Genomic DNA, 54,120 nt, shown 5'->3' on the forward strand with positions numbered 1-54,120 from the left:
AATTTTTATATAAAAGGTAATAAAATGAAAAAAAATATAGTAGGAATTATATTAATAATTTTAGTGGCAATTGGAGGGGTTTTAATTTACAAAGCCTTGAATGCGAAAAAGATGCCTCCCGGGCTTGTGGCCGGTGTCGGTAATTTTGACGGGGATTTGATAAACATAAACACAAAATATCCCGGAAGGATTGTAAAAATCAATATTGATGACGGGAGTGATATTAAAAAAGGCAGTGTTATTGCCGTTCTTGACAGCGATGAGTATAAAGACAAATTAAAAGCTATTGAAGCTGAGATTAAGGCTAAAAAAAATGAATTAAATTTTACAGCCGCTAAAATCAAAAACGGTATAAAACAGGCCGAGCTGGCTTATGGGGTAAAAAAAGACGAATTAAATTCATTGAAAAAAAATATAGAAATCTTAACAGCTGTAATTGCTCAGGATAAAAACTTTAATTAAAGCAGTAAAGAAAATTTAGACACAGCAATAGCTTCCAAAGAAAATATTAAAGCGCTTAAAAACGCTATTTTAGCTTTAAAAGCCAAGAGGGATGAAATACAGAGTGTAATCAATGAACTTACAATAAAATCTCCTATAAACGGGCATATTGTAGACAAAGTAGCAAATATAGGAGAAGTTTTAGGTGCCGGTATGAGCGTAGCCACCGCGATAAACCCCCAAAAACTTTATTTAAAAATGTATGTTGATGAAATTAATAACGGAAAAATAAAAATAGGGGAGCGGGCAGTTATATTTTTGGATGCGTATCCAAACAAACCTATTAAGGCAAGAGTAATCAAAATTGCCCAAAGAGCCGAATTTACTCCAAAAGAGGTTGAGGTGAGGGAAGACAGGATTCAAAGGGTTTATGAGGTTGATATAAAACCGGTAAATCCTAATCCATTAATTAAATTCGGGCTTCCGGGAATCGGGGTTATAAGTATAGGGGGCAGGTTACCTAAGAATTTAGACGAATTGCCAAAACTGTAATGTAAAATGGATAATGGAAAATGAGTGTAAATGAGCAAAGCGAATTAAACTCATCTGGCTGTTTGAAAAACGGCCACGATGAAAAATTAATATTTGAAGTTAAAAACGTAACTGTAAAATATAAAAACAAAACTGCCATTGAAAAAGCTTCTATTGAAGGATATGAAAAAGAGATAATAGGATTTATCGGGGCTGACGGGGCGGGAAAGAGCTCTTTTATGTATGCCATAAGCGGGGTTAAGGATTTTGAAGGGGAAATAAGCTTTTATAATTTTGCTTATAAAAATATAAAAGAGACTGAGAAATTAAAACAAAATATCGGTTTTATGCCCCAGGGTTTAGGGCTGGTTCTGTATAAAAATCTGAGTGTAAAAGAGCATCTTGATTTTTTCAGCGATATAAGAAATGTAAAAAAAGATGACGAATATTATGAATATAGAATTAGACTTCTTAAAATGGCGGGGCTGTATGAATTTCGGGACAGGCTGTCTAAAAATTTAAGCGGGGGAATGAAACAAAAACTCTCCCTTATCTGCACACTTATTCATAAACCGAAACTCCTTATACTTGACGAACCGACAACCGGGGTTGACCCTCTAAGCAGAAGGGAGCTTTGGAAAATACTGGATGAAACCAGAAGCGGCCTAACGATTGTGAGTACCGCTTATATGAATGAGGCCGCCCTGATGGACAGGGTATATCTTTTTGACGAGGGTAAAATTATCGCCGGCGGAAAACCGAAAGAACTGATTAATTCAATAAAAGAATATGTCTATGAAGAGACTGAGTGTGAAGAATGTATAACATTTAATAAAACCACATATTCAATTAAACCTTTAAATACTCCTTATAAAGAGCCTACATTGGAGGGCCTCTTTTTTGTAAATGCACTTAAAAGGGGTAAAATACCTCCGAAAATGATAATTAAAGAAAATAAAAAAACGTTGCCGGATGTGGTGCTTGAAGCAAGGGGAATGACTAAAAGATTCGGTGATTTTACAGCGGATGACCATATTGATTTAGAGCTTAAAAAAGGTGAAATTTTAGGGCTTCTCGGGGCAAACGGGGCGGGTAAAACAACGCTTATTAAAATGCTTCTGGGGCTTTATCCCATTGATGAGGGGGAACTTATTTTGCTTGGCAAAAAAATTAAATCATATGAGGACAGACTCGGCTTAAAAAGTAAAATTGGATATATGTCGCAATTATTTGCGCTTTATAAAGATATGACGATAAGGGAAAATTTAATCTATTTTGCAAATATGCACAAATTACCCTTAATTAAAGCCCATAATTTAATAAAAGAGTATGCAAAATCCCTTGGATTTGAGGAATATCTGGATAATTTTCCAAAAGATGTGCCCCTTGGGATAAATCAGAGGTTTTCATTAACGGCAGCTATTATGCATGAGCCTGTTGTTTTATTTTTAGACGAGCCTACAAGCGGGGTGGATACAATTGCAAGAGCCCAGTTTTGGGATATTTTGCATCAGCTTAAAGTTAAATGGGGAATTTCAATAATAGTTACAACCCATTATATGAGTGAGGCTGAATACTGCGACAGGGTTGTTGTGTTAAAAAGAGGCAAAAAAATAGTGGATGACACAGTAAAAAATCTGTATCAAAAATTTCCTGAAGCTGAAAGTTTTGAAGATATATTTGTTAAATTTTATAAGGAAAACTTATAAAAGTGAAAAGTGAAAAGTGTAAAATGAAAAGTGTAAAATTAGGGGGATGTAAGTGAATTTTGGAGTTATAAGGGCATATATCTTAAATGAATTTAAAGATTTAATCAGAAGTAAAATGATATTTATGGTTTATTTGGTGCCTTTAATGATACTTATTTTGTTCGGTTACGGTATTAAAATGGATGTAAAGCATGCGCGAAGTGTGGTGATTGACTATGATAAAAGTAAAATTTCACTTGAGCTTATTTCAAAAATGAAAAATTCCCAGTATTTTAAACTATTGCCGAAAATGAGTGAAAAAGAAGCTCTAAAACAAATGAAAACAGGAAAAGTTGATATGATTTTTATTATTCCACCTTCATTTGAAAAAAATATTTTAAAAAATCAAAAAACTGGGATCGGTGTTTTTATAGACGGTGCATATCCTATGAGGGCACTCACAATGCAAAGTTATGCAGAGGGGTTGATTTTAGATATTGCAAAAAGATTAAAGCCCGGATTAAAAAGTTTGATTTCAATAAATCAAAGAATGCTTTTTAACCAGTCTCTAAGAGACGCAAATGCAATAGTCCCTGGGCTTTTAGGGCTTATTTTATTGGTTGCACCTGCGATTTTGGCGGCACTTTTAATTGTAAAGGAAAAAGAAGAGGGCACTATTTTTAATTTTTATTCCTCCCCTGTAGGGAAAATAGATTTTTTAATATCCAAATTAACCCCTGTGTTTTTTTTGCATTCATTTAATATATTTAATCTTTTTTTAGTGGCTGTTTATATTTTTAAAGTTCCCTTTAAAGGCAATTTTTTAATCTATTTTTTTTCAAGTGAAATATATATTTTAATATCTCTGGGAATAGGGCTTTTGGTAAGTATAGTATCTTCAAGGCAGATTGTGGCTCTTGTTCTTACCATTATTATTACCATAATTCCAGGATTTTTATATTCCGGAATGCTTATGCCCATCTCCTCTATGAAAGGGGAGTCGTATATTGAAGCCCATCTGTTTCCTGTAATGTATTATAACCATTTGGTTTCTGACACATTTTTGATTGGTCAGGGTTTCGGCTCTTCTAAAAACATACTCTATTTTTGTATCTTGATTGTTTATGCTGTTGTTTTATTGATTCTTGGAAGATTGTTTTTGAAAAAAGGTCTGAAATGAAACAGTTTTTGAGCATTTTCAGTAAGGAAATTTTAAGCTTTTTAAGAAATGTAGGACTTGTGGCGGTGGTTTTGTATTCTTTTACCTTTGATATTTATATTGCTGGAAACGGAATTCAGGTAAAACCGAGAAATGTATCTATAGGATATGTAGATTATTCGGGTGGGGTGATTTCTAAAAAAATTCTCTCACATCTGCATAAACCGGAATTTAAAACACCGGTTATTTTTAAATCTCAAAAAGAGTTAAGTGATGCGATTTTTAACAAAAAAATAATGGTAGGAATTGTGTTTGATAATAATTTCGAAAAAAATATTTATAAAGGCAGGACTGCTAAAATAAATGTATTAATTGATTCCACTGCGGCAAGCCAGGCTTATGTAACGCTTAGTTACCTTCAAAATATAATTTTAAATATGAGCAATATAAAATTACCCGTTGATTTGGCCATACATAAACTTTTTAATCAAAACAGCAATTCAAAATGGTTTATGAGTTTTACCGAGCTTTTATCCGTCATTACTTTGCTTGGGGTGATATTAAGCGCAATGGTCTTTGTAAAAGAAAAAGAAGACGGTACATGGGATATTATGCTTTTAATGCCGGTTAGTTCAAAACTTATTATTTTTGCAAAAATATTCTCTCAAGTTGTTATTTTGCTTGTAGGGGTTATTTTAGCATTTGGTTTTGTAATTTTTGGCGTTTTTAACGCACCGATGAACGGAAGTTTTTTTGATTTTTTAATATTAACTCTTCTTTATTCCATAACGGCGGCGGGACTCGGGCTTTTTATTGCTGCAATCAGCGAAAGCGCTCTGCAGGTGGGACAGTATTCAATGCTCATAATGATGCCTCTGATTTTCTTGAGCGGTGCATGGACACCTATTTATGCTATGCATCCAATGTTGCAGTTTTTATCTTTGTTTTCTCCTTTAAGGTATTATATTGAAGGAAGTGAGAGTATTATGTTTAGAGGTGCGGATATGATACATTTATGGAATTACTACGTCTCACTTTTATTTTTAGGTATTATTTTATTTATATACGGATACAGGAAGATGGGAAGACTGTTTTAAAATTAAAAGTGTAAAGTTAAAAGTGAAAAATGAAGGGTAAAAAATGAGAGATATACAAAAAGAGTTTTTAGATAATAGAAATCCTACAAAAGATTTGTGGAGGATGTTCAGGGTAATAAGTGATTTTACAGATGCCTTTGAAGAGCTTGAAGATTTACCTCCTGCAATTTCTATTTTTGGAAGTGCGAGGGAAAAGCCGGGAGAGTATTATTATGAAAAAGCTGTTGAAATCAGTGAAAAATTAAGTGATAAAGGATATGCAATAATTACGGGTGGAGGTCCCGGTATTATGGAAGCTGCAAATAAGGGAGCAAAAATAAGTGTTGGGCTTAATATTCTTTTGCCTCACGAACAAGTTACCAATCCTTATGTAAAAATACCTCTTAAATTCAGATATTTTTTTACAAGAAAAGTGACATTTTTAAAATATAGTGTAGGAACTGTTATGATGCCGGGAGGTTATGGAACATTAGATGAGCTTAGTGAAGTTTTAGTTTTAGTTCAGACAAAAAGGATGAGTAAAATTCCAATAGTATTTTTTGGCAGGGAATATTATAAGCCACTTTTGGATTTTTTTGATAAGATGCTTGAATATAAACATATTGATAAAAAAGATTTAGACTTGTTTATCGTTACAGATGATGTAGACGAAGCGGTTGAATATATATATAATAATGCTATAAAGCCTAATGTTAAGTAATCAAGTGCCAAGTGACCAAGTTTAAGTTTAAAGTGAGTGGTGAGTTGTGAGTTGTCAAGTGCCAAGTGACCAAGTGAAGAGTTAAAAATGAGCTCTGCCCATTTGGCTGCTTGAAAAGCGGCCATGATGAAAGTAAAAATTCAAAATAAAAATTATTGTTTCATATTATTGAACTAGAACCTATACCAACTTTTCCTTTAAAAAAGGAAAAATTAACCCCTTTTTATCTTGTAAAATCCCGTAAAATCGTTTATAATTTCATTCCAAAATGCGTGGAAAAACCACGAGATCTTTAAAAAGGAAGAAAATGGAAAAAATCAGAATTAAACTTCAAGCATATGATCACAGAGTGCTTGATAAAGCCGTTGGAATAATTACTGACGCTATTAAAAGAACTGGAGCTGAAGTAAAGGGACCAATACCGTTACCTACAAAAATCAGAAGATATACAGTATTAAGATCACCTCATGTCAATAAAGATTCTAGAGAGCAATTCGAAATTAGAATTCACAGAAGACTTGTTGATGTTGTGAACGCATCGCCTGAAACTGTAGACCAATTAATGAAATTAGAATTGGCACCAGAGGTTGATGTAGAAGTTAGGGCATTAAGTTAAGGAGAATTGAATGGAATTTATAGTTGAAAAAATAGGAATGAGTAGGACAGTATCAATCCCGAGTATTCCGGTTACTTTATTAAAAATTGTTCCAGCTAAGGTTTGTGAAATAAAAGAAGATAAAGCATTGGTTGCTTATGCTAATGGCAAAAAAACAAATAAAGCACTTGAAGGTATGCAAAAAAAATATGGACTTTCAAAAGAATTTAACAGATTTGCAGAACTTAAAGTTGCAAATACAGAGCCTGGGGATTTAACAATAGATCCTTTAAAAGAAGCTAAAAAAGTAAAACTTACTTTTAAAAGTAAAGGTAGGGGATTTGCAGGTGTAATTAAAAGACACGGATTTGCAGGAGGTCCGGGAGGACACGGAAGTAGATTTCACAGAGCACCGGGATCAATTGGTAACTGTGAATGGCCTGGTAGAGTTCAGCCGGGACAAAAAATGCCGGGACATTACGGAAACAAAAACGTAACAGTTAACGCTGAAGTAGTTGAATTTGATGAAAATATGGGCGTGCTTGTTATTAAAGGAAGTGTTCCAGGGGCCAATGGAAGTTTAGGAAAAGTAAGGATTGTGAAATGAGTGAAATTACAAAAATAACAAATTTACCGGAAGATTTTAAAGGTATCAATCCGCATAACCTTTATTTATATGTAAAAGCATACCTTGCCAAGCAAAGGGCAGGTACGGCTCATACAAAAACAAGAGGAGAAGTTAGCGGCGGCGGTAAAAAACCGTTTAGACAAAAAGGTTTAGGCAGAGCCAGACAGGGAAGTATCAGAGCACCTCAATTTACAGGCGGCGGTGTGGCTCACGGACCAAGAAACGAAAGAGACTGGTCACAAAAATTAAATAAAAAACAAAAAAGAGTGGCTCTTAAATATGCTTTGAATGAAAAAGCAAATGAGGAAAAACTTTATGTTGTTGATTCGATTAAAATCGAGTCAGGAAAAACAAAAGATGCTGTAAAATGGCTAAGTAATCTAAATGAAAGAGACTATTTAATAGTAGTTGACGAAATGGATGAAAATACATTTTTAGCATTCAGAAACATTCCAAACGTATATATTATTACACCAGAAGAATTAAATGCATATTATGCAAGCGTTTTTAAATCAATTATTTTTGATAAAGCGGCTTACGAAAAAGTTATAAAGGGCTAAAGATGGCTGATATTACAGATATTAAATCAATAGTTTATACTGAAAAAGCACTAAACTTGCAAGAAGATGGTGTTTTAGTAGTTCAAACTACACCAAAAGTAACTAAAAACCAATTAAAAACTATTTTTAAAGAATATTTCGGTGTAACACCGTTAAAAGTGAATTCACTTAGACAAAAAGGTAAAGCAAAGAGATTTAAAGGGATAGCAGGTAAAAAATCGGATTTCAAAAAATTCTATGTAAAATTACCTGAAGATGCAAAACTTGAAAGCCTAAGTGTATAAAGGAAATACTATGGGAATTAAAACATACAAACCGTATACACCGTCAAGAAGATTTATGAGTTCGCTTGATAACAGCGACATAACTTCTAAACCAACGGTAAAAAAATTACTAATTAAATTGCCGGCCAAAGCCGGGAGAAACAATCAAGGTAGAATTACATCAAGACACAGACAGGCAGGAGCTAAAAAACTATATAGAATTATCGATTTCAAAAGAAATAAATTCGGAGTTCCTGGAAAAGTTACAACAATTGAATACGATCCGTACAGAAATTGTAGAATCTGCCTAATCACTTATGCTGACGGGGATAAAAGATATATTATTCAACCTGAAGGGCTAAAAATCGGAGATACTGTAATTGCTGCGGAAGCAGGACTTGATATATTGCCAGGAAATGCAATGAAGCTTAAAAACATTCCGGTGGGTACTGTGGTTCACAATATAGAACTTAAACCCGGAAAAGGCGGTCAAATTGCAAGAGCCGCAGGAAACAGCTGCCAAATTATGGGTAGGGAAGAAAAATATGTAATTGTGAGATTACCTAGCGGCGAAATGAGAAAAATTTTAGGAGAATGTATGGCAACTATCGGTGTTGTCGGGAATGCCGATTATCAAAATATCACTGTAGGTAAAGCGGGCAGAAGCAGACATAAAGGTATCAGACCTCAAACAAGAGGTATTGCCATGAACCCGGTTGACCATCCACACGGTGGTGGTGAAGGTAGAAGCAAAGGTAACCATCCTGTAACACCTTGGGGAATGCCTACTAAAGGTTTCAAAACAAGAAAGAAAAAACAAAGTGACAAATACATCATTTCAAGAAGAAAGAAATAAGGATAAACGATGGCAAGAAGCACTAAAAAAGGTCCTTTTGTTGATGAACATTTAATGAAAAAAGTTTTAAAAGCAAAAGAAGAAAAAAATCCAAAACCAATTAAAACCTGGTCAAGAAGAAGTACAATTGTTCCAGAAATGATTGGACTTACAATTAATGTACACAATGGTAGAGACTTTGTCCCTGTTTATGTTACTGAAAGACATATCGGTTTTAAACTTGGTGAGTTTGCGCCGACCAGAACTTTCAGAGGGCACAAAGGTTCTGTTCAAAAGAAAATAGGTAAGTAAGGATAGGTGATGAGTAAAGCAGTATTAAAATTTATAAGACTTTCACCAACTAAAGCAAGATTAATAGCAAAAGAAATTCAGGGATTAAATGCTGAAGAGGCACTTGCAAAATTAGAATTTATGCCAAACAAAGCTGCAAGAGTGATTGCAAAAGTTGTTGCAAGTGCTGTTGCAAACGGTGGATATGACGCAAACGAAGTTAAAATTACTTCATGCAGAGTTGACAGAGGTCCTTATCTAAAAAGATTCAGACCAAGAGCTAGAGGGATGGCAAGTAAAATTCAAAAACCAACAGCTCATATTTACGTAGAAGTTGAAAAGGAAAGCTAATGGGTCAAAAAACAAATCCTATAGGACTAAGACTTGGAATAAACAGAAACTGGAGAAGTAGATGGTTTATTAACTATAACACTATGCCAGAAAATGTATTGGGTGATTATGAACTTAGAAAATTTCTAAAGAAAAAACTTTATTATGCCGGAATTAGTGATATTATTATCGAAAGAACAGCCAAAAAAATAAGAATTACTATTTTTGCCGCAAAACCTGGAATAATTATCGGCAAAGGCGGAAGCGAAATTGAAGCCTTAAAAAAAGAACTTCAAAATAAAATAGGTGATAAAGAACTTATTTTAAACATTAAAGAAGAAAGAAAACCTCAAATCAGTGCGCAGTTGGCGGCTGAAAATATTGCTACTCAGATAGAAAGAAGGGTGGCATTCAGAAGAGCTATGAAAAAAGCTATTCAAAATGCTTTAAAATCTGGCGCAAAAGGAATTAAAGTTCAGGTTGCCGGAAGATTAAACGGAGCCGAAATGGCAAGAACCGAATGGTATCTTGAAGGCAGGGTTCCTCTTCATACATTAAGAGCAAAAATTGATTACGGTTTTGCCGAGGCTTTAACTACATACGGAATTATAGGCGTTAAAGTCTGGATATTCAAAGGTGAAGTTTTACAAAGAAAAAACCAAGAAGCAGCTTCTATAGAGGAAAGAAAACCTCAAAGAAGAAGAAAAGGACGAAGACATGTTAATGCCAAAAAGAACTAAATACAGAAAACAACAAAAAGGTAGAAACAAAGGAAAAGCCTATAGAGGAAGTTCTCTTGCATTTGGAACATACGGATTAAAAGCAACTGAGCTTGGAAGAATTAATTCAAGACAAATTGAAGCCGGAAGGGTTGCTCTTACGAGAACCATGAAAAGAACCGGTAAGGTTTGGATTAGAGTATTTCCTGACAAACCTTTAACTTCTAAACCGGTAGGAGTTAGGATGGGTAAAGGTAAAGGTAGCGTGGAAGAGTGGGTTATGAATATTAAACCCGGAAGAATTATTTTCGAACTTACCGGTGTTGATAATGAAACTGCCGTTAGGGCGTTAACTCTTGCAGCTGCAAAATTACCTTTTAAAACAAAAATTATTTCAATGGAGAATGAAAATGAGCTATACTAAATTGAATGTAGCGGATTTGCTTGCAAAGAGTGAAGCGGAATTACAGGAGCTTCTAAAAAATAAAAAAATGGAACTGTTTGAGACAAGAATGAAATTAAAAACTATGCAATTGCAGGACACATCACTTGTTTCTAAAATCAGAAAAGATATCGCAAGAATTAAAACTGCGATGAGACAAAAAAGGGGTAACTAATGCCTAAAAGAATTATTACTGGAAAAGTTATTAAAAAAACTGGTGATAAAACTATAAATGTTTTAGTGGAAAGAAAAGTTTTACATCCAAAATATCATAAAATTGTTAAAAAATTTAAAAAATATCTTGTTCATGATGAAAATAACCAAGCAAATGTTGGTGATGTTGTTAGTGCAATTGAACACAGACCAATTTCCAAAAGAAAATCTTTTGTATTAAAAGAGATTCTTGAAAGAGGAGAATAAGAATGATTCAACCATTTACAAGACTAAAAGTTGCCGATAACAGCGGTGCTAAAGAAATTATGTGTATCAAGGTTTTGGGTGGCTCAAAAAGAAGATATGCCTCAGTAGGTGATATTATCATAGCTTCTGTAAAAAAAGCCATTCCGAACGGAAAAGTTAAAAAAGGTCAGGTTGTAAAAGCAGTAATTGTAAGAACTAATAAAGAAGTTCAAAGAGAAAACGGCTCATTAATCAGATTTGACGATAACGCTGCTGTTGTTATAGATGATAAAAAAGAGCCGATTGGTACAAGAATTTTTGGTCCTATTGCCAGGGAAGTCAGATATGAAGGTTTCCAAAAAATTACATCACTTGCTCCGGAGGTGCTATAATGGCTGCTAGAAAAAACTTACCTCCTAAATTTAAAATTAAAAAAGGCGACAGCGTAAAAGTAATCGCCGGAGATGACAGAGGTAAAACGGGTGAAGTTTTAAAAGTTATTCCAAAAGAGGCTAAAGTAATAGTTAAAGGTGTGAATATTGTTAAAAAGGCTGTTAAGCCGACTGAACAAAACCCAAAAGGCGGGTTTGAATATATTGAAAAACCTATTCACATTTCAAACGTAAAAAAAGTAGAAGGCTAAGAGATGTTTGAAGTACAAGAAAAATATTTAAAAGAAGTTAGACCAAAATTGGTTGAAGAGTTTGATATTAAAAATCCAATGCTTATACCTAATATTGAAAAAATAGTGGTTAGTGCCGGTGTAGGCGAAGGTGCCAAAGATAAAAAATTTCTTGAAAGCGTAGCGGATACGCTTACAATAATTACCGGACAAAAAGCTGTAATTACCCCTGCTAAAAAATCAGTAGCGGGATTTAAGGTAAGAGAAGGTATGCCTGTTGGTGTTAAGGTTACACTTAGAGGCGAAATGATGTGGAGTTTTCTTCAAAAACTAATCTCTGTTGCACTTCCAAGAGTTAGAGACTTTAAAGGTGTAAAAAGAGACGGGTTTGACGGAAGAGGAAACTTTAACTTCGGACTTAACGAACAATTGGTATTCACAGAGGTAAATTATGATAGTATTATAAAAGTACACGGTATGAATATTAATATTTCAACAACAACAGAAGATGATAAACTTGCACTTAGAATGCTTGAACTTATCGGATTCCCATTTACAAAAGGAAAAGCAAATGGCTAAAAAAAGTATGATAGCTAAAGCTAAAAGAAAACCAAAATTCAAAGTCAGGGCATATACAAGATGCTCAATTTGCGGTAGAGTACATTCAGTTTACAAAGATTTCGGAATTTGCAGAATTTGTCTTAGAAAAATGGCAAATGAGGGGTTACTCCCTGGTGTTAAAAAAGCTAGTTGGTAAAAGGATGCCAAGATGATGAGTGATATTATTGCAGACGGATTAACGAGAATAAGAAATGCCGCCATGAGGGGCATGGAAGTTACAAAGCTTAACTATTCGCGCCTTATGGAAGATGTTTTAAAAGTTTTTCAGGAAAAAGGCTATATAGAAAGTTTTAAAGTAGTGGAAGACGGTAATAAAAAATTTATAAATGTTACACTTAAATATGATGAAAATGGTAATTCCGTTATTAATGAACTTAAAAAAATATCCAAACCCGGAAGAAGGGTGTATAAAGGTTATGAAGACATTAAAAGATTTAAAAACGGATTCGGAACACTTGTTGTTTCTACCAATAAAGGTGTTTTAGCAAATGATGAAGCCTACAAATTAAAAGTGGGCGGCGAAGTAATCTGTAGTATCTGGTAAGGAGAAAATTTATGAGTAGAATAGGTAAATTGCCCGTAAAGTTAGCTTCTGGCCTTGAAGCTAAGCTTGAAGGGAATAAATTAATTATTAAAAAAGGCCAAGATGAAAAAGTTATAGACACAAAAGGTGTTGTAAAAGTTAATATTGACGGTGATACTATAACAGTTGAACCTGTTAGCGAAAATGACAAATTTGCTAAAGCAATGTGGGGAACAGTAAGAGCATTAGCTAATAATGCCGTTGTAGGATTAACCAAAGGATTTGAAAAAAAACTTGAAATTAACGGAGTTGGATACAGAGCTGCAGTTAAAGGTAATATTTTAGAATTACAACTTGGATATTCACACCCTATTAATTATGAAATTCCTGCCGGAATTACAATTACGGTTGAAAAAAATATAATTACTGTAAAAGGCACAGATAAACAAGAAGTCGGTCAAGTAGCAGCTGAAATTAGAAGCTTCAGAAAACCTGAACCGTATAAAGGTAAAGGTGTTAAATATGTTGATGAAGTTATTATCAGAAAAGCTGGTAAGACAGCTAAAAAATAAGGGTGAGAGATGAGAAGAAGTAAAGAATTAGCAAGAAGAAATTTAAGAAGACTTAAAAGAAAAAGAAAAATCAGAGGTAGAATAAGCGGAACTGCTGAATTGCCAAGAGTCACTTTTTTCAGATCAAACAAATATATAATAGTTCAGGCTATTAATGATGCTGAAGGCAAAACTCTTGTATTTTTAAATACAGCACATTTGGAAAATAAACTTCCGGCTAATATTAACGGAGCTAAAGAAGCGGCAAAAATTTTTGCCCAAAAGTTAAAAGATGCCGGAATCGACAAAGTTGCTTTTGATAGAAACGGATATAAATATCATGGTGTAGTTGCAGCATTTGCAGATACTCTAAGAGAAAATGGAATAAAAGTATAAAGGCGGCAAATGGCTAAATTAAAAGAAGTAATTAAAGATTATAATAAAGAAGAATTTGAAGAAGTAGTTGTTAACGTTGGAAGAATTACCAAAGTTGTTAAAGGCGGTAGAAGATTCAGATTTAACGCTTTGGTAGTCGTTGGAAATAAAAAAGGAATTGTAGGGGTCGGAAACGGTAAAGCCAAGGAAGTTCCTGATGCTATTAAAAAAGCAATTGAAGACGCTTTCAAAAACTTGGTAAAAATTGAAGGTATTCACGGCAATACCATTAATCATGAAGTGGAAGTAAAATTCAATTCATCAAAAATTTTATTAAAACCTGCAAGTGAAGGTACAGGACTGATTGCCGGTGGTGCTGTAAGACCTGTGCTTGAATTAGTGGGAATTAAAGATATTCTTTCTAAATCACTTGGATCAAACAATGCTCACAATCTTGTAAGGGCTACTCTTGAAGCTCTTAAAGAGATTAAAAGTAAAAAGGCGTAAAGATGGCATTAGAAAACTTAAAACCTGCATGCGGGTCAACACATAAAACAAAAAGAGTTGGACGCGGACCTGCCAGCGGATACGGAAAAACATCGACAAGAGGACAAAAAGGTCAAAAATCTAGAACAGGTTATAATCAAAAAAGAGGTTTTGAAGGCGGTCAACAGCCGATTCAAAGGAGACTCCCTAAAATAGGCTTTAAAAGTAGAGTTGTAAAGCCTCAGGCTATTAATGTAGATAAATTCAGCGCTGTTTTGGAATTAGACGAAATTACAATGGAGAGCTTGGCCAAAGTTGTAAAAATAAGAGCTGAAAAAGTAAAATTGATAGGCACAAAAGCAAAAGAACTTAAAGATAAAATAAAAGATAGTAATATTACTACTTCTGGAAAGTAAGGGTATGAATCCTATAGCTAAAAAAATACTTATAACCCTTGGCTTCCTTCTTGTTTACAGAATTTTGGCATATGTGCCGGTTCCAGGGGTAAATTTGGATGTAGTAAAAGATTTTTTTGCAGGCCACCAGCATGACGCATTGGGGCTGCTTAATATGTTCAGCGGTAACGCTGTCAGCAGAATGAGTATTATTGCCCTTGGTGTAATGCCGTATATTACCGCTTCAATTATTATGGAACTTCTTGCAGCAACTTTTCCTAGTTTGGGAGAACTTAAAAAAGACAGTACAGGTTTTCAAAAATATATGAAAATTATAAAATATTCAACCGTTGCAATTGCATTTATTCAGGCAATCGGTATTGCAATAGGACTTTCTCATTTAACCGGTAGAGGCGGAGAAAGCGCTGTTATGATAGATATGAGCTCTTTTGTATTGTTAACTGCATTTTCCATGCTCGGCGGTACTATGTTTTTAGTGTGGATTGGTGAGCAGATTACCGATAAAGGTATCGGAAACGGTATAAGTTTAATAATTTTTGCCGGAATTGTAAGCAGAATTCCTTCAGCGATAATGGGAACACTTAATTTGGTAGATGTCGGAGAACTTAGCGTAATAGGACTTATTTTTGTTCTAATAATAGTAGTGGCCACTGTGGCTTTTATTATATATGTTGAACTTGGGGAAAGAAGGGTTCCTATTTCTTATCAGAAAAAAGTGTTGATGCAAAACAGATTTAAAAGGGTTATGAATTATATACCTATTAAAGTTAATTTAAGTGGTGTTATTCCTCCTATCTTTGCGAGTGCGATTTTAATGTTTCCTTTAACCGTTTTGAGTGGGGTTAATAATCCTATTTTGGTATCAATCAGGGATTCATTAAATCCAAACGGGTATTTGTTTCATGTTATTGAATTTTTATTGGTTATATTTTTTGCATATTTTTATGCGTCAATTGTGTTTAATGCAAAAGATATAGCAGAAAACCTTAAAAAACAGGGCGGCTTTATTCCTGGTATCAGACCGGGTGAGAGTACGGCTAAATTTTTAAACAGTGTTGCTAATAAACTAACGTTCTGGGGTTCAATGTATTTAGGTGCTATTACCATACTGCCTTGGCTTCTTGTAAAATTAATGGGTGTCAATTTCTATTTTGGAGGGACAGCCGTATTGATTGTTGTTCAGGTGGCAATAGACACTATGAGAAAAATACAAGCCCAGCTTACTATGCAAAAATATGACACTCTTTCAGTTACAGGACTTTAATTATATGGAAATTATGAATTTTAGATGTTGGATGTTGGATTATAAATTAGTTCAACATTCAACATTATTTATTTAACATTTAACATTTAACATTTAACATTTAAAAGAGGAGATATGGCAGTTATTATTAAAAAACCAAAAGAAATAGAAGAGATTAAAAAACCTGCTAAAATTGTAGGGCAGACTTTAAAACTTTTAAGGGAAAATGCAAAACCAGGAGTTACCCCTCTCGAACTTGATAAAATGGCGGAAGATTTTATCAGAAGCAAAAACGCAAGACCTGCTTTTAAAGGTTTATACGATTTTCCAAATGCCGTATGTATTTCCAAAAACGGTGTTGTAATTCACGGAATACCGGATAATGAACCTTTAAAAGAAGGTGATGTGGTTGGTTTTGATGTTGGGGCCGAACTTAACGGATGGTACGGAGATGCCGCAATAACAGTGGGAATAGGAAAAATAAAAGAAGAATACCAAAGAATGATAGATGCGGCAAAAGGTGCACTTTATCATGCAATTGAAAATATAAAACCGGGTATGAGATATAAACAGATAAGTAAACTTATAGAAGATTATATAACATCTCACGGATATGTTCCCTTAAAAGGTTACAGCGGTCACGGAATAGGCAGAAAACCTCATGAAGAGCCGCAGATACTAAATTATGTGGAAGGTAAACCGAATCAGGGTGAAAAAGTAAAAAACGGACATGTGTTCTGTCTTGAACCGATGCTTTGTCATAAAGCCGCAGAGCCGGTTTTAGGTGAAAACGGATGGGATGTATACTGTGAAGATATGGAAATAGGGGTTCATTATGAACATCAGGTTGCAATAGTTGATAACAAAGCAATAATATTAACGGAGGAGAATTGATGGGAAAAGATGTTTTAGAAGTTGACGGAATAGTTAAAGAAGCACTTCCTAACGCAATGTTTAAAGTTGAACTTGAAGGATTAAAAAAAGAAGTTTTATGCCATATAAGCGGAAAAATAAGAATGAATTATATAAAAATTGTCCCGGGGGATAAAGTAAAAGTCGAAATTAACCCGTACAGTCTTGATAAGGGGAGAATTACTTACAGATACAAATAAGTTAAAAGTTAAAAATGTAAAGTGAAAAGTTTAAGAAATAGATTAATTTTTCATTTTTAACTTTACATTTTCCATTTATTCTGTAAGTTTCATAGCCAGTTCGGTAAGCTTATTTCTGTATATATTTTTAAGTTCCACCCAGGCCAATGCTTCGTGGGGAAGTAATTGTTGAAGCCTGTATAAGCCGCTGTCCTGTTTTGAAATAGTGGAATATGTCTGATAAATGTCCCCGAGTAAAAAAAGTTTGCTTCCTTCGCTCATTCTGCTTAAAATCATACTCATATATTCTCTTGTAATAAGCTGCACCTCATCCACTATTAAAATTTCGTTCTCCAAAATAGATATTCCCTGTATCATGTTAAGAGGGATTATTTCAAATTTTTCAAAAAAAAGCTGGGTTTTAATGGAATCATAATTTAAGCCTTTTGCATCTTTATAGATATAATTCAAGGCACTTAAAAATCCCCCTGCCCATTCAAGCATTTTTTCATCTTTGCTTCCTGGTAGAAAACCTATGTCATAAGCAGAACTGATTCCTATAGGAGGGCGGGTTATGAATATTTTTCGTTTACTTTGGTTTAAAGCCATTGCAGTTGCAATCAGTGTTTTTCCACTTCCGAACCTGCCTGTGATTAAAGAAGCATCACTTTCTTTCATGGCATATGCCGCACATTTTTGATAAATATCTTTTGGCTCGATTATACCGGCGTTTTTAATTCTTATTTTACTGGTTTCAGGAATGTTGTCTATTCTTTCGATTCCTTTATTTGGATTATAACAGTATGCCAAATCCCTTATTTTATCGTTTGTAATTACAAAATCCCAGGGTTTTAATTCATAATTAAATTTTTCTTTAATATATTTTTTAAATTCATCGGGTTCTTTAATTCCCAAAAAATGTCCAAATTCAAAATTTTTATCTTCTATTAAAATATTCTCTCCTTATCTTATTTTCATAGAGAAATCTTTAAACACCGCATGATGAATAACAGCCCCGCTGCTTATGGCGTCAACCCCCGTTTCAATAAATTTATCAATGTTTTCAAGCGTTACATTTCCGCTCGCTTCTATTAAAACAAGTGGGAAATTTTTATTTCTGAATAATACAACCTCTTTTATTTCCTCATATTTCATATTGTCGCACATTACAATATCGGCTTTAGCTTCCATCGCTTCTTTCGCCATTTTAACAGATGCGCATTCGACTTCTATTTTTGTTGTAAAAGGTATTATGTTTTTTGCCTTGTCAATTGCTTCTTTAATGGATGAAAAAAGGGCTAAATGTGTGTCTTTTAGCATCAGGCACTCATCTAGTCCAAGTCTATGGTTTGTAACCCCCCCACAGCTGGCTGCATATTTTTCAAAAATTCTTAAGTTAGGTCTTGTTTTTCTTGTGTCTAGTATTTTTACTTTGTTATCTGCTTTTTTTGCAAATTCATAGGCATTGCTTGCTATTCCGCTGGCGTGTTGGAGAATATTCAGCATTGTCCTTTCAATTGAGAGCACATCTTTTGCATTTCCGTAAACTTCAAAAATAATATCTTTGTTTTTATAAAAATCTCCGTCTTCATAGAAAAAATTAAATTTAATTTCAGCAATTTCACTAAAATATTTTATATATTCAAGTCCAGCAATAACACCTTCGCTTTTTGATTTAACAAAAGCATTTGCAACTCCACTAATTAAACTTCTTGCCAAATCCCCCCTTCCTATATCTTCATTAAGAGAGCTTTTTAAAAAATCGATTATCTGATGTTTCATTAAATTCATGACAGCTCCATCATTCTTTGTAGTGCTTTTTTTGCATCTTTTGCTATATTTTCTTCGACTTCAATTTTATTATATCCTCTGTCTTCATCAATTGCTTTTAATAAATTATATAAACTCTCGATTGTGGTTTCGTTCATACTCGGACATTCCGGTTTTGTAGAACTTAATATATATATATTTGGGTTTATGTTTTCTTTAAGCCAGTTTACAAAATTTGCTTCTGTACCTATTGCTATTTTTTCGGTGGAATGGGCTTTGACATATTCTAAAATCTGGGAGGTGCTTCCGGCGAAATCGGCCATTTTTACCACTTCCGGCTGGCATTCAGGATGAAGTGCTATTTTAATATCGGGATATTTTTCTTTAAAAAATTCAATATGTTCGGGCATAAAAAGCTGATGAACGGAGCAGTGTCCATTAAAACATATTATATCTGCTTCCTGCCAGTTTTTTTCACCTATTATTTTTGCTGTTTTGTTTAATTTTTTGGCTGTGTTTGTTCCAAGATTTTTATCCGGCAGAAAGAAAATTTTTTTGTTTTTACTTAATGCCCATTTTATAATTTTTTGGCTGTTTGAGCTTGTACAGGTTAGTCCGCCTTCCCTTGCAACAATGGCTTTTGTTTTTGCCGTGGAATTTATATAAGTGATGGGAATAAAATCAATTTTGTTTTCTTTTAACATTTTTATATTGTTTTCCACAAGGCCTTCCTCGGCCATTCTTGCCATGGAGCAGTCAGCAAGTTTTGGCATATATACATCAATATCGGGGTTTAGTATTTTTGCACTTTCCCCCATAAATTTTACCCCGCAAAAAACAAGCGGGTTTTTAATATTGGCTGTTTTTTTAGCAAGGGCTAAACTGTCACCCGTTAAATCGGCCAGTTCAAAAATTTCTTTTTTTTCATAAAAATGGGCGGCAATAGTAATATTATGTTTTTCTTTTAATTTTTTAATTTCTTCAACCATTAAATCCCTTTTTGTATTATTTTATCAAAAAAAGTTTATTTTAGTATAATTGCATAAAAATAGTGAGTGGTGAGAGTGAGTAATGAGTTGCCAAGTTTTAAGTAAAAAGGAAAAAAATGCATAATTTATTATGGTATTTAGCGGCATATTTAATTGGAGGTGTTCCTTTTGGATATTTAATAGCGAAATATTTTGCGGGTATTAATATAAAAGAGCATGGTAGTGGAAATATAGGTGCTACCAATGTTTTGAGGGTTTTGAAAGAGGTTGATCCGAATAAAGCCAAAAAACTTGCGGGTTTGACGCTGTTTTTAGATGCTTTTAAGGGTGTGTTTGTAATACTTCTGGCTAAATTTTCAGGGGTTTGTGATGCCACACTTTGGGCAATAGCCGTAATTGTCGTAATAGGACACTGTTTTTCCCCTTATTTAAAATTTGAAGGGGGTAAAGGGGTTGCGACTACCGCCGGCGCTTTGCTTGTTTTGGTTCCAAAAGCTGTATTGGTGGGGTTAATTGTCTGGTTTATTATGGCAAAAACAGTGAAAATATCTTCTCTCAGTTCTTTAACCGGTATATTAGCGGGAATTTTCAGTTGTTATATTTTGTATCCGGATTTATCTATCCGTTCCTATTCCCCTTTATGGATAATCGCTTTTATAATAATTTATAAACATAAAACAAATATATACAGGCTTATTACCGGTCAGGAAAAAAGAGTAGTTTAGAAAGTGAATAGTGAGTGGTGAATTGTGAGTGGTGAGATGTAAAATTAGTGCAAATGAGCGAAGCGAATTAAACTTGCCTGGCCGTTTGAAAAACGGCTATGGTGAAAAGTGAAAAATTGAGGAATGGGAAAATGAGCGAAAATGAGCAAAGCGAATTAAATTTATCTGGCTGCCTGAAAAGCAGCCGCGATGGAGAATTTACAATAATAATAGAAGAGCTGACTTTTAAGGCTATTATCGGTATTTTGGAAGAGGAAAGAACCGAAGAACAGCTGGTTGTTGTTAACTGCAAAATAGATTATGAAAATAAAGAAAATTTTATTAATTATGCGGATGTATGCGATTTAATTCAAAATTCAATTGTTAAACATCAGTTTGAACTGCTTGAGGATGCTTTGGTTCATATAGAAAAAAAATTATTAGAGAAATATCCGCAAATAAAAAAACTTTTTTTACAAGTTAAAAAACCGGAAATTTTAAAGAATGCTTTAGTCGGAGTGGAAATTTTAAGAAAATATTAATTTTTGATATAATTTTTTTATTTATGGAATATGTTTTTTTAATGAAGGAGAAGAAGTGAGGATACTTGTAACTCTTAAAGATGAAACGCTTAATCATCTGATTGTAAAAGCTCTTAATGAATCCGGATATAAAACAGATTCGGCATATACCATTAAAGATGCCAAATATTTTTTGGATGTCAGACATTATAATATGGTGATAGTGGATACAGATTTTACATTCAGCGAGGTGTTTAAATTTATAAATTTTGCAAAAAATTTATATCCCCTGATTAAAATAATAATTTTATCCAATGATATGTCTATGGACACGGAAATTAAGTGCTTAAAAATGGGGGCGGATGATTATATAAGAAAACCAATCAATTTTGATTTGCTTATAACAAGAATAAATGTTGCCCTGAGGGCCGGCAGAGAATCTCAGATTAAAATAAAAGATTTGATTATTTTAAAAGATGAAGAAAAAATAATATATAAAGGCAAAGAAACATATTTGAAAGGAAAATCTTTTGAAGTGTTTATGCATCTGGCAAGATATCCCAACCAGGTTATTTCAAAAGAGCAGCTTTTGGATGCAATCTGGGAAGAGCCTGAGCTGGTGACACCAAATGTTATAGAAGTTGCAATAAATCAGATACGTCAAAAGGTTGACAAAGTTTTTAAAATTGATACAATAAAGACCATTCGCCGCAGAGGCTATAAATTTTGTTATCCAAAGGAGTAATATGTCATTGAAAATAACAGATGAGTGCATTGCGTGCGACGCATGTGTTGATGAATGCCCAAACGGTGCAATTGAGGCTGGTGAGCCTATTTATGAAATAGATCCGGACCTTTGTACGGAATGTATAGAATATGGGGGTGAGCCTCAGTGTGTGCAGGTATGTCCGGTGGACGCAATTGTGCCTGATCCGGATAATGTGGAAAGTGCAAAAGAACTTAAATTAAAATCAGAATTAATACATAAAGTTGAAGAGGAATAATGGCCAAAATTACAGCCGTTATTGATATAGGCTCCAATTCGGCTAGAATGGCTGTTTTTAGGAAAACCAGCCGTTTTGGCTTTTATCTCTTAAGGGAAGAAAAAAGCAGAGTCAGAATAAGTGAGGGTGCTTATGAAAACGGCGGAAATTTACAGGATTTTGCTATTAAAAGAGCAATTAACGCCTTAAAGGAATTTCTTTTAATAGCGAAATCTTTAAAAACGCGCAAGATATTGGCCGTTGCAACTTCAGCACTCAGGGATGCCCCAAATAAAGCTGAATTTTTGAGCGAAGTAAAAAAAATAGGAATAAATTTAAAAGTTATTGACGGGGAAAAAGAGGCGTTTTTCGGCGGTATTGCGGTTGCCAATCTTCTTTATAAAAAAAACGGGGTGAGTGTGGATATCGGAGGGGGAAGCTGTGAACTCTCTTTAATAAAAAATGCAAGAGTGGAAAAAACGGCAACTTTGCAATTAGGCACTGTCAGGCTTAAAGAGCTTTTTTTTGATAAAGGCTATATTAAGGGCGCAAAGGAATATATAAAAAACGAATTAAAAAAACTGGATAAAAATTTCAAAGATGAAACTGTTTTCAGTATTGGAGGAACAGCAAGGGCCATTGCCCAGGTTATAATGAAAAAAAATGAGTATCCATTGGATATACTGCACGGTTTTTCCTATGAAATAAAAGAGATTGAATTTTTGGAAAGTTTAATCAAAAGAAGTGATGAAGAATTGTTAAAAATAGGAATCAAACCCGAAAGACTCGATGTAATAAGACCCGGGCTTTTGGTTTTTTGTGAAGTATTAAAATATTTAAAAGCAAAAAACATAATAACAAGCGGTGTAGGCGTGAGAGAGGGGGTGTTTTTAAGCGATTTACTTAGAAATGACAATCTGATTTTCCCAAGTAATTTTAATCCGTCTGTCAGGACTATAATAGATGTTTATAACATAAATACAAAAACAGCTTCTTACGAAACAAAAATAGCCCTTGATTTGTTTGATTTATTGAAAGATGAATTTAATTTAGACGAAAAATATAAGAGACATCTGGCTTTTGCAATAAAACTTTCCCGTGCGGGAGAGCTTATAGATTTTTACGAAGCCCATAAACATACCGATTATATTATCTTAAATTCCCTGCATTACGGTTTTTCCCATAATGACAGACTTTTAATCTCAAAAATAATAAGATTTTATAAAAGAAAAAAAAACAAAAAAGAAGAGATAAAAAATATAAATTTTTACTGCCTCAAAAAGATGTTATAGAAAAGCTTTGCAATATTTTCTGGGTTGCAAAAATAGTTAATCAAAATCTTTCCATGCCAAAAGTGACAATTAAAAAAAGTGATAAAAAAATAGTAATAGAAGGCGAGAATTTATATCTTGCAGGGGAAAAACTTAAAACAAGAAAACTTTTTTTTAATCTGGAAATTTTAAACAAAGGAGAGAAATGAAAAAAATATTATTGGTTTTGCCTTTAGTGTTTTTGGGATGCAGTGTCAGTAACGCGCCCACCAAAATAAAAGAATTTACAAAATGTTATATTCATAAGCTTCCCGCCCCTTTTTGGGTCTGTTATGAAAATTCATTTATGAGTGTGGGAAAAATCCATACAAAAGAAGTTTCAAGACTCTCTCAGCAGGAGGCTTATTCTATCGGGATTAAATCATTAAGCGAAAAAATTTTGACTAAAACAAAAGATTTTTTAAGAAGGTTAAATACTGCAAAAAATATTTTGGATAAAGTAAAAGCCTTTGTAATAACAAATGCTGTAAATGAAGGAAACTGGTATGATAAAAAAACCCAGATTTTGTATGTAAAAGTGGATATTGATAAAGAACAGTTTAAAAATTTTCTGTTTTCCCTGCTTAGGGGATACGATAAAAAAGTATTAGAAACGGCATATGAAGAAAGTTTTTGATTTTGTCGTAATAGGAGCCGGAATTGCCGGAGTGCTCAGTGCCTACAGATTAAAAGAATATAATACGCTTCTTATTGATAAAAAAGGAATATTAGAAGGCGCGAGCTCTGCAGCGGGCGCTTTTTTGTTCCCTAAAATAGGAATTGACAGCCCTTATACAAGATTTATTAACGATTCAATAATTGAAGCAATCGAATTTTATAAAAAAGAGGGAATTAATACCCATACAAAAGGTGTTTTACTTCTTCCGAGAGACAGAAAAGATATAGAAAAATTTAAAACTTATGAAAAAGAGATAAAACTTCCATTCAGAAAAATCGATAACGGCTTTTTTTTTGACATAGGCAGTCTGGTTGAAGTTGATGATGTCAGGAAAAAAATAAATGTAAATTTTAAGCAGTTTGAAACTAAAAAAATAGAATTTCGAAACAGTGTTTGGGTAATTAATGATGCAATAAAAACTAAAAATATTATTCTTTCCACCGGATATGAAAATTTAATTGATATTCCTTATATAAAAATCAGACCTGTTTGGGGGGAGAGGATAGAGTTAAGTGAAAAATGTAAAGTGAAAAATGAAAAGCTGGATATTTATTATCATAAGAACTGCTCTTTGGCTTATGTAAATGGAAAATTCAGAATTGGGGCGACTCACAAAAGAAACTGTCTGGAATGCAAAGAAAATTTGGAAGAAGCTAATGAATTAATAAAAAAAGCAAATGAAATAATGGAAATCGAAGGAGAAACAGTTTCAATTAAAGGTGGGCAAAGGGCCGCAAGTATTGATTATTTTCCTATAGTTGGTAAAATTATAGATGTAGATAAAACTCTTTTAAATGATAAACATATTGTAAAAGGCTCCATTCCAAAAGAAATTTTTTACAAAAAAGGTCTTTATATTGTAAACGGAATGGGTGGAAGAGGCTTTTCCAATGCCGTTAGTACTTCAAGAATATTGAAAGAAATTATTTTTGAAAATAAAGAAAGCTTTATGGATACCAAAAGACTCTTTGTTAAATGGGCGAGAAAAGAAGGGGAGAGGTATTTAAATAGTGAGTGGTGAGTGGTGAGTGGTGAGTGTCAAGTGGAAAGTTATAAATGTATAATGGAAAATGGAAAATGATAAATAAGAATAGCTAAGTAGATAAGTAGCCAAGAAGCCAAGTACCAAATTGCTAAAAAGCAAAGTGAAAAATGATAATGAAATAAAGGAAAGAAATGTTAAAAGTAGATAAAGTTACAAAACAGTTTGGCGGGGTCGTTGCTATAAAAGATGTAACTTTTCATGTAAAACCGACAGAAATTTTTGCATTGGTCGGTCCTAACGGAGCGGGTAAAACAACGCTTTTTAATATAATAACTGGTGCTTTTTCCCCTACAAGCGGCAGGGTGTTTTTTAAAGACGAAGAGATAACAAGCTTAAAACCAAATGAAATTGTTAAAAGAGGAATTGCAAGAACTTTTCAAAATATAAGACTTTTTAATTCCATGAATGTTTTGGAAAATGTTTTAATAGGCTTTCATAATCATATTGAATATAATTTTTTTGAAGCAATTTTCAGATCTCCCAAATTTTTTAAACAGGAAAAAGTTCATAAAGAATTGGCTATGGAGATTCTTGAATTTTTAGGAATTGAAAAATATGCCTATGTAAATGCAAAAGCTTTAAGTTACGGTAATCAAAGAAAAGTAGAGATAGCAAGGGCACTGGCAACAGAGCCTGATTTACTACTTCTTGACGAGCCTGCGGCGGGAATGAATCCAAAAGAGACAGACGAACTTGCCGAAACCGTTTTTAAACTGAGAGAAATTAAAGAAAAAACAATTCTTTTTATTGAGCATGATATGAAATTTGTCCAAAAAATAGCCGACAGGGTAATGGTTTTGGATTACGGAAAAACAATTTTTGAAGGAAAGCCTGCCGATATGATGAAAGATGAGCAGGTTGTTAAAGCATATCTCGGAAATATTGAAGTATAAAATAGTGAGTGGTGAAAGCCTGCCCGGCCGCTTGTAAAGCGGCGGGGTGGTGAGTATATAAAATGATAAAGGATAGTGATGTTAAAAGTTAAGGGATTAAAAGTAAAATATGGAGTAATTGAAGCTGTCAGAGGAATTGATTTTAATGTAAAAGCCGGAGAAATTGTTACTATAATAGGTGCAAACGGGGCAGGAAAAACATCCACGCTTAACGCTGTTTTTAATTTGGTAAAAAAAGAGGGAAATATTCAATTTGTTGAAGGAGATATCTCAAAAATACCGACACATCAGATTGTAAAAAGGGGACTTGCTTTAGTACCCGAGGGCAGGAAAATATTTATCAATTTAACGGTTGAAGAAAATTTAAAAATCGGCGCCTTTTTAAATGATGAGAATTTTGAAAGGCTGAGGGACGATATGTATAGACTTTTCCCGAGACTTAAAGAAAAAAGAAATAATTACGGGGGAAGCCTGAGCGGAGGTGAGCAGCAGATGCTTGCAATCGCCAGGGCATTGATGAGTGAACCTAAAATGCTCGTGTTGGATGAACCGAGCCTTGGGCTTGCTCCTATTATTGTAAAAGATGTGTTTGAAATATTACATAGATTAAATAAAGAAGAAGATGTGACAATTCTTCTGGTTGAGCAAAACGCCGGTGCCGCACTTAGAATTGCAAACCGCGGATATGTAATGGAAAACGGCCTTTTGGTTATGGAAGATGAGGCAGACAATTTACTTCAAAGTGATGAAATTAAGAAAAAATATTTAGGAGGATAGTATTTCCCCTATTTTTTTCCTCATTCCCTTGCTCATTTTCATATTATGATATGCCCATGAAAGATATTGAATATCAATCTCGGCCACATCTTGAATTAACATACCTTTATATTTACCGACCCCGAATCTGTATTCCGGCTCAATATCCAGATTTTCCAAATGGTGTTCTATGGAATATTTTACATCCGGATCAAGGTCTGTAAGACTCAGCATATATTCTATATAATCAGGGTCTTTTATCAATATGTCCCTTATATTTTCATATTTATATTTTCCCTGGTAAAATTTGTCATATAAAACCGGTTTTTTTGTAAGCTCTATTAATTCATCAACTGTTTTATCAAATTCTTTTACTAAATACTGCAGCAGTAAGCCTAAAACAACGACATCCCCCAGTGCATCGTGAGCATTGATTTTGATATTGTATTTTTCGCATATTTCTTTTTCTTTTTTGTAAAGTCCAAGGGCATATCTGTTGTATTGAAGTGAATATTTACTCTCTTTTATCAGATGTTTTAAAATTCTGAATGTGTCTATTACCTGAAAAAACGGGTTAAACCCTTCTTTTTTAAGCATTTCCAAATCAAATTCGGCATTATGAATAACAACTACATTTTCAGGAGAATTTAGTTCTTTTAATCTTTTATATACATCTGTAAATTTTAATTTGGGTTTATCTTCTATCATTTCATTTGTAATATGATGAACAGCCATTGCCTCAAAAGAAATAGGTATCCCGGGATTTGCAAGGGTGTCGTGAATTTCTTCTATTTCAAGATTTCTGTTCATTACAAGAAAACTCAGCTGAATTATTTTGTCTTCTTCCCTGTTTCCTGTTGTTTCCGTATCAAGTATTATTATTTTCATCCAGTTCCTTAATTAACGGTATTTTTATGGAATATCCCTCCTCATGATTTTCAATTTCAAAAAAATTTGATTTTATTCTTTTGAAAGGGGGCGTAACTATGTCAATTTGGGCCAGAGGATATTTTTTAGCATCTATTTTTATATATTCCCCCACAAGTATTTTTGATGTTATTTTAGCTTTTTTAGAGTTTTCCAGCATTTCAAAAATGATATTTATCAGCTCTTTTTTGTTTAAATAAATTTCAGGAATTGAAGGGTCGTAAAAAGTGGTAATTTGAATATTCTTTAATTCCATATAATCTTTTACAAATTCAAGAAGCATTGAAAATTTTACTTTTTCAAGATTATTGAGAGTTATATTTTTTTTATCTGTATTTATAAAAAACCTAATACCGAGTTTTTCTTCATAAAAACCGATTGAATAGCCGTTAAATTCAAACTTGTCAAATTTTACTAATTTAAACTCTGTTTTTATACCGTCTTTTGGAGCATTTTTCAGCGCAAATTCAAATACTTCTTTTTTATTTATATAAGAAAGAAATATTTCAGCTTCCTGATTACAGTAAACAATATTTGATTTGTAATCAAATATTATCAAAGGGTTTATATCATATTCACACCAGAATTTAAACATTTAAAGCCTTCATTTTTTTTGTAAGTGTGACTCTGTTGATTTTTAATCTTTCAGAAATTTGAAGTTTGGAATGGTATTTTTCTTTCATAGCGCTAAAAAGTATTTTTTCAAATCTGTTTATTTCTTCTTCATATGTCGAATGTTTTTCTTTTAAATATTCTTTTAAAATTTTGTAAATTTCTTCCATGCTGGGTTTAAGGAGCTCTTTATAAACCTGTTTTTTAAGTGAATTTAAATTTTCACTGATATCAGGATTTTGAATTTTAATTTTTTTATCAATTTTAAGTTCTTCTTTTGCTTTTTGTAAAAAATATTCCATAAAAAATTCTATATCTTCAGGATGCTCAGTTAAGGGCTTCAATTCAATTTCAAAAGCAAAATATTTTTTTAATATTGCTTTGTCCATAGGCTTTTCTCCTGTGGCAATTAATATGGGGATATTTTCATAAAGCATGGGATTTTTATCAAAATTTTCAATAATGCAGGGATAATTTGTATTTATTTTATTGATAATTGCATTGGGTGAAATATATTTGGCAAGAGTTGTCTTTCCGACACCTTTTTCTCCCCAGATATAAACGCTTAAATTAAGTTCCCTTGACATATCCGCCAGATTTTTTATTTTTGTTAAATATTCAGAGTTGGCTAAAAACATTTACACCTTTTTTAAAAAATTATAACATATTTTTCTTTTTTATAAAAAAAGCCACACTGCTCATCATTAATGCAATTCCTATAAAAAGATATAAAGAATTAATCATTTTTTCAGGATAATTAAGGGATATTTTAAATACAAGCATTAAAACTTCAATGGATAAAGCAATTAATATTGAAATAATAAATTTTACAAATGTTTTAAATTCCATCTCTTCTTTTTTATAACTTTTAAAAAGTACCCCTTCAAGAAACGTTTTTGCTAAATCAAAAATTGCTACTGCAATAGTTATATATATAATTGGTTTAAAAAAATCCATAATTTCAAGGTTGTGTATATGGGTAAGTACTTTAAATAAAGAAAAACCGAGCATCAAAAAAGCAAACAGTGCCATTAAAATACCGCTTAAAAAATAAAAAGACGATGTAAGTCTGTCAAAAAAAGGGTGAATTTCAAGCAGTTTGAATCTCTCAAGCAGTTTTTTTACATTAAAATCTAAAAAAATTAATTTATTGTTTTCCTTTTTTACTAATGTTATGCATAAATTTCCTGTAGCTGAACTTTTATAGGCTTCAGAAATGGCAAAATCGGTATTTTCAAATTTTTCCAAAAGGTAATCCCTTTTTATGTTTTTTTGAGAATTGTCAGTTCTGTTTCTGTAATAATTTGGTGAAATTTGAATTTTATTGCTTGTATCGACAACATAAACCAATTCCAAAGATTTAAATAAATCAAATAGTTCTTCGAAATTATCTTTTTCGAATTTTATCAAGGAATTGAAATTTTCGACAGTGTTTTTCAAAAATGATTTTATGTTTTCTTTATTATTGTTGTAAATTTCAATTAACTCATTCATAAGTTGCCTTTTTACAAAATAAATGATAGATAAATACAGGGGTCCCCAAAAAACCGATAGGTTTTTTGGGGTTAATTATAAGTTAAAACCTTTTTCTCCGTGGATTGTAGCGTCAAGACCTTCAACTTCTGCTTCTTCACTGACTCTGGCTCCCCCTGTAAGAAGACTTGATACTTTTAAAACAATTGCTGTCATTATGGCTGTGAAAATAATAGTTACAGCAACTGATTCCAATTGTACTATCATCTGTCCCAATCTGTCTCCGTGGTCATGCAAAGGACTTCCTGCCCATGCCAAATCTTTAAGAGCAAACAGTCCTGTTGCAAGTGCACCCCAAAGACCTGCGATAAAGTGAACACCGAATGCATCAAGTGAATCATCGTATTTAAATATTTTTTTAAGTACTGTTACACCGAAAAATCCAAATACGCTTCCGCCTATACCTATTATCAAAGCACCTATTACACCGACAAATCCGGCAGCCGGTGTAATTGCAACAAGTCCTGCCACAGCACCGGAAGCTGCACCAAGTAATGTAGGTTTACCAAATTTGATGTAATCTAAAATAATCCATGTAACTGCTGCTGCTGCCGCTGCAAAGTTTGTCATCAAAAATGCGCTTCCAGCAACTCCGTCGGCTGCGAATTCACTTCCGGCATTGAATCCGAACCATCCGAACCAAAGTAAAGATGCGCCGAGTGCTGTTAAAATAATACTGCTTGGCATCATTTGAGTTTTAGGATAACCTTTTCTTTTACCTATCATAATAGCTGCAACAAGCCCTGCAAGACCTCCGTTCATATGAACAACTGTTCCACCGGCAAAATCAAGTGCACCTGCGTTATATAAAAATCCTCCTCCCCATACCATATGGGCAATAGGAGCATAAACAAATGTTCCCCAAAGAATTACAAACACCAGCCATGTTGAAAATTTAGTTCTTTCAATTATACTACCGCTTGCAATTGCCACTGTAATTGCGGCAAAAGTTCCCTGGAACGCAACAAACACATAACTCGGATAACCGCTGCTTTCCAAATCGTTATATCCTATTCCGTTAAGGAATATATGTTTTAAACTACCGATAATTCCTGCGACATCGTCCCCAAAAGCCAGAGAATATGCCCAAAACACCCAGACTACCGTTGCTAGGGCATAAGCTGTAAAGACCATCATTGTTGTATTTAATGCGTTTTTAGCTCTTGTCATACCTGCGTAAAACAGTGCAAGCCCTGCCGGTGTCATAAGCATAACAAGCGCAGTTGCCGTCATCATCCATGATGTATTTCCAGAATCAAGTGTAGGCTCACCTGCAAAAGCCAGGCTTGCCAGTCCCAAAATAGATAATATTCTAAACAGCATCACTTCCCCTTTCCCCTGTTCTTATTCTTATAGCATCTTCCACAGGCAGGATAAATATTTTTCCATCTCCGATTTTTCCTGTTCTTGCATGGGTTTGAATAATTTCAACCGTTTTTTCCAGAAAATCGTCATTTACAAAAATTTCAAGTTTTATTTTCGGCAAAAAATCGACAACATATTCCGCACCTCTGTATAATTCAGTGTGGCCGTGCTGTCTGCCGTGACCCTTTACTTCACTTACAGTTATACCTGTAATTTCAGCCTCAACCAAAGCCTCTTTAATTTCATCTAATTTAAAAGGCTTTACAATTGCTTCAATTTTTTTCATAGCTCCTCCTTTATTTTTTACATTGAAAGTGTAACAATTTTTTTGTAAGAGTTTATTCTTTAAATTGATTAAATTTTAATCAATTGGTGTAAAGAAAATATTAAATTAAGATGAATTATATCTTTTTTGACATTTTTTTTTAATTTGATAAAATCAAGCAAAAAAGGAGGGTTTATGCTTAAACCAAAAAGAGACGATGTTAATATGAACAGCGAAGAATTTAAAACTGAAGAAGAAAAAACAAAAAAATTTGTTGAAAAAGTTGTAAAACAGTTCGGGTGGTGTATAACTCCGGATAAAGAAGTTTATGATGCCATTGTTATGGGGCTTACAAGAAATAAATTAATGTTTGGAAAAAGATACTGTCCTTGTTTTATCCCTATGGGTGATAAAGAAGACAGAATCTGCCCCTGTAAACCGGCAATTGACCACGAGGTAGCGGAAGGGTGCTGTCACTGCGGAATTTTCTGTAATCCGGATAAATGTGAAGAAATGAAAAAGGGAATGGATGAAAAATAAAAATATTTTAAAAAAAACCCAGATTTTGGGAGATGAACTGGTTGAATTGTTAAACGCCAGAAAAAATAAATTAATAGATTTTGAACTTATTGATATTAGAGAGCCGTTTGAATACAAAGAGGCAAAAATAAAAGGTGTCGACAGACTGCTTCCTATTACAAATTTTCAAAATGATATGAAAATATGGAATGATTTAATAAAAAATAAAAAAGATTTTATAATTTATTGCAGAAGCGGGAACAGAACTTCTTATCTTCAAAATTATTTAAAACAAAAGTTTAATATAGATGTTCCCCATTTAGCACAGGGTATTATCAATTATCCTGGAATTATTGAAAAGGACAAATAATTAAAAGGAAAAATATGTTTTTAAATAAGGCTTATGAAATTGTGAGAAAAAGAGATGAAAAAATAAATAAATATTTTAAAAAATGCCCGGATGATATAAGGGCATTGTTTGAAGAGATATTAAAAACACTGAACCTGGAAATAAATGAGGATAATTTAACTGCCCTTAAAAAAAGATTTTTTCATTTAAGGGAAGATTCTCTTATAAATCTTTTAAAAAAAGCAAAATTGAATGAATCGGAAATAAAGGAAATTCAGCTTGATTTATACGAACTTACCAAAAATTTCTGGATAAAAGAGCATGAAAAACTTATAAACGAACTTTCACCTTTTATAGGGCCTTTTTATACTGAACTTTTAAGAGGTGTGCATAAAATAGGAATTGCTTTTTCTGCATGGCAGCCAAAATGGACAAAACATATTATTCATACAGTTAATGAAGAGCTGTCTTTGGAATTTGCAGGCGACGAGGCAAAAGTGATGGATTATTTAATTGAAAATGATTTACTAGATAAAAAAACGGCAGACAGAAGTTACAGTGTTTTGGTAAAAACCAAAAACGGATATGTGGTCAAAACATACGCAGAGGTTTTTGAAGAGGAAGTAAATGAAGCTGTTAAGGCGATAGACGGACTTATTTTAGCTCTTGAAAAGCTGGAAAATGAAAAAAAAGCCGAATGGATTTTGTATTTTAACGCCCTGAAAACGGCGCTTCTCGAAAAAAATAGAAAAGAACTTATTAAAAGATGGGCAAATGTGGACAGAATCTGGATGGATATAGATTCCCCGATTCAGGTAGGTCATCCGCTTGAATATTATGAGGATAAATTCCGTAAAGCCGTGGCGCTTGAGCTTGATGTAAGGATTCAAAACCCGAATGTTAAAAGCAGAGTAAAAGATAATATTGTTAAAATGTATAAAAAACAGTGCACTGATGAAAATCTTTTAGAAAATGCCATAAAAAATATTGAAAGAACTAAGCTTTTCATTTCAACACCCGCTCTTTTTTACGGAGCTGAGTTTAACGGACTTTTTTCAGCCCAGGTTGTTCCAAATGATGAGGGTGTAAGTCGTGAAAAAGGCAAAAAAATATTTGCTTTTGTAGATAAAGTTTATGAAGATATTAAAGCTAGACCAAAAATGCTTCTCAGTTATGAAATTTTAGGTAAAGAATTTATGGATAAGTTTTATAAAAACTTAGAAGATAAAGAAAAATTTGTAAAAGTTTATGACATTACAACAATAGGCCATGAATTTGGGCATATTTTATGGGTGGATGAAGAGAGCGAAGCTAAAATGAATAAAAGCGGTATGTTTAAAAATATAGAGGAATTTAAAGCAACAACAGGCGGACTGATGGCGTTTTTTGAAAATGAAGAAAAAGAATTGGCCGAATCTGTATTGGAAGATACAATAAAAAGGGCTGTTGGATTAATTTCCTGGATGGAAGTTGACGAGGTGCTGCCTTATTATATTGAAGGGCTTATTCATTTAACCGGGCTTTTTGAAAATGAAGTAATTAAATTTAACGGTAAGAATCTGGAATATAATTATGAAAATTATGAAAAACTTAAAGTTTGGTATAAAGATACCTATTTGGATTTGGCAAATCATTATATTGAAAAAAAAGATGCAAAAGAATTTTTGGATAAAATTGTTTATAAAGATAAAAATTATTATCCAATAAATAAAAAAGCGAATGAATTTGTAAAGTATTATTATCAAAGATACAGAGAAATCGGAGAAAGGATCTATAAAGATTAAATTTTGGGCAAAGACGAATTATTTTTCGTCGTATGCCCCTTTTTTAGCCATCCATCCGAGATATACAAGAACAATCCCGTCCATTAAAAAACTGACCCCCACGATTATCCCTACTGTAAAAAATGAACTAAAAGGCCAACCGATTACTAAAATAATTCCCAAAATGAAACTTAATGCCCCGTTTAGCAAAGAGAGCCACCAACCACTTAAAGGTTTTAAATCAAGGGCTATACCGAAACTTGCAAATGCGTCAAAGAAAAAATATGCCGCAAAAAGTATTGCCACTGCTGCTACGCCGCTTCCGGGCCAGATTAAAAGTAAAATACCTGTAATTAAAAGCATTAAAGCCTTAAACCAAGCACTTAAACTTTTTGTATGAGCCTTAAATGTGGTATATAATTGAACCAGTCCCGCGGCTAAAAACAAAGCCCCTAAAAATATTACAAATGCTAAACTTCCGGCAACTGGTTTAATAATAGCAAGAATACCTGCAATTGCCATTAAAATACCTGCAATTATTGAAAGAGTGCTAAACTCTTTGAGCTTTTCTTTATCTATAGTATTGATAAACATTTCTCTCTCCTTAAAATTTTTATAATTATATAACTTATTTTAAGATAAGTCAATAAATTTTAGTAAAAATAACTCAATATCCTTTAAAATTCTTCATTAAATATACTTTGTATGTTCTATTATAATCCTGATATAAAGGAACGTTTATAATTTTAATCAGTTTTAAATTTTGAAAATACTTTTTAGCCTGATTTTCTTTTGTAATATAAATATAACTTTTCCCAGTTTCAGGTTTTGTGTCCATATCATACTGGTTTTCTATTTTTCCGCTTGAGTTAAACATTACAGAATTAAAGACATTTGGTCTTAAATAATAAATCATTTCAGCCATAATCACCCTATCATCAAACATAAGAGGATAATTATATTTTTTAATTATGGGTTTTAGTCTATCAGCAATTTCCCTCCATCCTAAAACTCTTTTGAACGGGTCTGTTTTTGAAGTTAGTGTAATATTTAAAAGTTTAGCAATGTCATGATAATGGTAAAATAAAATTGCTGCTGTTAAATTAATAGCTATTCCTATTTTTATTAAATTAATTTTATTTTTTTCAATTAAATAAGCAATTACTAAAACACTTCCAGCAATATATGTAGCACTTGCCCAGTTTGCAAAAGCCCTTGTTAAGAATGCCTGCAGGGAAATTACTCCTAAAAATACAAATGCAAAAGAATAGAGAAGTTTATATTTGCAGTTTTTAAAATAAGGCTTTATTAAAAGATAGAGTAAAACTCCAAAAAATACAGGTCCAAATACACCAAATTGAGTTAAAATAAAATTTAACAGATGTTTTGGATGAAAAAGTTTTCTGTCTATTTCGCTTATATCTTCTATATGATCAAATGTTATAAAATTATGATGATAATTCCATATTAAATTTGGAAGATAAATGGCTGCTGCAATAACCATTGCTATATATAAATTTTTTTTCTTAAATTCTTCTTTTTTGCATAAAAAAAGATAAATTACAACACTTAAAGTAAATAAAATCATATTATATTTGCTAAGTAATCCAAATCCACCACTAATTCCTGCAATTATCCAATAAATTAATTTATCTTCTTTTATTGCTTTTATAAAAAATAGAAGTGTTAAAGAATAAAAAAATAGTAAAACACTATCTGTTGTAATAGCCATAGAATAAAAAGATACAAAAGGCATTGTAATAAAAGTGATTCCTGAAAAAAAAGCAACTTTTTCATCAAATAACTCTTTTGCAATTTTAAAAACAATAATTGATGTTAGGAGATATAAAATAAGTGCAGGGGATTTTATACATATTTCACTATCACCGCAAATTGTTGAAGCTAAATGAATAACCCATGCAATCATAGGGGGTTTTGAATAATATCCAAAATCGAGATGTTTTGACCATCCCCAGTAATATGCTTCATCCACATGTAAATCAATATTTACATGATATAAAACAAAAAGTCTGTAAAGTGTTAGTAAAAGGGCAAAAAGAAAAAAGTTTTTAAAATTATATTTCATCAATTGCTAAACCTTCAGTAGGTAGCTCTTCAACAAACCAAGGGAGTCCGTTTTTATTTAGTTCATACATAAATGGTCTTGCTGGAAACTCTTCCATATTTTTAACTCCTGCACTAAACCACTCTTTTGTAGCTATCATTTTAGCTCCAATCATTGCAGGAACCCCTGTAGTATAGCTTACACACTGAGCTCCAACTTCTCTAAAAGCACATTGATGGTCACATATATTATAAATGTAATATCTTTTTTTCTCACCATTTTTATATCCGGTTGCTATAACTCCTATATGAGTTTGTCCTTTTGTTCTAGGGCCTAAGCTTGCAGGGTCTGGCAAAACTTTTTTTAGAAATTCCATTGGAGAAATTTTGCAGTTTTTACAAACTTCAATTGGCTCAATACTTGTCATTCCCACATTTTGAAGAGCTCTTAAGTGCCAGAGGTATTTATCAGAAAAAGTCATAAAAAATCTAGCTCTCTTAATTGAAGGGAAATTTTTAGTAAGGCTTTCAAGCTCTTCGTGATATAAAAGATAACTTGGATATTCTCCAACTCCTCTATAATTCCATTTAAAGCTAATACTCATTGGTTCAATTTCTCTCCACTCTCCATTTTCGTAATATTTTCCTTTTTGTGTAATTTCACGGATATTAATTTCCGGGTTAAAGTTTGTAGCAAAAGGATATCCATGATCTCCCGCATTACAATCAAGAATATCAAGATATTCTATTTCATCTAAAAGCTCCTGTGTAGCAAAGGCTGTAAATACATTTGTAACTCCTGGGTCAAACCCGCTACCAAGAAGAGCCATAAGGCCTACTTTTTTAAAATCATCATCTTTTGCCCATTGAAGTTTGTATTCAAACTTGGCCTCATCAGGATGTTCATAATTTGCAGTATCTACATAATGAGCATCTGCTTTTAAACAAGCATCCATTATTGCCAAATCCTGATAAGGAAGCGCAACGTTTAAGACAATATCACTGTTTGTTTCTTTTATTAGTTTTGCAGTAGCTTCCACATCCATTGCATCAATTTCAGCTGTTTTAACTTCAACTCCAAGGCGATTTTTAATATCTTTTGCTATTTTATCGCATTTAGATTTTGTCCTGCTAGCAAGCACAATATTTTTAAATATGTGGTTATTCATCGCTGCTTTAAAAGTGGCAACCCTGCCAACTCCTCCAGCTCCGATTATTAGTAAATTACTCATTTTATCTCCTTTTTCTTATTTTGAAATTCTTTTGTTTAATATATCTTTATGCCATAAAGGGGAATCAACTTTTTCTAAAGAAAAGTTTTTCTTCTAAATTTATCATTTTATCTCCTTGATTTTAATAGGAAGCCCTTGTTGTTTCATTTCTTCAAAGAAGGCTAAAGCATCAAATTCTTCTACATTGTGTACGCCCTCACTCCACCATATTTTTTTAGCCATTAATTTACATCCAATAATTGCAGGCACTCCTGTTGTATAACTTACACAATGTGCTCCTGTTTCTTTAATAGCTTTTTCATGCTCGCAGATGTTATAGATATAGTATTCTTTTTCAATGCCATCTTTTTTACCTCTTACAATTACTCCGATATTTGTTTTACCTTTGTAGTTTATAACAAGCTCCTGTGGGTCAGGCAGTATTTTTGCCAGGAACTTAAGAGGTGAAATGCTGCAGCCTTCACAAATTTCAATAGGTTCAATACTGAACATCCCTATATTTTTTAAAGCATTAAAATGATATAAATACCGGTTGCTGAAACACATATAAAATTTTGCACTCTTTAAATTTGGGAAATGTTTTACAATACTCTCAAGCTCTTCATGCCATATTAAAATGCTTGTAGCCTCCCCGCATTCCGGATAATTGTGTTTAGTCTGTATTTCAAACGGTTTTGTTGTATGCCATTTTCCATTTTCCCAGTATTTACCAGGCAGGTTAAGCTCTCTAAGGTTAATTTCAGGGTCAAAATTTGTGGCAAATGCCCTTCCGTGGCTTCCGAAATTACAGTCATATATTTCAATTTCTTTCAATTCATCCAGCAGGTAATCAGCCGCATATTTAACCATTATAGAAGTAACTCCCGGGTCAAACCCACATCCAAGAAGTGCCATAGTATGAGCTTTTTTAAAATCTTTATCTTTTGCCCATTGCAAATTATAATAAGTATCTGGATTATCTTCACTCTCAGCTAAAGCTGTATCAAGATAAGCTGTGCCTGTTTCAATACAAGCATCCATAATAGGCAGGTTTTGATAAGGAAGCGCCACATGGCAGACAATATCAATATTTTCTTTTTTTATTAATTTCACTACATTTTCTTTTTTATTTGCGTCTAATTCGTAAGTTTTTATTTCAATACCGAGCTTTTCTTTAATATCTTTTGCAATATCATCACACTTACTTTTTGTTCTGCTTGCAAGCACGATATTTTTAAAAGTATCTTTGTTTTTAGCAGCTTTAAAAGCAGAAACCCTTCCAACTCCACCGGCTCCAATTATTAATAAGTTTGCCATCATCCTCCTTTTTTCAAATTATATCATTTTTCAAATAACATTTTGTTATAATTATGAAAATTTCTCTTATTCAGCAATACTTTCAAAGGAAATAAAAAAGATACAATCAATCATACTGTTGAAATGATAAAAAAATCAAACGGAGAGCTTGTTATTTTGCAGGAGTTGCATCAAAGTGAATATTTTTGTAAAAATGAAGATACTAAATATTTTGAATATGCTGAGAGTTTTGAAGAGGATATTAAATTTTGGGCCGAAGTTAGCAAAAAAGAAAAAAGAGTATTAGTTACAAGTCTTTTTGAAAAAGTAATGGATGGGATTTATTATAATACGGCGGTAGTTTTTGATAGAGGGGAAGTGGTTGGAAAATACAGAAAAACACATATTCCAGATGACCCGGGATTTTATGAAAAATTTTATTTTACTCCAGGTGATTCAATAGAGCCAATTGATACCAGTGTTGGAAGACTTGGGGTATTAGTTTGTTGGGATCAGTGGTATCCAGAAGCTGCAAGGATTATGGCACTTAAAGGAGCTGAAATATTGATTTATCCAACGGCAATAGGCTGGCTTATGTGTCCTGAAGATAGAATTGATGAGCTTTGTGAAAAAGAAAATACAATTGAAGAAAAAGAAAAAATGCTAAATGCATGGATAAGTGTCCAAAGAGGACATGCTGTGGCAAATGGTGTTTATGTGGCAGCAGTTAATAGAGTAGGAAAAGAAAGAGACCCATCAGGCGTTTTAGGTGGGATTGAATTTTGGGGAAACAGTTTTGTTTTCGGGCCTCAGGGAGAAGAAATTGTAAGAGGCGGTATGAATGAAGAGATAATTGAAGCCAAAATAGATTTAAAAGCTGCACGTGAAGTTAGAAAAATATGGCCGTTTTTTAGGGATAGAAGAATAGATATTTATAATTGTATAAACGGGAGGTATTGTAAATGAAAGTTGCACCAAGTATTTTAAGTGCAGATTTTGGCAGATTAGCTGATGAGGTAAAGGCGGTATGCGAAGCGGGCGCAGATTATATTCACTGCGATATAATGGACGGGCATTTTGTACCGAATATGACGATGGGACCTATGATAATTGAAGCGGTAAAAAAGACTGCGAGCGTGCCGCTTGATATACATTTTATGGTTGAAAATATTCCTTTTTTTGTAGATATGTATAAACATTTAGAACCGGAATTTATAAGTTTTCATGTAGAAGAGGAAAAACATATAAACAGGGTTATTCAAAAAATAAGAAAAGAAAATATCCGTCCGGCAGTTGTACTTAATCCGGCAACGCCTGTTTGTTTGCTTGATTATATAATTGAAGATGTTGACATGGTGCTTTTAATGAGTGTGAATCCGGGATTCGGAGGGCAGAAGTTTATTACGTCCACTTTAAGAAAAACAGAGGAATTAAGAGAACTCTCTGTTAAAAGAAACCCGTCTCTTTTGATAGAAATAGACGGAGGGGTGAATGGTAAAAACGCAAAAGCGCTTCTTGAAGCGGGTGCCGACATTTTGGTGGCGGGAAGTTATGTTTTTAAAAGCGGTGATTACAAAAAAGCGATCGAAAGTTTAAGGGTGTAAATGAGGGTAAAAATCTGCGGTATTACAAACTGGGAAGATGCTAAAATTTCCTGCGATGCCGGAGCTGATGCCCTTGGATTTGTAACATATGAAAAATCCCCGAGGTTTATAAGCCCGGTTGAGATTAAAAAAATAATTGAAAAACTTCCTCCTTTTGTGGTAAAAGCAGTTTTGTTTGTAAAAGTGGCGCCGGAATTTGTAAATGAGGTAATGGCTTATACAAAAGCGGATATTGCACAGATTCATTTTGAAGCTGACAAAAGTTTTTTTAAAAAACTGAACTGTAAATATTTAAAGGTTGTGAGGGCAAAAGAAAAAAAAGATATTGATAAATATGCCGGCGAATACAGGATTGTGGATGCATATGTCCCTGAATTTGGGGGAAGCGGGAAAAGATTGGCGCTTGAATGGTTTGAAACAAAAGAGAATTCAAAAATTATTTTAGCCGGTGGTCTTACTCCTGAGAATGTTTTTGAAATAGGAAGTTACGGTTTTTACGGGGTGGATGTCAGCAGCGGGGTTGAAAGCGCTCCCGGCAAGAAAGATAAAAGAAAAGTCAGGAAATTTATAGAAACAGCCAAAAAGTGAAAAGTTAAAAATGAGCTTTGCTCATCTGGCTATCAAAAGCGGCCATGATATAAAGTGTAAAGTGAAGGAAAATAATTGAAAGCGTTTGTTTTAAAAAAAATTGCCGAGAAACTTAAAAATTATAAAATTATAAAAAAAGTCTTCAGAATTGATGAGAATCTGATTTTAATGCAGTTTGACAAAGATAGATATTATTTTGATTTGACAAAAGGAAACAGCGATATTTATATAAATATTGATTATCCTCTGGTTAAAAAGTTTAAAGCGCCTTTTGATATAGTATTGGAAAAAAAATTTACAAAAGCCAAAATACTTGGCGTAGAATGTAATGAGAGAATATTGACCATAACAGCAAAAAATAATAATAATTTTAAAAAAGAGATTGTAAAAATAAGATTTGAATTTACCGGCCGTTATACAAATGCGATAATTTTAAATGAATTTGATGAAGTTATAGAATCACTAAGACATATCAGCGAAAGCCAATCAAGCAGAATTGTGAAACCCGGGGTTAAACTCAAAGAACTGCCACCGAGGGAGATAAAAGAAAAAGAGTTTGAAATTGATGATTTGGAAAATTATACAAAAAAACTTTTTGAAAAAAAATATGAAAAAAAAGTGAATGAAACCAAAAAAGTCATATTAAACAGAATTAATAAAAAGATAAAAGAGATTGAAAAAAAAATAAAAAAACTGCCGGATATTGAAGAACTGGATAAAAAAAGCCAAACCTATAGAAAATATGCGGATGTCGCTATGGCAAATTTACACTTGATTAAACCTTTTGAAAAAGAGCTTAAAACATATGATTTTGAAGGGAATGAAACAACTGTGCCTCTGCCGGAGCTTAAAAATATAAACCAGATAGGAAATTATTATTACAGACTTTCGAAAAAAGCTAAAAAAAAGGCTGAAAATATTGATATAGAAAAAGGTTTTTTAACTTCACAGCTTCAATTTTTGCAAAATTATAAAAAACTTGTGGAAAATGCAAAAGATTTAAGCTCACTGAAAAAATACCAGCCTAACAGAAAAGAAAAAAAAGAGGACGAAAACATAGCAAAATTTATGTTTGACGATTATCTGATAATGGTTGGTAAAAATGAAAAAGGCAATATTAAACTTCTTAAAATTTCAAATGCAAACGATATCTGGATGCATATAAAAAACTATCCGGGCGCCCATGTGATTATTAAAAACAATAAATTAAAAATTGATGAAAAAATATTAAATGAAGGGGCAAAACTTGCCGTAGCTTTTTCTAATAAAGATGAGGGAATTGTCGATTATACTAAAAGAAAATTTGTAAAAATTAAAGACAAGGCAAATGTTGAATATGGAAAATATTCTTCTATAAAGGTGAAATTATGAGTTTAATTGGCCAGATTACATTAATTAACCAAAACCAGCATGTCCCTTCAATCATCGCATCTGATATAATGGCAAGAGAAGTTGTTTCTAAAGAGTTGCAAAAATTGGCCTCTGCGGAAAAAGAGAGAAAAGTTGAAGAAGTAAGACCTGTGGAAGAAATTGAAAAAATAGTGCCTGATGAGGGTGAAAAAGAAGAGGTTAAAAAAGAAGCCACAAGGCATATTGATATAAAAGCATAGGTGAAAATAGTGAAAATGGTGAATAGCGAGTGGTGAGTTGTGAAAATGGAGAATTAAATTAAAGGTATAAAGTGAAAGAAAGAATTATAACAGCGGTTGGAATTTTAGCGGTTTTGGCAATAGCGGTGGTAATTGATAATTATTATTTAACCGGGTTTTTGTTTGCAATTATTACAATAATAGGATTTTATGAAGCGAGCAGGTTATTTAATGTTGGTTTAGATGAAAAAATTTATCTGATACTTGGAATATCGCTTCTTTTTTCTTTTATAAATCCTTTTTTTGCAGGAATTTTCGGTGTTATTATAATAGCTTCTTATGTGGCGTATTTACAAAAAGAAATTAATCTGGTGGCGCCTTTTGTTTATCCGTTTTTGCCTTTAATGTTTTTTTACTCTCTTTATTTCAGATACGGAATGAATACAGTTATATGGCTTATAGTAATTGTGGCACTGACGGACAGTTTTGCATATTTTGTAGGTAAAAATTTTGCAAAAAAATTTTTTAAAAACGGATTTTGCCATACATCACCCAATAAATCCTGGGAGGGTGTAATAGGCGGAGTTATCGGAGGCGTTCTGGTAGGTGGAATATTCGGAGGTTTTTATTATCCTGTTTTAATATCTTTTGGGGTTTCTTTTGTTGTCAGTATTGTAAGTGTATTTGGAGATTTGTTTGAAAGTTATTTAAAAAGAAGAGCTGGGGTAAAAGACAGCGGAAATATACTGCCTGGCCACGGAGGTGTGCTTGACAGAATAGACAGTTATCTTTTTGCCGCCCCTGTGATGCTTGTAATGTTGGGAATATAATGATAGTTTTGGGTTCAACCGGGAGTATCGGCGTAAATACATTAAAAGTTGCCGAAAGATTTAATATTCCTGTTGAAATGCTGGTTGCGGGAAATAATTATAAACTTTTAAACAAACAGATTAAAAAATTTAAGCCCGAATTTGTAGTGGTAAAAGATAAAGCCACAGCAGAAAAAGTAGATTTTAAAAATATTTTATACGGTGAAAATGCCATTTTGGATATGCTCGAAAAATGTAAAAGTAATTTAGTTGTAAACGCTATTGTTGGTGAATCCGGGCTTAAACCCACTTTAAAAGCGGGGGAGCTAAATAAAAAAATAGCTTTGGCCAATAAAGAATCGCTTGTAATTGCCGGTAAATTTATAGATATAAATAAGATAACCCCTATTGACAGTGAACATTTCGGAATCTGGTATTTATTGAATGGAAACTTAGAAAGTGAAAAATTTAGGAAACTTTATATTACGGCAAGCGGCGGAGCTTTAAGGGATTGGCCGATAGGGAAAATAAAAGAAGCAAAACTTAAAGATGTGTTAAAACATCCAAACTGGTCTATGGGTGTTAAAATTACTATTGATTCGGCTACAATGGTAAACAAACTTTTTGAACTTCTTGAAGCCAAATGGCTTTTTAATACCAGTAATATTGACGCTTTTATAGAAACAAAATCCGTTATTCACGCATTGGTGGAATGGATGGATGGCAGTACAACCGCCCATATTTCAAAAACAGATATGAAGCTTCCTATTTCTTTTGCCATATTAAATGAGGTAAAAGAAGAAATTTTAGAGCATGTAAATTTGTTGGATGTCGGAAATTTGGAATTTAGAAAAATAGATTCCGGTCGTTATCCTGTCTGGGAAATTAAAGAAATTTTGCTGAATAATTCAGATTTGGGAATCGTTATAAATACGGCAAACGAATTTGCAATAGATAGATTTTTAAGGGAAGAGATAGGCTTTTTGGATATTAGTAAAATAATAATAAAAGCAGTTGAAAAATTTGAAAATGTTAAAATAAATAATATTGATGAAATATTTGAAATTAAAAAAGAGGTAAAAAAGTGGTGTGAAAGTAATTCTTTTTGATTTGGACGGAACACTTATAAATTCAACAGAGGCTATTTTGGAAGGATTTAAGGTTACTTTTGAAAAATACAATAAGCCTTATCCTGGTGACGAAAATGTAAAAAAACTTATAGGCCTTCCGCTTGAGATTATGTTTTTTAAACTTGGAATAGATGAAAATGTGGATGAATATGTAAATACGTATAAAATGCATTACAGAAAAATTTCTACTAAAAAAACAAAACTTTTACCGTTTACAAAAGAAGCTCTAAACAAGGCAAAAGAATTTGCAAGACTTGGAATTGTAACTACAAAAACGGCAAAATATTCAAAAGAACTGCTGGATTATTTTAATCTTACAAAATTTTTTGAAGTATTAATCGGAAGAGAGGATGTAATTAATCCGAAACCTCATCCTGAGCCTATTTTTAAAGCCATTCATTTTATGAAAGCAAATAAAGAGAATACTTTTATGGTAGGCGATACCTGTCTTGATGTTTTAAGTGCAAAAGAAGCCGGAATTAAAGCTGTTGGTGTAAAGTGGGAATATGAAGAAAATTTGAAAAACTGCGCCGAAATTATAAAAGAAAATGTTTTGGAAGCTGTGGAATTTATAGAAAAATTTTAAAATTTTTTCCAAAATTCTCGGCTTAGAAGCATTAAAACAGTAAAAAATTCCAATCTTCCTATAATCATGCCTATTGCCAAAATAAATTTTTGAGGCTGGGTAAAAAAAGCAAAATTATCCGCCGGCCCCACATGTCCGAACCCCGGACCTATATTACCGACACATGCTATTGTGGCGCTTAAAGAAGTCATTGTGTCATATCCGTTTGCAAATAAATATAAAGCAATTACCGCTACCGTAAGAATATATAAAAATATAAATGCACTAACGTTGTTTACTGTTTCACAGGAAAGTTTGTTATTGTCTATTTTTACGGAGCATACAACATTGGGATGAAGTATTTTTCTTATTTGATGTTTTAAATTTTTAAACATAACAACAAATCGTATTGTTTTAATACCCCCGGCGGTTGAACCTGTATTTCCCCCGATTAGCATTGCAAGAAACACAATTGCTATTGCCGCCTGCCCCCATGTGGAATAATCCAGTGTTGCAAAACCTGTGGTTGTAAGAATAGATGAAATAGTGAAAAACGAATGGGTAAGGGAGAAGAAAAATGAATCGTGTGATGTGAAATAATGAACCAATGTTAATACTGTCGCCAATACAAAAAATATCAGTGTATACCACATTACCTCTTCGGATTTATAACCTGAAAAATCTTTATTAAGCAGTTTTATATGGGCTAAAAAGTTCATTCCGGAAAGAAACATAAAAAATGTAGTAGTCCACAAAATAAAATAATTGTTGTTCCAATATCCCAAAGATGAACTTTTGGTTGAAAATCCGCCTGTTGAGAGGGTGGCGAATGCGTGGTTTATGGCATCAAAAAAGCTCATTCCCTCTATTTTAAGTAAAATCATATCAATCAGTGTTAAAAGTGCGTAAACGCCCCATAATTTTAGAGCCGTATGTTTTAGCTTTGGGGTTATTTTTTCTGCTGTTATGCCGGTGGATTCGGATTGAAAAAGAGCAAGGGAACCGGTAGGATTTATAAATGAAAGCAGTCCGACGCCCAAAACAATAATACCCATACCGCCTATCCAGTGCATAGTGCTTCTTAGCATTAATATATATTTTGGCAATGCCTCTATATTTGAATATATTGTGGCCCCTGTTGTTGTAAAACCGCTTATTGCCTCAAAAAATCCGTCTATAAAACTGACGTGAGTTCCCATCATTAACGGTATTGCCCCCAGGGTGCCAAGCATCAGCCAAACTAAATTTACACTTAATATTGCTTCTTTGATTTTCATTTTCATTTTATGATTTCTTAAAAAATATAAAATAGCTCCGAAAATTACAAAAGATAAAAATAAAAAAATTAAAAATTTTTTATCATGCTCATGATATATAAAACCTGTAATCATGGGTATTAAAAAAAATACGATGACTATCATTCCTACAAGAGAGAGGAATTTGAGAATATTTTTTAAAGAGTTTCTATCCATTTTTTGTTTCCTGAAAAATTAAATTCCATTACAATATCGCCTGATTTTATTTCAAAACTTTCTTTTAATATATAAATTTTGTCTTCTCTTATTATTAAAATTTTTGCTTTTTCTTTAGGGGGTGTAATAATTTTTTCGTTATAAATCTGTTTAATGAAGATTTTTCCTTTTGCGCCCAGGAAAAATCTTTCATAAACCAGCAGTCTTGAATCTATTTCTTCCAAAATGGCATAAAAAGCCGCTATTTTAGGCCCTCTTATGGTTGAGAGCCTGAGAGAGTGCATTAATGAGTAATAATTTAAATTATTATTTATGGTTATTATTTTTTTAATTCCGAGTTTTCTTGCCTGAAGGGATTTTATAATGTTTGATTCGTCTTTTACGGAAGCCGTTATTGCAATATCGCTGTATTGAACCCCTTCGTTTAAAAGCATTTCCTCATCTTCGTAAGATGAATTTATTATACTGACTTTTTCTCCCAAAATTTCAGAGGCTTTTAGGGCCAGTTCTTCGTCTTTTTCCAAGATTTTTATATTCATTTCAAAATTTGAAAGTATTTTCGCTATTTCTATTCCCAGTTCATTTGCCCCGTATATTAATGTATTTTGAATATTTTCAGGAGAAACAGTGTCAATTAAATTTAAGTATTTTTTAATTTTTTCTTTATTTCCGAAGATATATAACAAATCATTTTCTTTGATTTCATCATTTTCATCCAAAAAAATAAATTCATTATTTCTTTCTGCGCCTATTATTTTAACGTTATCCTCTTCTATTTCACTGATTTTTGTTATTTGAGGGTTTTTTACGCTAAAAGAAATAAGTACGCATTGGCTGAAAGGGAATTCTTTTATATTGTTTGCTTTTGGAAATTCAAGTAATTTTGCAACCGCCGCGGCTGAAAGTTTATAAGGGAAAACCACCCTGTTTATATCAAGTTTTTTTTGAAAATTTGTTGCAATATAAGAAGTGTTTGTAAGTCTTACAATAATGTTTTCTGTTTCTAAGATATCTGTGAGAACTATTGTTGAAATTAAGTTTATTTCATCATTGTTTGTTACGGCTATATAAAAATCTATTTTGTCTTCTATATGTAAAAAAGTGTTTGCTTCTCTCATGTCTCCCTGAATGGTCATAACATCAATAGATTCTTTTATTGAATTGAGAGCTTTTTCGTTTTTATCAACTATAATTATATTATGGTTTGTTGAAAGTATTTTTGCTAAATTGTAGCCGACTTTTCCCGCTCCGGCAATTAAAATATTCATACTTTTCCTTGATATGAGGTTTCTAAAAATTTATTATACAATAAATTATTACAAAAAGTAACATAATTGTAAATTTGCTAAATGTTTAAATTTAATTACGTAAAAAAAGATAGATTTTATGCTATATTAAGAATACTTTAAGAAAAATTGTATAAAATACAAACAAAAAGGATAACAATGCTACAAATCAGATGGCACTCACGTGCGGGACAAGGTGCGGTAACTGGAGCAAAGGCTCTTGCGGATGTAATGGCAAGAACTGGAAAATATGTTCAGGCTTATTCTGTTTACGGTGCGGAAAAAAGAGGGGCACCAATGACTGCATATGATAAAATAGATGATAAACCGATACTTGATCATTCAAAATGGATGACCCCGGATTATGTTTTAGTAATCGATCCATCACTTGTTTTTCAAGAAGAAATAGTTGATAATACAAAAGATGATACTGTTTTTATAGTTACAACTCACATGAATAAAGAAGATTTATTAAATATTGCAAAACATTTGAATGGTAAAAAAGTATATATTGTAGATGCTATTAAAATCTCACAAGAAGAAATTGGAAGAGCTATTCCGAATACTCCAATGCTTGGGGCATTTATGAAAATCAGCCAAATTATTCCATTTGAAGATTTTTTGGTATCAATTGAAGATATTCTTTCAAAATTCCCTCAAAAAATTATTGATGGAAATATTAGGGCTATTAAAAGAGCTTATGAAGAAGTAAAATAAGGAGAAATTATGGCAACACCAAAAGAAATGATGACTACCTGGGACAAAATTCAACCAGGAGCGGTACTTCCAAGTTTTGAAGATCCGGAAAAAAAAGTAAGAAGTAAATTTAATTCTTACAATTATAGAGTTGCAGATTGGAGAGTTGAAAAACCTGTATTTAATAGAGATTTATGTATAGACTGTGATTTTTGCTGGGTAAGCTGCCCGGACAGCTGCTTTCAGGTAGAAGAGGTAGTAAATAAAAGAGGAAAAAAACAGGCTAAAATTGTTGGAATTAATTATAATTTATGTAAAGGTTGTGCTGTTTGTGTAGATGTATGTCCTACACCTATTAAATCGCTTTTAATGTTTCCAGAATTTATGGATAATGATGAAGCATTAAAACAATGGCCTAAAAAAAATAAAAGGAATTAATATGGCAGAAAAATATGAATTAAAAGCTAAGGAAGTTTGGGATGGAAATATGGCTGCAAGCCATGCCCTAAGGCAAGCTCAGGTAGATGTAGTAGCAGCATATCCTATTACTCCATCAACTCCTATTGTTCAAAATTATGCACAATTTTTAGCAGATGGATATGTTGATGGAGAATTTGTAATGGTTGAAAGTGAACATTCAGCTATGAGTGCATGTGTTGGTGCAGCAGCTGCAGGTGGTAGAGTTGCAACAGCAACTTCTAGCCAAGGTTATGCATTAATGGCAGAAGTCTTATATCAAGCAAGTGGTATGAGACTTCCAATTGTTATGACTGTTGTAAATAGAGCATTAGCATCTCCGCTTAATATTCACGGTGACCATGGTGATTTATATTTAGGAAGAGATGCTGGGTGGATTCATTTAATAGCAAACAATCCTCAAGAAGCATATGATATGACTTTATGTGCATTTAAAGTTGCAGAAGATAGTAGAGTTAGACTTCCGGTTACTACTAATCAAGATGGGTTTTTAGTTTCACATACAGCTCAAGTAGTTGAACCTCTTCAAGATGAAGATGCATATAATTTTATAGGAGATTATAAAGCTGTTAATCCAATGCTTGATACAAAAAATCCTCAAACATATGGTGCTCAGACAGAAGAAGAGTGGCATTTTGAATTTAAAGCCTCTCAACATAAAGCGTTAATGGAATCTCCAAAAGTTATTGATGAAGTTTTTGAGGCTTTTGAAAAATTAACAGGAAGAAAATATAATAGGGTTGAAAGTTATAAAATTGAAGATGCAGATGTTGCAATCGTTGTAATGGGAAGTGCTTATGAAACTGCAATGGTAGCAGTAGATAAAGCTAGAGAAGAAGGAATTAAAGCTGGACTTGTAATGCCAAGAAGTTTTAGACCGTTTCCATATAATGAAATTGCCCAAAAACTTAAAAATGTAAAAGCAGTTGCAGCGCTTGATAGAAGTGCTCCAATGGGTGCAATGGGGACATTATTTAATGAAGTGGCAGGTGCACTTAATGCAAATGGCCAAAGTGCAATTATGACAAATTATATTTATGGTCTTGGCGGTAGAGATACAACAGCCAGTCATATTTTAGAAGTAATTAAAGAAGCGAATGAAAATGCAAAAGCTGGAAAAAGAGTTACAGACTTACAAGGTTTCATTAACCTTAGAGGTCCTGAGCTTAGTTTTAATTAAGGAGTTTTTATGAAAAATATTGGTAATTTAAAAGAGTTTGCTTGTACTCCTGACAGATTTCAAGGCGGGCACAGATTATGTCCCGGATGTGCCCACAGTATGATAGTTAGAGAAGTTGTTAATGCAACTGATGACGATTTGGTTGTTTCAACTGCCACAGGATGTCTTGAAGTATGCAGTGCGATTTATCCGTATACATCATGGGATGTTTCCTGGCTTCATATCGGTTTTGAAAATGCGGCTGCCGGAATAAGCGGGGCAGAAGCTATGTATAAAGCTCTCAGCAAAAAAAACAAATCATATAATCCTGACAGAAACGTAAAATTTGTTGCATTCGGAGGAGACGGCGGGACATATGATATAGGCTTTCAGTCTTTAAGCGGAGCGACTGAAAGAGGTCATGACTTTTTATATGTGTGTTTAGATAACGAAGGTTATATGAATACAGGAGGACAAAGAAGTTCATCTACTCCGCTCGGGGCGCATACTTCAACAACCCCTAAAGGGATTTGACTATGATTATGGCAGCTCATGGCTGTCCTTATGTTGCTACAGCAATACCAGGTACTAAACATTGGAAAGATTTAGCAAACAAAGCGGCAAAAGCTCTTGCTACTGTGGGGCCTACATTTATAAATGCGCTTAGCCCATGTACGACTGAATGGAAATTTAAACCCGAAGACACGGTGGAAATTGCAGATTTGGCTGTTGAAACCTGTGCTTTTCCTTTGTATGAAATTGAAGACGGATACAGGTTAAAAATTACTTACAGACCAAAACAAAAACTTCCTGTGGAAGAATATTTAGGCAAACAGGGAAGATTTGCCCATCTGTTTAAACCTGAAAACAGGTGGGTTATTGAAGAAATTCAAAAAAACGTGGATCAGTATTGGGATTATTTACAAAGAAGAGAAGAATCCGGAGTTTAAGTTAAAAACAAAATTCTTTTCTTTTTTCTTCTCTTTTTTATAAAAAGTGACAGGCACAATGTATATATAAAAATGTTTTATTTAATATTTAATTTTTATTAAAATCAAATCCATTTTTTTCTTTTAAGCCAGACATAAATCCCGACAGCAATGCTTATATTTATAATCCATGTGGCAAAATATCCGTATTTCCAGTTAAGTTCCGGCATATATTTAAAATTCATTCCGTAATTTCCAACTATAAATGTAAGAGGCAAAAAAATTAAAGAAATTGCAGCAAGGCGTTGCATTGCTTTATTCATACGGGTTGAGATAATACCCATATGAAGGTTAAGGAGATAGCCGGTCCTATCAAGCAGGGTTTTTGATTCGTTGATTAAATATTTTAAATGTTCCGTTAGGTCTATAAATTCATATTTAAGCATATGCTTATGAGTCTCATCGAGTTTATTGTGAATTTTATTTATAATGTCTCTTTCGTGAATGGAAACTTTTGTAATTCTGTTTAATGTACGTCTTGCATAATAAACGTCTTTTTGGAGTTCGTCTTCTTCAACTTCTTCATGAAAAATAGAATCTTCCAAATCTTCCAGGGTTTCGTCTATTACGTCAACCAATAAAATTGTGTTGTCTATCAAAATATCTATAGTAATATAAATTAAATATTCAAAAGAATTAGATTTTTTATATTTTTTTTCAAAATGTTCTGCAACTTCCGTAACTATTTCTTTTTCCTGTGCTAAAATAAAAAGCTTATTTTTTGTTTTTATTATTACCACATTCGAATCATCGTAGAGTAAATTTTCTTCTTCATCGAATCTGATATATTTCATAATAATCAATTTAAACTTTTCTGTCTCTTCATATGTTATTGACTGGTCTTCGTTTTGCATATCTTCGATAAAACTGTTGGGAAAATGGTTTTCTAAAAGCCAGTTTAATATTTTTTCATTGTCAATGGTGGAAAAAATAATTTGTATATCGTTTGTTATGACAATATCATCCATTTTAAGGAGTTTTTCAGTGTAGATATACATGGCCTCTCCTTTGGGAGGCTGCAGATGGAATATAAATATAAACAGCGGAAAATGTAATGATTATATTCCATCTATAGCCTTAATTTCATTTTGAAATGAACGGTTACATTTTCCTTCTCTAACCGATATTATACCAATATTTTTTTAAATAGAGTTAAATTCTATTGTAAATTTTACACCTTTGTTTATATCAGATTCAACATTTATTTTGGCGCTGTGCAGGTTTAATATTGATTTTACAATGGCAAGACCAAGTCCGAATCCTTTGATTTTTTTGTTTCTGCTTTCATCCACCCTGTAAAATTCATCAAATATAAACGGTATCTTTTCTTTTGGTATACCTATTCCGTCGTCTTCTATAATGAGTTTTATTTTATTTTTTATTTTCTTTAATTTTAAATTTATATGTTTTGCATGATATTTTATGGAATTTTCAATTAAATTGGAAATTGCCATTTTAAGGAGAGTTTTATCCCCGTTTATAAGAAAATCATCTTCACTTATTTCCAGATTTATAGAAATTCTTTTTGAATATTTTTCATATAGTTCCAATATAATATCTTCCAAATCTGTTTGTTTGAAATCTTTTTTTGTGAAATCTTTTTTGGTTAAAAACAGCAGTTTTTCAGTTATGTCATTTATATAATTAATTTCATTTAATATAGATTTTAAAAGTTTTTCGCTGCATTCATCCTTTTTTAAAGCAAGTTCAATTTCCCCTTTCATAATAGTCAGAGGTGTTTTTAGCTCATGTGAGACGTTTGAATTGAAAAATTTTAATCTTTTGATTGTATTTTCAATATTTTTTGCAATGGCATCTATAAATTTATATCCTACGAGCAAAACTATAAGATAAATAAAAAATGATATTGCAAGAGATATCGTTCTTACTATTTCTATTTTGTCGCTGTTTCCTGAAATAATTGTTTTAACGCTTATTATTTTATTGTTTTTAACATAATTAAAAATAAGCATTTTTTCTATTCCGCTTGGTGTTTTTATTGTTTTTACTTCAAAACCCTCATATTTTTTTAAATTTTCAGCGGATTTGGAAAGTGTCGTTATTTTTACAAACAGCGGATAAATTTTGTATTTGTGTTGAAGTTCTATTAAATTATTTATATTATATTTTTTAGAATTTGCAATTTCCGAAGCTATTATAACAAGCCTGTCTTTTAAATGCATATTAAATGATTTGGTAAGTGCAAAAATTAAAGCCCCCTCAAAAAGGGCTATTATTATTAAAACAACTGCTGCAAATTTTATAAACAGATCGTTTCTAAGATTATTCATCACTTATTTTAAAACCCATTCCCCTGAATGTTTTTATAAGTTTTTTTTCATGGTCTTTGTCTATTTTTTTTCTTAAATGCGAAATATAAACATTAATAACATTTGAATTAATCTCTTCATCCATTTCCCATAAATTGTTGGCAATCATTTCAGGAGTTACAATTTTTCCTTTGTTTATCATTAAATATTTTAAAAGCTCAAACTGTTTTGCGGTAAGTTCTATGTTTTTTCCTCCTCTTCTTACTTCTTTTGTGTCTGGGTTCAGTTCCAGATCATCCACTTTTAAAATATTTTCTTTTATATTTTTGCTTCTTCTGAAAAGCGCTTTAATTCTTGCAACAAGCTCTTCAAAATCAAAAGGTTTTGTCAAATAATCATCTGCCACACTGAGACCTTCGAGTTTATCCTCCAAATCGCTTTTTGCCGTAAGAATTAGCGCCGGCGTTAAAATGTCTTTTTCCCTCAGTTTTTTTATAAGCTCAATCCCACTCATTTTAGGCAGCATCCAGTCAACAATTAAAACATCGTATTTATTGTTTTGTGCAAGGTAATAACCTTCTTCTCCGTCTTTTGCCCAGTCTACCCTGAAATTTTCTTTTTTTAAATATTCTTTTATGTTTTCCCCAATTTTTTCATCGTCTTCAATTAACAGTATCTTCATTTTTTACCTCCTTATTTGATATGATACAATTATACATTATTTTGTTTAAAAAATCTTTAAGTTTTTTAATATTTGAAGGAAAAAATATGATTTTAGCAATTGAAAGCAGCTGTGACGACAGCAGCATAGCTGTTGTTGAAATAGAAAGTAAAAAACTTCTGTTTCATAAAAAAATATCACAGGAACTTGAGCATTCTGTTTACGGCGGCGTTGTACCCGAACTTGCAAGCAGACTTCATGCCGAGGCCCTCCCTAAAATTTTAAATGAATGTAAAAAATTTTTTCCAAAACTTAAAGCCGTGGCGGTAACAAATGCGCCGGGGCTCAGTGTCACGCTTCAAGAAGGGGTAATGATGGCCAAAGCCCTCTCAATTGCTCTTGATTTGCCGATAATTCCCGTTAATCATTTAACAGGTCATATATATTCTGTATTTATTGAAAAAGAAGAAGTCAAGCCCATGATGGTTTTACTGGTAAGCGGCGGTCACACAAAAATAATTAATTTCAACGGGATTGATGATATTTGTGAAATAGGCACAACTTTGGACGACAGTTTTGGGGAAAGTTTTGATAAATGTGCAAAAATGTTGGGATTACCTTATCCGGGAGGGCCTGAAATAGAAAAAATTGCAAAAAAAGGAAAG

71 protein-coding genes and 2 pseudogenes (1 of these 73 only partly in view) are annotated in these 54,120 nt (G+C 32.7%); 55 read left to right on the forward strand and 18 right to left on the reverse strand.

Features of this window, described 5'->3' with window-relative positions; all coding sequences use genetic code 11:
* Positions 1-24 precede the first annotated feature (24 nt).
* The 29 genes from DZ67_RS10705 to infA all read left to right on the forward strand — a co-directional run bounded on the left by DZ67_RS10705 (position 25) and on the right by infA (position 16,627).
* Complete coding sequence (locus DZ67_RS10705; protein ID WP_051440281.1) at positions 25-462, forward strand: biotin/lipoyl-binding protein; 438 nt, start codon at positions 25-27, stop codon at positions 460-462.
* Between the two features lie 108 nt (positions 463-570).
* Positions 571-993 (forward strand): HlyD family secretion protein, encoded by a 423-nt coding sequence (locus DZ67_RS10710; protein ID WP_442911235.1) that lies wholly within the window; start codon positions 571-573, stop codon positions 991-993.
* 20 nt (positions 994-1,013) lie between these two features.
* Positions 1,014-2,681, forward strand: coding sequence for an ATP-binding cassette domain-containing protein (locus tag DZ67_RS0104720; protein WP_084043338.1), 1,668 nt, complete (start codon positions 1,014-1,016; stop codon positions 2,679-2,681).
* Positions 2,682-2,733: 52 nt separating this feature from the next.
* Positions 2,734-3,840 carry an ABC transporter permease gene (locus tag DZ67_RS0104725; protein WP_024787527.1) on the forward strand — a complete coding sequence of 369 codons (1,107 nt, stop codon included), beginning with the start codon at positions 2,734-2,736 and terminating at the stop codon, positions 3,838-3,840.
* Entirely contained in the window at positions 3,837-4,916 is a 1,080-nt protein-coding gene (locus tag DZ67_RS0104730; protein ID WP_024787528.1) for an ABC transporter permease, read from the forward strand. The genes DZ67_RS0104725 and DZ67_RS0104730 overlap by 4 nt, the downstream gene beginning before the upstream one ends.
* A gap of 43 nt (positions 4,917-4,959) precedes the next feature.
* Entirely contained in the window at positions 4,960-5,616 is a 657-nt protein-coding gene (locus tag DZ67_RS0104735) for a TIGR00730 family Rossman fold protein (RefSeq protein WP_024787529.1), read from the forward strand.
* A gap of 307 nt (positions 5,617-5,923) precedes the next feature.
* Positions 5,924-6,232, forward strand: a complete 309-nt coding sequence (rpsJ, locus tag DZ67_RS0104740; RefSeq protein WP_024787530.1) for a 30S ribosomal protein S10 — start codon at positions 5,924-5,926, stop codon at positions 6,230-6,232.
* Between the two features lie 10 nt (positions 6,233-6,242).
* The gene (gene rplC / locus DZ67_RS0104745) at positions 6,243-6,818 is read left to right on the forward strand and encodes a 50S ribosomal protein L3 (RefSeq protein ID WP_024787531.1); all 576 of its coding nucleotides are present in this window, start codon (positions 6,243-6,245) and stop codon (positions 6,816-6,818) included.
* On the forward strand, positions 6,815-7,399 hold the full coding sequence (gene rplD / locus DZ67_RS0104750) for a 50S ribosomal protein L4 (protein ID WP_024787532.1): 585 nt from the start codon (positions 6,815-6,817) through the stop codon (positions 7,397-7,399). Before rplC ends, rplD begins: the two co-directional genes overlap by 4 nt.
* 2 nt (positions 7,400-7,401) lie before the next feature.
* Positions 7,402-7,683 carry a 50S ribosomal protein L23 gene (locus DZ67_RS0104755; protein WP_024787533.1) on the forward strand — a complete coding sequence of 94 codons (282 nt, stop codon included), beginning with the start codon at positions 7,402-7,404 and terminating at the stop codon, positions 7,681-7,683.
* A 10-nt stretch (positions 7,684-7,693) separates the two neighbouring features.
* Positions 7,694-8,518: a 50S ribosomal protein L2 gene (gene rplB / locus DZ67_RS0104760; protein WP_024787534.1), complete on the forward strand. Its 825-nt coding sequence runs from the start codon at positions 7,694-7,696 to the stop codon at positions 8,516-8,518.
* A 9-nt stretch (positions 8,519-8,527) separates the two neighbouring features.
* Positions 8,528-8,809 carry a 30S ribosomal protein S19 gene (gene rpsS / locus DZ67_RS0104765; RefSeq protein ID WP_024787535.1) on the forward strand — a complete coding sequence of 94 codons (282 nt, stop codon included), beginning with the start codon at positions 8,528-8,530 and terminating at the stop codon, positions 8,807-8,809.
* A 9-nt stretch (positions 8,810-8,818) separates the two neighbouring features.
* On the forward strand, positions 8,819-9,139 hold the full coding sequence (rplV, locus tag DZ67_RS0104770; RefSeq protein WP_035003134.1) for a 50S ribosomal protein L22: 321 nt from the start codon (positions 8,819-8,821) through the stop codon (positions 9,137-9,139).
* Positions 9,139-9,858, forward strand: a complete 720-nt coding sequence (gene rpsC / locus DZ67_RS0104775; protein WP_024787537.1) for a 30S ribosomal protein S3 — start codon at positions 9,139-9,141, stop codon at positions 9,856-9,858. Before rplV ends, rpsC begins: the two co-directional genes overlap by 1 nt.
* Positions 9,836-10,261, forward strand: a complete 426-nt coding sequence (gene rplP, locus DZ67_RS0104780; RefSeq protein ID WP_024787538.1) for a 50S ribosomal protein L16 — start codon at positions 9,836-9,838, stop codon at positions 10,259-10,261. The genes rpsC and rplP overlap by 23 nt, the downstream gene beginning before the upstream one ends.
* Positions 10,248-10,454 (forward strand): 50S ribosomal protein L29, encoded by a 207-nt coding sequence (gene rpmC, locus DZ67_RS0104785; protein ID WP_024787539.1) that lies wholly within the window; start codon positions 10,248-10,250, stop codon positions 10,452-10,454. The genes rplP and rpmC overlap by 14 nt, the downstream gene beginning before the upstream one ends.
* Positions 10,454-10,699 carry a 30S ribosomal protein S17 gene (gene rpsQ / locus DZ67_RS0104790; RefSeq protein WP_024789699.1) on the forward strand — a complete coding sequence of 82 codons (246 nt, stop codon included), beginning with the start codon at positions 10,454-10,456 and terminating at the stop codon, positions 10,697-10,699. Before rpmC ends, rpsQ begins: the two co-directional genes overlap by 1 nt.
* Before the next feature lie 2 nt (positions 10,700-10,701).
* Complete coding sequence (gene rplN / locus DZ67_RS0104795; protein WP_024787541.1) at positions 10,702-11,070, forward strand: 50S ribosomal protein L14; 369 nt, start codon at positions 10,702-10,704, stop codon at positions 11,068-11,070.
* Positions 11,070-11,321, forward strand: coding sequence for a 50S ribosomal protein L24 (rplX, locus tag DZ67_RS0104800; protein ID WP_024787542.1), 252 nt, complete (start codon positions 11,070-11,072; stop codon positions 11,319-11,321). Before rplN ends, rplX begins: the two co-directional genes overlap by 1 nt.
* 3 nt (positions 11,322-11,324) lie before the next feature.
* Positions 11,325-11,879, forward strand: coding sequence for a 50S ribosomal protein L5 (rplE, locus tag DZ67_RS0104805; protein WP_024787543.1), 555 nt, complete (start codon positions 11,325-11,327; stop codon positions 11,877-11,879).
* Complete coding sequence (locus DZ67_RS0104810) at positions 11,872-12,057, forward strand: type Z 30S ribosomal protein S14 (RefSeq protein WP_024787544.1); 186 nt, start codon at positions 11,872-11,874, stop codon at positions 12,055-12,057. Before rplE ends, DZ67_RS0104810 begins: the two co-directional genes overlap by 8 nt.
* Positions 12,058-12,069: 12 nt before the next feature.
* Entirely contained in the window at positions 12,070-12,465 is a 396-nt protein-coding gene (gene rpsH, locus DZ67_RS0104815) for a 30S ribosomal protein S8 (RefSeq protein WP_024787545.1), read from the forward strand.
* Positions 12,466-12,476: 11 nt separating this feature from the next.
* Positions 12,477-13,016: a 50S ribosomal protein L6 gene (rplF, locus tag DZ67_RS0104820; RefSeq protein ID WP_024787546.1), complete on the forward strand. Its 540-nt coding sequence runs from the start codon at positions 12,477-12,479 to the stop codon at positions 13,014-13,016.
* A gap of 9 nt (positions 13,017-13,025) precedes the next feature.
* Positions 13,026-13,391, forward strand: coding sequence for a 50S ribosomal protein L18 (rplR, locus tag DZ67_RS0104825; RefSeq protein WP_024787547.1), 366 nt, complete (start codon positions 13,026-13,028; stop codon positions 13,389-13,391).
* 9 nt (positions 13,392-13,400) lie between these two features.
* Entirely contained in the window at positions 13,401-13,877 is a 477-nt protein-coding gene (gene rpsE, locus DZ67_RS0104830) for a 30S ribosomal protein S5 (RefSeq protein WP_024787548.1), read from the forward strand.
* 2 nt (positions 13,878-13,879) lie between these two features.
* Positions 13,880-14,272, forward strand: coding sequence for a 50S ribosomal protein L15 (gene rplO / locus DZ67_RS0104835; RefSeq protein WP_024787549.1), 393 nt, complete (start codon positions 13,880-13,882; stop codon positions 14,270-14,272).
* A gap of 4 nt (positions 14,273-14,276) precedes the next feature.
* On the forward strand, positions 14,277-15,536 hold the full coding sequence (gene secY / locus DZ67_RS0104840; RefSeq protein WP_024787550.1) for a preprotein translocase subunit SecY: 1,260 nt from the start codon (positions 14,277-14,279) through the stop codon (positions 15,534-15,536).
* A gap of 114 nt (positions 15,537-15,650) precedes the next feature.
* Positions 15,651-16,409 (forward strand): type I methionyl aminopeptidase, encoded by a 759-nt coding sequence (gene map / locus DZ67_RS0104845; protein WP_024787551.1) that lies wholly within the window; start codon positions 15,651-15,653, stop codon positions 16,407-16,409.
* The gene (gene infA, locus DZ67_RS0104850) at positions 16,409-16,627 is read left to right on the forward strand and encodes a translation initiation factor IF-1 (protein WP_024787552.1); all 219 of its coding nucleotides are present in this window, start codon (positions 16,409-16,411) and stop codon (positions 16,625-16,627) included. Before map ends, infA begins: the two co-directional genes overlap by 1 nt.
* 75 nt (positions 16,628-16,702) lie before the next feature.
* On the opposite strand, the gene DZ67_RS0104855 is transcribed toward infA, so the two are convergent.
* From DZ67_RS0104855 to nadA, 3 genes are read right to left on the reverse strand one after another with little or no spacing between them, the layout of a single operon-like run.
* Complete coding sequence (locus tag DZ67_RS0104855) at positions 16,703-17,521, reverse strand: PhoH family protein (protein WP_024787553.1); 819 nt, start codon at positions 17,519-17,521, stop codon at positions 16,703-16,705.
* Positions 17,522-17,569: 48 nt separating this feature from the next.
* Positions 17,570-18,388, reverse strand: a complete 819-nt coding sequence (nadC, locus tag DZ67_RS0104860; protein ID WP_035907396.1) for a carboxylating nicotinate-nucleotide diphosphorylase — start codon at positions 18,386-18,388, stop codon at positions 17,570-17,572.
* Positions 18,389-18,393: 5 nt separating this feature from the next.
* Positions 18,394-19,365, reverse strand: a complete 972-nt coding sequence (nadA, locus tag DZ67_RS0104865) for a quinolinate synthase NadA (protein WP_024787555.1) — start codon at positions 19,363-19,365, stop codon at positions 18,394-18,396.
* Between the two features lie 116 nt (positions 19,366-19,481).
* On the opposite strand from nadA, the gene plsY reads away from it, so the two are divergent.
* From plsY to DZ67_RS0104915, 10 genes are all read left to right on the forward strand, one after another.
* Positions 19,482-20,090, forward strand: coding sequence for a glycerol-3-phosphate 1-O-acyltransferase PlsY (gene plsY, locus DZ67_RS0104870; RefSeq protein WP_024787556.1), 609 nt, complete (start codon positions 19,482-19,484; stop codon positions 20,088-20,090).
* 131 nt (positions 20,091-20,221) lie between these two features.
* Positions 20,222-20,611, forward strand: a complete 390-nt coding sequence (locus DZ67_RS0104875) for a dihydroneopterin aldolase (protein ID WP_084021816.1) — start codon at positions 20,222-20,224, stop codon at positions 20,609-20,611.
* Between the two features lie 55 nt (positions 20,612-20,666).
* Positions 20,667-21,335: a homeostatic response regulator transcription factor HsrA gene (gene hsrA, locus DZ67_RS0104880; protein WP_024787558.1), complete on the forward strand. Its 669-nt coding sequence runs from the start codon at positions 20,667-20,669 to the stop codon at positions 21,333-21,335.
* A 1-nt stretch (position 21,336) separates the two neighbouring features.
* Positions 21,337-21,594 carry a YfhL family 4Fe-4S dicluster ferredoxin gene (locus tag DZ67_RS0104885; RefSeq protein WP_024787559.1) on the forward strand — a complete coding sequence of 86 codons (258 nt, stop codon included), beginning with the start codon at positions 21,337-21,339 and terminating at the stop codon, positions 21,592-21,594.
* The gene (locus tag DZ67_RS0104890) at positions 21,594-22,865 is read left to right on the forward strand and encodes a Ppx/GppA phosphatase family protein (protein WP_024791805.1); all 1,272 of its coding nucleotides are present in this window, start codon (positions 21,594-21,596) and stop codon (positions 22,863-22,865) included. Before DZ67_RS0104885 ends, DZ67_RS0104890 begins: the two co-directional genes overlap by 1 nt.
* Before the next feature lie 62 nt (positions 22,866-22,927).
* Positions 22,928-23,053: a hypothetical protein gene (locus DZ67_RS11055; RefSeq protein WP_255327588.1), complete on the forward strand. Its 126-nt coding sequence runs from the start codon at positions 22,928-22,930 to the stop codon at positions 23,051-23,053.
* A complete protein-coding gene (locus DZ67_RS0104900) occupies positions 23,050-23,520 on the forward strand; it encodes a hypothetical protein (protein WP_024787560.1) in 471 nt (156 codons plus the stop codon). Before DZ67_RS11055 ends, DZ67_RS0104900 begins: the two co-directional genes overlap by 4 nt.
* A complete protein-coding gene (locus DZ67_RS0104905) occupies positions 23,504-24,583 on the forward strand; it encodes an NAD(P)/FAD-dependent oxidoreductase (RefSeq protein ID WP_024791806.1) in 1,080 nt (359 codons plus the stop codon). Before DZ67_RS0104900 ends, DZ67_RS0104905 begins: the two co-directional genes overlap by 17 nt.
* A 155-nt stretch (positions 24,584-24,738) precedes the next feature.
* Positions 24,739-25,500 carry an ABC transporter ATP-binding protein gene (locus tag DZ67_RS0104910; RefSeq protein WP_024787562.1) on the forward strand — a complete coding sequence of 254 codons (762 nt, stop codon included), beginning with the start codon at positions 24,739-24,741 and terminating at the stop codon, positions 25,498-25,500.
* A 78-nt stretch (positions 25,501-25,578) separates the two neighbouring features.
* A complete protein-coding gene (locus DZ67_RS0104915; RefSeq protein ID WP_024787563.1) occupies positions 25,579-26,277 on the forward strand; it encodes an ABC transporter ATP-binding protein in 699 nt (232 codons plus the stop codon).
* Here the strand turns inward: DZ67_RS0104915 and DZ67_RS0104920 are convergent.
* The 6 genes from DZ67_RS0104920 to DZ67_RS0104945 all read right to left on the reverse strand — a co-directional run bounded on the left by DZ67_RS0104920 (position 26,266) and on the right by DZ67_RS0104945 (position 30,979).
* Positions 26,266-27,144 carry a 3'-5' exonuclease gene (locus tag DZ67_RS0104920; protein ID WP_024787564.1) on the reverse strand — a complete coding sequence of 293 codons (879 nt, stop codon included), beginning with the start codon at positions 27,142-27,144 and terminating at the stop codon, positions 26,266-26,268. The genes DZ67_RS0104915 and DZ67_RS0104920 overlap by 12 nt on opposite strands.
* On the reverse strand, positions 27,125-27,778 hold the full coding sequence (locus tag DZ67_RS0104925; protein ID WP_024787565.1) for a hypothetical protein: 654 nt from the start codon (positions 27,776-27,778) through the stop codon (positions 27,125-27,127). The genes DZ67_RS0104920 and DZ67_RS0104925 overlap by 20 nt, the downstream gene beginning before the upstream one ends.
* Positions 27,771-28,433, reverse strand: coding sequence for a Fis family transcriptional regulator (locus DZ67_RS0104930; protein WP_024787566.1), 663 nt, complete (start codon positions 28,431-28,433; stop codon positions 27,771-27,773). The genes DZ67_RS0104925 and DZ67_RS0104930 overlap by 8 nt, the downstream gene beginning before the upstream one ends.
* A gap of 19 nt (positions 28,434-28,452) precedes the next feature.
* On the reverse strand, positions 28,453-29,289 hold the full coding sequence (locus tag DZ67_RS0104935) for a PDC sensor domain-containing protein (RefSeq protein WP_024791807.1): 837 nt from the start codon (positions 29,287-29,289) through the stop codon (positions 28,453-28,455).
* A 75-nt stretch (positions 29,290-29,364) separates the two neighbouring features.
* Positions 29,365-30,651 (reverse strand): ammonium transporter, encoded by a 1,287-nt coding sequence (locus tag DZ67_RS0104940; protein ID WP_024787568.1) that lies wholly within the window; start codon positions 30,649-30,651, stop codon positions 29,365-29,367.
* Positions 30,641-30,979, reverse strand: coding sequence for a P-II family nitrogen regulator (locus tag DZ67_RS0104945; RefSeq protein ID WP_024787569.1), 339 nt, complete (start codon positions 30,977-30,979; stop codon positions 30,641-30,643). Before DZ67_RS0104945 ends, DZ67_RS0104940 begins: the two co-directional genes overlap by 11 nt.
* Positions 30,980-31,153: 174 nt before the next feature.
* On the opposite strand from DZ67_RS0104945, the gene DZ67_RS09875 reads away from it, so the two are divergent.
* Genes DZ67_RS09875 through ciaB form a run of 3 tightly spaced genes read left to right on the forward strand, consistent with a single transcriptional unit; the run spans position 31,154 to position 33,610 of the window.
* Positions 31,154-31,498 carry a ferredoxin-thioredoxin reductase catalytic domain-containing protein gene (locus DZ67_RS09875; protein WP_035907136.1) on the forward strand — a complete coding sequence of 115 codons (345 nt, stop codon included), beginning with the start codon at positions 31,154-31,156 and terminating at the stop codon, positions 31,496-31,498.
* Positions 31,488-31,847: a rhodanese-like domain-containing protein gene (locus DZ67_RS09880; RefSeq protein WP_035907141.1), complete on the forward strand. Its 360-nt coding sequence runs from the start codon at positions 31,488-31,490 to the stop codon at positions 31,845-31,847. Before DZ67_RS09875 ends, DZ67_RS09880 begins: the two co-directional genes overlap by 11 nt.
* Before the next feature lie 14 nt (positions 31,848-31,861).
* The gene (gene ciaB, locus DZ67_RS0104955; RefSeq protein WP_024791808.1) at positions 31,862-33,610 is read left to right on the forward strand and encodes an invasion protein CiaB; all 1,749 of its coding nucleotides are present in this window, start codon (positions 31,862-31,864) and stop codon (positions 33,608-33,610) included.
* Positions 33,611-33,628: 18 nt separating this feature from the next.
* On the opposite strand, the gene DZ67_RS0104960 is transcribed toward ciaB, so the two are convergent.
* The 4 genes from DZ67_RS0104960 to DZ67_RS0104975 all read right to left on the reverse strand — a co-directional run bounded on the left by DZ67_RS0104960 (position 33,629) and on the right by DZ67_RS0104975 (position 38,181).
* The gene (locus tag DZ67_RS0104960; protein WP_024787571.1) at positions 33,629-34,183 is read right to left on the reverse strand and encodes an HdeD family acid-resistance protein; all 555 of its coding nucleotides are present in this window, start codon (positions 34,181-34,183) and stop codon (positions 33,629-33,631) included.
* Between the two features lie 73 nt (positions 34,184-34,256).
* Positions 34,257-35,675 carry an ArnT family glycosyltransferase gene (locus DZ67_RS0104965; RefSeq protein WP_024791809.1) on the reverse strand — a complete coding sequence of 473 codons (1,419 nt, stop codon included), beginning with the start codon at positions 35,673-35,675 and terminating at the stop codon, positions 34,257-34,259.
* A complete protein-coding gene (locus tag DZ67_RS0104970; protein ID WP_024791810.1) occupies positions 35,665-36,885 on the reverse strand; it encodes a saccharopine dehydrogenase family protein in 1,221 nt (406 codons plus the stop codon). The genes DZ67_RS0104965 and DZ67_RS0104970 overlap by 11 nt, the downstream gene beginning before the upstream one ends.
* A 102-nt stretch (positions 36,886-36,987) precedes the next feature.
* Positions 36,988-38,181, reverse strand: a complete 1,194-nt coding sequence (locus DZ67_RS0104975) for a saccharopine dehydrogenase family protein (RefSeq protein ID WP_024791811.1) — start codon at positions 38,179-38,181, stop codon at positions 36,988-36,990.
* A gap of 53 nt (positions 38,182-38,234) precedes the next feature.
* On the opposite strand from DZ67_RS0104975, the pseudogene DZ67_RS0104980 reads away from it, so the two are divergent.
* From DZ67_RS0104980 to DZ67_RS0105015, 8 genes and pseudogenes are all read left to right on the forward strand, one after another.
* Positions 38,235-39,126: pseudogene (locus tag DZ67_RS0104980) on the forward strand (carbon-nitrogen hydrolase).
* A complete protein-coding gene (rpe, locus tag DZ67_RS0104985) occupies positions 39,123-39,764 on the forward strand; it encodes a ribulose-phosphate 3-epimerase (RefSeq protein ID WP_024787576.1) in 642 nt (213 codons plus the stop codon). Before DZ67_RS0104980 ends, rpe begins: the two are co-directional and overlap by 4 nt.
* Positions 39,765-40,352, forward strand: a complete 588-nt coding sequence (locus tag DZ67_RS0104990; RefSeq protein ID WP_024787577.1) for a phosphoribosylanthranilate isomerase — start codon at positions 39,765-39,767, stop codon at positions 40,350-40,352.
* Between the two features lie 75 nt (positions 40,353-40,427).
* Complete coding sequence (locus DZ67_RS0104995; protein WP_024791813.1) at positions 40,428-41,723, forward strand: NFACT RNA binding domain-containing protein; 1,296 nt, start codon at positions 40,428-40,430, stop codon at positions 41,721-41,723.
* Entirely contained in the window at positions 41,720-41,962 is a 243-nt protein-coding gene (locus tag DZ67_RS0105000; protein ID WP_024787579.1) for a hypothetical protein, read from the forward strand. Before DZ67_RS0104995 ends, DZ67_RS0105000 begins: the two co-directional genes overlap by 4 nt.
* Positions 41,963-42,033: 71 nt before the next feature.
* A complete protein-coding gene (locus DZ67_RS0105005) occupies positions 42,034-42,771 on the forward strand; it encodes a phosphatidate cytidylyltransferase (protein WP_024787580.1) in 738 nt (245 codons plus the stop codon).
* On the forward strand, positions 42,771-43,859 hold the full coding sequence (dxr, locus tag DZ67_RS0105010; RefSeq protein WP_024787581.1) for a 1-deoxy-D-xylulose-5-phosphate reductoisomerase: 1,089 nt from the start codon (positions 42,771-42,773) through the stop codon (positions 43,857-43,859). Before DZ67_RS0105005 ends, dxr begins: the two co-directional genes overlap by 1 nt.
* Positions 43,840-44,466, forward strand: coding sequence for an HAD family hydrolase (locus DZ67_RS0105015; protein ID WP_024791814.1), 627 nt, complete (start codon positions 43,840-43,842; stop codon positions 44,464-44,466). Before dxr ends, DZ67_RS0105015 begins: the two co-directional genes overlap by 20 nt.
* Here the strand turns inward: DZ67_RS0105015 and DZ67_RS0105020 are convergent.
* Together DZ67_RS0105020 and DZ67_RS0105025 are read right to left on the reverse strand one after the other, a co-directional pair.
* Positions 44,463-45,917 (reverse strand): TrkH family potassium uptake protein, encoded by a 1,455-nt coding sequence (locus DZ67_RS0105020; protein ID WP_024791815.1) that lies wholly within the window; start codon positions 45,915-45,917, stop codon positions 44,463-44,465. The two genes, DZ67_RS0105015 and DZ67_RS0105020, sit on opposite strands and share 4 nt — an antisense overlap.
* Positions 45,899-47,185, reverse strand: coding sequence for an NAD-binding protein (locus tag DZ67_RS0105025; RefSeq protein ID WP_024787584.1), 1,287 nt, complete (start codon positions 47,183-47,185; stop codon positions 45,899-45,901). The genes DZ67_RS0105020 and DZ67_RS0105025 overlap by 19 nt, the downstream gene beginning before the upstream one ends.
* Before the next feature lie 177 nt (positions 47,186-47,362).
* On the opposite strand from DZ67_RS0105025, the gene DZ67_RS0105030 reads away from it, so the two are divergent.
* From DZ67_RS0105030 to DZ67_RS11285, 4 genes and pseudogenes are all read left to right on the forward strand, one after another.
* Positions 47,363-47,920, forward strand: coding sequence for a pyruvate flavodoxin oxidoreductase subunit gamma (locus tag DZ67_RS0105030; protein ID WP_024791816.1), 558 nt, complete (start codon positions 47,363-47,365; stop codon positions 47,918-47,920).
* A gap of 9 nt (positions 47,921-47,929) precedes the next feature.
* The gene (locus DZ67_RS0105035) at positions 47,930-48,337 is read left to right on the forward strand and encodes a 4Fe-4S dicluster-binding protein (protein ID WP_024791817.1); all 408 of its coding nucleotides are present in this window, start codon (positions 47,930-47,932) and stop codon (positions 48,335-48,337) included.
* A 1-nt stretch (position 48,338) separates the two neighbouring features.
* Complete coding sequence (locus DZ67_RS0105040; protein WP_024791818.1) at positions 48,339-49,556, forward strand: 2-oxoacid:ferredoxin oxidoreductase subunit alpha; 1,218 nt, start codon at positions 48,339-48,341, stop codon at positions 49,554-49,556.
* A gap of 9 nt (positions 49,557-49,565) precedes the next feature.
* Positions 49,566-50,485, forward strand: a pseudogene (locus DZ67_RS11285) (thiamine pyrophosphate-dependent enzyme).
* Between the two features lie 104 nt (positions 50,486-50,589).
* Here DZ67_RS11285 and DZ67_RS0105050 read toward each other — a convergent pair.
* The 3 genes from DZ67_RS0105050 to DZ67_RS0105065 all read right to left on the reverse strand — a co-directional run bounded on the left by DZ67_RS0105050 (position 50,590) and on the right by DZ67_RS0105065 (position 53,476).
* Entirely contained in the window at positions 50,590-51,522 is a 933-nt protein-coding gene (locus DZ67_RS0105050) for a magnesium transporter CorA family protein (RefSeq protein ID WP_024791819.1), read from the reverse strand.
* A 144-nt stretch (positions 51,523-51,666) separates the two neighbouring features.
* A complete protein-coding gene (locus tag DZ67_RS0105060; protein WP_024791820.1) occupies positions 51,667-52,815 on the reverse strand; it encodes a sensor histidine kinase in 1,149 nt (382 codons plus the stop codon).
* Entirely contained in the window at positions 52,808-53,476 is a 669-nt protein-coding gene (locus DZ67_RS0105065; RefSeq protein ID WP_024791821.1) for a response regulator transcription factor, read from the reverse strand. Before DZ67_RS0105065 ends, DZ67_RS0105060 begins: the two co-directional genes overlap by 8 nt.
* Positions 53,477-53,562: 86 nt before the next feature.
* Here DZ67_RS0105065 and tsaD point away from each other — a divergent pair, with 86 nt between their 5' ends.
* Positions 53,563-54,120: the 5' portion of a tRNA (adenosine(37)-N6)-threonylcarbamoyltransferase complex transferase subunit TsaD gene (tsaD, locus tag DZ67_RS0105070; RefSeq protein ID WP_024791822.1), read on the forward strand. Its footprint extends 423 nt past the window's final position; 558 of the gene's 981 nt are visible here — the first part of the coding sequence; the start codon lies at positions 53,563-53,565; the stop codon falls past the right edge of the window.

The sequence above is a fragment of the Lebetimonas sp. JS138 genome (assembly GCF_000523335.1).
Lineage (GTDB): Bacteria > Campylobacterota > Campylobacteria > Campylobacterales > Nautiliaceae > Lebetimonas.

Bases quoted from the DNA above. Each gene is read 5' to 3' on its own strand.
- DZ67_RS10705 (WP_051440281.1), top strand. From the start codon at position 25: ATGAAAAAAAATATAGTAGGAATTATATTAATAATTTTAGTGGCAATT.
- DZ67_RS0104720 (WP_084043338.1), top strand. From the start codon at position 1,014: ATGAGTGTAAATGAGCAAAGCGAATTAAACTCATCTGGCTGTTTGAAA.
- DZ67_RS0104730 (WP_024787528.1), top strand. From the start codon at position 3,837: ATGAAACAGTTTTTGAGCATTTTCAGTAAGGAAATTTTAAGCTTTTTA.
- DZ67_RS0104735 (WP_024787529.1), top strand. From the start codon at position 4,960: ATGAGAGATATACAAAAAGAGTTTTTAGATAATAGAAATCCTACAAAA.
- rpsJ (WP_024787530.1), top strand. From the start codon at position 5,924: ATGGAAAAAATCAGAATTAAACTTCAAGCATATGATCACAGAGTGCTT.
- rplC (WP_024787531.1), top strand. From the start codon at position 6,243: ATGGAATTTATAGTTGAAAAAATAGGAATGAGTAGGACAGTATCAATC.
- rplD (WP_024787532.1), top strand. From the start codon at position 6,815: ATGAGTGAAATTACAAAAATAACAAATTTACCGGAAGATTTTAAAGGT.
- DZ67_RS0104755 (WP_024787533.1), top strand. From the start codon at position 7,402: ATGGCTGATATTACAGATATTAAATCAATAGTTTATACTGAAAAAGCA.
- rplB (WP_024787534.1), top strand. From the start codon at position 7,694: ATGGGAATTAAAACATACAAACCGTATACACCGTCAAGAAGATTTATG.
- rpsS (WP_024787535.1), top strand. From the start codon at position 8,528: ATGGCAAGAAGCACTAAAAAAGGTCCTTTTGTTGATGAACATTTAATG.
- rplV (WP_035003134.1), top strand. From the start codon at position 8,819: ATGAGTAAAGCAGTATTAAAATTTATAAGACTTTCACCAACTAAAGCA.
- rpsC (WP_024787537.1), top strand. From the start codon at position 9,139: ATGGGTCAAAAAACAAATCCTATAGGACTAAGACTTGGAATAAACAGA.
- rplP (WP_024787538.1), top strand. From the start codon at position 9,836: ATGTTAATGCCAAAAAGAACTAAATACAGAAAACAACAAAAAGGTAGA.
- rpmC (WP_024787539.1), top strand. From the start codon at position 10,248: ATGAGCTATACTAAATTGAATGTAGCGGATTTGCTTGCAAAGAGTGAA.
- rpsQ (WP_024789699.1), top strand. From the start codon at position 10,454: ATGCCTAAAAGAATTATTACTGGAAAAGTTATTAAAAAAACTGGTGAT.
- rplN (WP_024787541.1), top strand. From the start codon at position 10,702: ATGATTCAACCATTTACAAGACTAAAAGTTGCCGATAACAGCGGTGCT.
- rplX (WP_024787542.1), top strand. From the start codon at position 11,070: ATGGCTGCTAGAAAAAACTTACCTCCTAAATTTAAAATTAAAAAAGGC.
- rplE (WP_024787543.1), top strand. From the start codon at position 11,325: ATGTTTGAAGTACAAGAAAAATATTTAAAAGAAGTTAGACCAAAATTG.
- DZ67_RS0104810 (WP_024787544.1), top strand. From the start codon at position 11,872: ATGGCTAAAAAAAGTATGATAGCTAAAGCTAAAAGAAAACCAAAATTC.
- rpsH (WP_024787545.1), top strand. From the start codon at position 12,070: ATGATGAGTGATATTATTGCAGACGGATTAACGAGAATAAGAAATGCC.
- rplF (WP_024787546.1), top strand. From the start codon at position 12,477: ATGAGTAGAATAGGTAAATTGCCCGTAAAGTTAGCTTCTGGCCTTGAA.
- rplR (WP_024787547.1), top strand. From the start codon at position 13,026: ATGAGAAGAAGTAAAGAATTAGCAAGAAGAAATTTAAGAAGACTTAAA.
- rpsE (WP_024787548.1), top strand. From the start codon at position 13,401: ATGGCTAAATTAAAAGAAGTAATTAAAGATTATAATAAAGAAGAATTT.
- rplO (WP_024787549.1), top strand. From the start codon at position 13,880: ATGGCATTAGAAAACTTAAAACCTGCATGCGGGTCAACACATAAAACA.
- secY (WP_024787550.1), top strand. From the start codon at position 14,277: ATGAATCCTATAGCTAAAAAAATACTTATAACCCTTGGCTTCCTTCTT.
- map (WP_024787551.1), top strand. From the start codon at position 15,651: ATGGCAGTTATTATTAAAAAACCAAAAGAAATAGAAGAGATTAAAAAA.
- infA (WP_024787552.1), top strand. From the start codon at position 16,409: ATGGGAAAAGATGTTTTAGAAGTTGACGGAATAGTTAAAGAAGCACTT.
- nadC (WP_035907396.1), bottom strand. From the start codon at position 18,388: ATGAAACATCAGATAATCGATTTTTTAAAAAGCTCTCTTAATGAAGAT.
- nadA (WP_024787555.1), bottom strand. From the start codon at position 19,365: ATGGTTGAAGAAATTAAAAAATTAAAAGAAAAACATAATATTACTATT.
- plsY (WP_024787556.1), top strand. From the start codon at position 19,482: ATGCATAATTTATTATGGTATTTAGCGGCATATTTAATTGGAGGTGTT.
- DZ67_RS0104875 (WP_084021816.1), top strand. From the start codon at position 20,222: ATGAGCGAAAATGAGCAAAGCGAATTAAATTTATCTGGCTGCCTGAAA.
- DZ67_RS0104885 (WP_024787559.1), top strand. From the start codon at position 21,337: ATGTCATTGAAAATAACAGATGAGTGCATTGCGTGCGACGCATGTGTT.
- DZ67_RS0104890 (WP_024791805.1), top strand. From the start codon at position 21,594: ATGGCCAAAATTACAGCCGTTATTGATATAGGCTCCAATTCGGCTAGA.
- DZ67_RS0104900 (WP_024787560.1), top strand. From the start codon at position 23,050: ATGAAAAAAATATTATTGGTTTTGCCTTTAGTGTTTTTGGGATGCAGT.
- DZ67_RS0104905 (WP_024791806.1), top strand. From the start codon at position 23,504: ATGAAGAAAGTTTTTGATTTTGTCGTAATAGGAGCCGGAATTGCCGGA.
- DZ67_RS0104910 (WP_024787562.1), top strand. From the start codon at position 24,739: ATGTTAAAAGTAGATAAAGTTACAAAACAGTTTGGCGGGGTCGTTGCT.
- DZ67_RS0104915 (WP_024787563.1), top strand. From the start codon at position 25,579: ATGTTAAAAGTTAAGGGATTAAAAGTAAAATATGGAGTAATTGAAGCT.
- DZ67_RS0104920 (WP_024787564.1), bottom strand. From the start codon at position 27,144: ATGAAAATAATAATACTTGATACGGAAACAACAGGAAACAGGGAAGAA.
- DZ67_RS0104925 (WP_024787565.1), bottom strand. From the start codon at position 27,778: ATGTTTAAATTCTGGTGTGAATATGATATAAACCCTTTGATAATATTT.
- DZ67_RS0104930 (WP_024787566.1), bottom strand. From the start codon at position 28,433: ATGTTTTTAGCCAACTCTGAATATTTAACAAAAATAAAAAATCTGGCG.
- DZ67_RS0104935 (WP_024791807.1), bottom strand. From the start codon at position 29,289: ATGAATGAGTTAATTGAAATTTACAACAATAATAAAGAAAACATAAAA.
- DZ67_RS0104940 (WP_024787568.1), bottom strand. From the start codon at position 30,651: ATGCTGTTTAGAATATTATCTATTTTGGGACTGGCAAGCCTGGCTTTT.
- DZ67_RS0104945 (WP_024787569.1), bottom strand. From the start codon at position 30,979: ATGAAAAAAATTGAAGCAATTGTAAAGCCTTTTAAATTAGATGAAATT.
- DZ67_RS09875 (WP_035907136.1), top strand. From the start codon at position 31,154: ATGCTTAAACCAAAAAGAGACGATGTTAATATGAACAGCGAAGAATTT.
- DZ67_RS09880 (WP_035907141.1), top strand. From the start codon at position 31,488: ATGAAAAATAAAAATATTTTAAAAAAAACCCAGATTTTGGGAGATGAA.
- ciaB (WP_024791808.1), top strand. From the start codon at position 31,862: ATGTTTTTAAATAAGGCTTATGAAATTGTGAGAAAAAGAGATGAAAAA.
- DZ67_RS0104960 (WP_024787571.1), bottom strand. From the start codon at position 34,183: ATGTTTATCAATACTATAGATAAAGAAAAGCTCAAAGAGTTTAGCACT.
- DZ67_RS0104965 (WP_024791809.1), bottom strand. From the start codon at position 35,675: ATGAAATATAATTTTAAAAACTTTTTTCTTTTTGCCCTTTTACTAACA.
- DZ67_RS0104970 (WP_024791810.1), bottom strand. From the start codon at position 36,885: ATGAGTAATTTACTAATAATCGGAGCTGGAGGAGTTGGCAGGGTTGCC.
- DZ67_RS0104975 (WP_024791811.1), bottom strand. From the start codon at position 38,181: ATGGCAAACTTATTAATAATTGGAGCCGGTGGAGTTGGAAGGGTTTCT.
- rpe (WP_024787576.1), top strand. From the start codon at position 39,123: ATGAAAGTTGCACCAAGTATTTTAAGTGCAGATTTTGGCAGATTAGCT.
- DZ67_RS0104990 (WP_024787577.1), top strand. From the start codon at position 39,765: ATGAGGGTAAAAATCTGCGGTATTACAAACTGGGAAGATGCTAAAATT.
- DZ67_RS0105000 (WP_024787579.1), top strand. From the start codon at position 41,720: ATGAGTTTAATTGGCCAGATTACATTAATTAACCAAAACCAGCATGTC.
- dxr (WP_024787581.1), top strand. From the start codon at position 42,771: ATGATAGTTTTGGGTTCAACCGGGAGTATCGGCGTAAATACATTAAAA.
- DZ67_RS0105020 (WP_024791815.1), bottom strand. From the start codon at position 45,917: ATGGATAGAAACTCTTTAAAAAATATTCTCAAATTCCTCTCTCTTGTA.
- DZ67_RS0105025 (WP_024787584.1), bottom strand. From the start codon at position 47,185: ATGAATATTTTAATTGCCGGAGCGGGAAAAGTCGGCTACAATTTAGCA.
- DZ67_RS0105030 (WP_024791816.1), top strand. From the start codon at position 47,363: ATGCTACAAATCAGATGGCACTCACGTGCGGGACAAGGTGCGGTAACT.
- DZ67_RS0105035 (WP_024791817.1), top strand. From the start codon at position 47,930: ATGGCAACACCAAAAGAAATGATGACTACCTGGGACAAAATTCAACCA.
- DZ67_RS0105040 (WP_024791818.1), top strand. From the start codon at position 48,339: ATGGCAGAAAAATATGAATTAAAAGCTAAGGAAGTTTGGGATGGAAAT.
- DZ67_RS0105050 (WP_024791819.1), bottom strand. From the start codon at position 51,522: ATGTATATCTACACTGAAAAACTCCTTAAAATGGATGATATTGTCATA.
- DZ67_RS0105060 (WP_024791820.1), bottom strand. From the start codon at position 52,815: ATGAATAATCTTAGAAACGATCTGTTTATAAAATTTGCAGCAGTTGTT.
- DZ67_RS0105065 (WP_024791821.1), bottom strand. From the start codon at position 53,476: ATGAAGATACTGTTAATTGAAGACGATGAAAAAATTGGGGAAAACATA.